The 57,033-nt window shown below is 37.1% G+C and carries 64 protein-coding genes and 1 riboswitch (1 of these 65 running past the window's edge); of the genes, 55 read left to right on the forward strand and 9 right to left on the reverse strand.

Going from position 1 to position 57,033, the window contains the following annotated elements; genetic code table 11:
- Positions 1-137: 137 nt before the first annotated feature.
- The 5 genes from HNQ94_RS04250 to HNQ94_RS04270 all read left to right on the forward strand — a co-directional run bounded on the left by HNQ94_RS04250 (position 138) and on the right by HNQ94_RS04270 (position 4,295).
- On the forward strand, positions 138-1,139 hold the full coding sequence (locus HNQ94_RS04250; RefSeq protein ID WP_174494919.1) for a YkyA family protein: 1,002 nt from the start codon (positions 138-140) through the stop codon (positions 1,137-1,139).
- A 239-nt stretch (positions 1,140-1,378) separates the two neighbouring features.
- Positions 1,379-2,260 (forward strand): SDR family oxidoreductase, encoded by an 882-nt coding sequence (locus HNQ94_RS04255; protein WP_174495159.1) that lies wholly within the window; start codon positions 1,379-1,381, stop codon positions 2,258-2,260.
- Positions 2,261-2,336: 76 nt separating this feature from the next.
- Positions 2,337-2,894 carry a GNAT family N-acetyltransferase gene (locus HNQ94_RS04260; protein WP_174494918.1) on the forward strand — a complete coding sequence of 186 codons (558 nt, stop codon included), beginning with the start codon at positions 2,337-2,339 and terminating at the stop codon, positions 2,892-2,894.
- A 63-nt stretch (positions 2,895-2,957) separates the two neighbouring features.
- Positions 2,958-3,593: an alpha/beta hydrolase gene (locus tag HNQ94_RS04265; protein WP_174494917.1), complete on the forward strand. Its 636-nt coding sequence runs from the start codon at positions 2,958-2,960 to the stop codon at positions 3,591-3,593.
- Between the two features lie 24 nt (positions 3,594-3,617).
- Complete coding sequence (locus HNQ94_RS04270) at positions 3,618-4,295, forward strand: MOSC domain-containing protein (RefSeq protein ID WP_246199922.1); 678 nt, start codon at positions 3,618-3,620, stop codon at positions 4,293-4,295.
- 46 nt (positions 4,296-4,341) lie between these two features.
- Here the strand turns inward: HNQ94_RS04270 and HNQ94_RS04275 are convergent, their stop codons facing one another.
- The 3 genes from HNQ94_RS04275 to glmS all read right to left on the reverse strand — a co-directional run bounded on the left by HNQ94_RS04275 (position 4,342) and on the right by glmS (position 6,889).
- On the reverse strand, positions 4,342-4,587 hold the full coding sequence (locus HNQ94_RS04275) for a DNA alkylation repair protein (RefSeq protein WP_174494916.1): 246 nt from the start codon (positions 4,585-4,587) through the stop codon (positions 4,342-4,344).
- Positions 4,588-4,611: 24 nt separating this feature from the next.
- Positions 4,612-4,911 (reverse strand): hypothetical protein, encoded by a 300-nt coding sequence (locus HNQ94_RS04280; protein WP_174494915.1) that lies wholly within the window; start codon positions 4,909-4,911, stop codon positions 4,612-4,614.
- Between the two features lie 142 nt (positions 4,912-5,053).
- Positions 5,054-6,889: a glutamine--fructose-6-phosphate transaminase (isomerizing) gene (gene glmS, locus HNQ94_RS04285; protein WP_174494914.1), complete on the reverse strand. Its 1,836-nt coding sequence runs from the start codon at positions 6,887-6,889 to the stop codon at positions 5,054-5,056.
- Between the two features lie 251 nt (positions 6,890-7,140).
- Between glmS and HNQ94_RS04290 the strand changes: the two genes are divergently transcribed.
- The 6 genes from HNQ94_RS04290 (at position 7,141) to HNQ94_RS04315 (ending at position 12,412) form a co-directional block, all read left to right on the forward strand.
- On the forward strand, positions 7,141-8,148 hold the full coding sequence (locus tag HNQ94_RS04290) for a glycosyltransferase family 4 protein (RefSeq protein ID WP_174494913.1): 1,008 nt from the start codon (positions 7,141-7,143) through the stop codon (positions 8,146-8,148).
- Between the two features lie 12 nt (positions 8,149-8,160).
- The gene (gene selD, locus HNQ94_RS04295) at positions 8,161-9,213 is read left to right on the forward strand and encodes a selenide, water dikinase SelD (RefSeq protein ID WP_174494912.1); all 1,053 of its coding nucleotides are present in this window, start codon (positions 8,161-8,163) and stop codon (positions 9,211-9,213) included.
- 103 nt (positions 9,214-9,316) lie between these two features.
- Positions 9,317-10,222, forward strand: coding sequence for a phosphate/phosphite/phosphonate ABC transporter substrate-binding protein (gene phnD, locus HNQ94_RS04300; protein WP_174494911.1), 906 nt, complete (start codon positions 9,317-9,319; stop codon positions 10,220-10,222).
- Positions 10,223-10,233: 11 nt separating this feature from the next.
- Positions 10,234-10,989 carry a phosphonate ABC transporter, permease protein PhnE gene (gene phnE / locus HNQ94_RS04305; protein ID WP_174494910.1) on the forward strand — a complete coding sequence of 252 codons (756 nt, stop codon included), beginning with the start codon at positions 10,234-10,236 and terminating at the stop codon, positions 10,987-10,989.
- Positions 10,990-11,001: 12 nt separating this feature from the next.
- On the forward strand, positions 11,002-11,772 hold the full coding sequence (gene phnC / locus HNQ94_RS04310) for a phosphonate ABC transporter ATP-binding protein (RefSeq protein WP_174494909.1): 771 nt from the start codon (positions 11,002-11,004) through the stop codon (positions 11,770-11,772).
- Positions 11,773-11,824: 52 nt separating this feature from the next.
- Positions 11,825-12,412: a polysaccharide deacetylase family protein gene (locus tag HNQ94_RS04315; RefSeq protein ID WP_246199921.1), complete on the forward strand. Its 588-nt coding sequence runs from the start codon at positions 11,825-11,827 to the stop codon at positions 12,410-12,412.
- Between the two features lie 25 nt (positions 12,413-12,437).
- On the opposite strand, the gene HNQ94_RS04320 is transcribed toward HNQ94_RS04315, so the two are convergent.
- Positions 12,438-13,025, reverse strand: a complete 588-nt coding sequence (locus HNQ94_RS04320; RefSeq protein ID WP_174494908.1) for a CBO0543 family protein — start codon at positions 13,023-13,025, stop codon at positions 12,438-12,440.
- Between the two features lie 216 nt (positions 13,026-13,241).
- Positions 13,242-13,434, forward strand: a riboswitch (cobalamin riboswitch).
- Between the two features lie 136 nt (positions 13,435-13,570).
- Between HNQ94_RS04320 and HNQ94_RS04325 the strand changes: the two genes are divergently transcribed.
- The 21 genes from HNQ94_RS04325 (at position 13,571) to HNQ94_RS04425 (ending at position 35,081) form a co-directional block, all read left to right on the forward strand.
- Entirely contained in the window at positions 13,571-15,859 is a 2,289-nt protein-coding gene (locus HNQ94_RS04325) for a ribonucleoside-diphosphate reductase subunit alpha (protein ID WP_174494907.1), read from the forward strand.
- A gap of 16 nt (positions 15,860-15,875) precedes the next feature.
- Positions 15,876-16,919, forward strand: a complete 1,044-nt coding sequence (locus tag HNQ94_RS04330) for a ribonucleotide-diphosphate reductase subunit beta (protein WP_174494906.1) — start codon at positions 15,876-15,878, stop codon at positions 16,917-16,919.
- 10 nt (positions 16,920-16,929) lie between these two features.
- On the forward strand, positions 16,930-17,394 hold the full coding sequence (locus HNQ94_RS04335) for a flavodoxin domain-containing protein (RefSeq protein ID WP_174494905.1): 465 nt from the start codon (positions 16,930-16,932) through the stop codon (positions 17,392-17,394).
- Positions 17,395-17,727: 333 nt separating this feature from the next.
- Positions 17,728-18,876 carry an acyl-CoA dehydrogenase family protein gene (locus HNQ94_RS04340; protein WP_174494904.1) on the forward strand — a complete coding sequence of 383 codons (1,149 nt, stop codon included), beginning with the start codon at positions 17,728-17,730 and terminating at the stop codon, positions 18,874-18,876.
- A gap of 22 nt (positions 18,877-18,898) precedes the next feature.
- Complete coding sequence (locus HNQ94_RS04345; RefSeq protein WP_174494903.1) at positions 18,899-20,083, forward strand: thiolase family protein; 1,185 nt, start codon at positions 18,899-18,901, stop codon at positions 20,081-20,083.
- Between the two features lie 153 nt (positions 20,084-20,236).
- Positions 20,237-21,820 carry a long-chain-fatty-acid--CoA ligase gene (locus tag HNQ94_RS04350; protein WP_174494902.1) on the forward strand — a complete coding sequence of 528 codons (1,584 nt, stop codon included), beginning with the start codon at positions 20,237-20,239 and terminating at the stop codon, positions 21,818-21,820.
- A 541-nt stretch (positions 21,821-22,361) separates the two neighbouring features.
- A complete protein-coding gene (locus HNQ94_RS04355; protein WP_174494901.1) occupies positions 22,362-23,537 on the forward strand; it encodes an acyl-CoA dehydrogenase family protein in 1,176 nt (391 codons plus the stop codon).
- A 37-nt stretch (positions 23,538-23,574) separates the two neighbouring features.
- The gene (gene fabG, locus HNQ94_RS04360; RefSeq protein WP_174494900.1) at positions 23,575-24,339 is read left to right on the forward strand and encodes a 3-oxoacyl-ACP reductase FabG; all 765 of its coding nucleotides are present in this window, start codon (positions 23,575-23,577) and stop codon (positions 24,337-24,339) included.
- A gap of 21 nt (positions 24,340-24,360) precedes the next feature.
- Positions 24,361-24,810, forward strand: a complete 450-nt coding sequence (locus HNQ94_RS04365; RefSeq protein ID WP_174494899.1) for a MaoC family dehydratase N-terminal domain-containing protein — start codon at positions 24,361-24,363, stop codon at positions 24,808-24,810.
- A complete protein-coding gene (locus HNQ94_RS04370; RefSeq protein WP_174494898.1) occupies positions 24,807-25,220 on the forward strand; it encodes a MaoC/PaaZ C-terminal domain-containing protein in 414 nt (137 codons plus the stop codon). The genes HNQ94_RS04365 and HNQ94_RS04370 overlap by 4 nt, the downstream gene beginning before the upstream one ends.
- 14 nt (positions 25,221-25,234) lie before the next feature.
- Positions 25,235-26,440: an acyl-CoA dehydrogenase gene (locus HNQ94_RS04375; RefSeq protein ID WP_174494897.1), complete on the forward strand. Its 1,206-nt coding sequence runs from the start codon at positions 25,235-25,237 to the stop codon at positions 26,438-26,440.
- A gap of 13 nt (positions 26,441-26,453) precedes the next feature.
- On the forward strand, positions 26,454-27,227 hold the full coding sequence (locus tag HNQ94_RS04380; RefSeq protein WP_174494896.1) for an SDR family oxidoreductase: 774 nt from the start codon (positions 26,454-26,456) through the stop codon (positions 27,225-27,227).
- Positions 27,228-27,248: 21 nt separating this feature from the next.
- Positions 27,249-28,421, forward strand: a complete 1,173-nt coding sequence (locus tag HNQ94_RS04385) for a thiolase family protein (protein WP_174494895.1) — start codon at positions 27,249-27,251, stop codon at positions 28,419-28,421.
- 72 nt (positions 28,422-28,493) lie between these two features.
- Positions 28,494-29,054, forward strand: coding sequence for a TetR/AcrR family transcriptional regulator (locus HNQ94_RS04390; protein WP_311771616.1), 561 nt, complete (start codon positions 28,494-28,496; stop codon positions 29,052-29,054).
- A gap of 41 nt (positions 29,055-29,095) precedes the next feature.
- The gene (locus HNQ94_RS04395; RefSeq protein ID WP_174494894.1) at positions 29,096-29,503 is read left to right on the forward strand and encodes an acyl-CoA thioesterase; all 408 of its coding nucleotides are present in this window, start codon (positions 29,096-29,098) and stop codon (positions 29,501-29,503) included.
- Positions 29,504-29,554: 51 nt separating this feature from the next.
- Positions 29,555-30,343: an enoyl-CoA hydratase/isomerase family protein gene (locus HNQ94_RS04400; RefSeq protein WP_174494893.1), complete on the forward strand. Its 789-nt coding sequence runs from the start codon at positions 29,555-29,557 to the stop codon at positions 30,341-30,343.
- 69 nt (positions 30,344-30,412) lie between these two features.
- A complete protein-coding gene (locus HNQ94_RS04405; protein ID WP_174494892.1) occupies positions 30,413-31,276 on the forward strand; it encodes a branched-chain amino acid ABC transporter permease in 864 nt (287 codons plus the stop codon).
- Positions 31,277-32,275, forward strand: a complete 999-nt coding sequence (locus HNQ94_RS04410; protein ID WP_174494891.1) for a branched-chain amino acid ABC transporter permease — start codon at positions 31,277-31,279, stop codon at positions 32,273-32,275.
- On the forward strand, positions 32,275-33,039 hold the full coding sequence (locus tag HNQ94_RS04415) for an ABC transporter ATP-binding protein (protein ID WP_174494890.1): 765 nt from the start codon (positions 32,275-32,277) through the stop codon (positions 33,037-33,039). Before HNQ94_RS04410 ends, HNQ94_RS04415 begins: the two co-directional genes overlap by 1 nt.
- Positions 33,032-33,739 (forward strand): ABC transporter ATP-binding protein, encoded by a 708-nt coding sequence (locus tag HNQ94_RS04420; RefSeq protein ID WP_174494889.1) that lies wholly within the window; start codon positions 33,032-33,034, stop codon positions 33,737-33,739. Before HNQ94_RS04415 ends, HNQ94_RS04420 begins: the two co-directional genes overlap by 8 nt.
- Positions 33,740-33,824: 85 nt before the next feature.
- Entirely contained in the window at positions 33,825-35,081 is a 1,257-nt protein-coding gene (locus HNQ94_RS04425; protein WP_174494888.1) for an ABC transporter substrate-binding protein, read from the forward strand.
- 614 nt (positions 35,082-35,695) lie between these two features.
- Here the strand turns inward: HNQ94_RS04425 and HNQ94_RS04430 are convergent.
- Complete coding sequence (locus tag HNQ94_RS04430) at positions 35,696-37,225, reverse strand: MDR family MFS transporter (RefSeq protein ID WP_174494887.1); 1,530 nt, start codon at positions 37,223-37,225, stop codon at positions 35,696-35,698.
- A 536-nt stretch (positions 37,226-37,761) separates the two neighbouring features.
- Here HNQ94_RS04430 and HNQ94_RS04435 point away from each other — a divergent pair.
- The 8 genes from HNQ94_RS04435 (at position 37,762) to HNQ94_RS04465 (ending at position 42,472) form a co-directional block, all read left to right on the forward strand.
- Positions 37,762-39,087, forward strand: a complete 1,326-nt coding sequence (locus HNQ94_RS04435; RefSeq protein WP_174494886.1) for a hemolysin family protein — start codon at positions 37,762-37,764, stop codon at positions 39,085-39,087.
- A gap of 304 nt (positions 39,088-39,391) precedes the next feature.
- Positions 39,392-39,838: a DUF5392 family protein gene (locus HNQ94_RS04440; protein ID WP_174494885.1), complete on the forward strand. Its 447-nt coding sequence runs from the start codon at positions 39,392-39,394 to the stop codon at positions 39,836-39,838.
- Positions 39,839-40,069: 231 nt separating this feature from the next.
- Positions 40,070-40,435, forward strand: coding sequence for a CidA/LrgA family protein (locus HNQ94_RS04445; protein ID WP_174494884.1), 366 nt, complete (start codon positions 40,070-40,072; stop codon positions 40,433-40,435).
- Complete coding sequence (locus tag HNQ94_RS04450; RefSeq protein WP_174494883.1) at positions 40,432-41,127, forward strand: LrgB family protein; 696 nt, start codon at positions 40,432-40,434, stop codon at positions 41,125-41,127. Before HNQ94_RS04445 ends, HNQ94_RS04450 begins: the two co-directional genes overlap by 4 nt.
- Positions 41,128-41,138: 11 nt before the next feature.
- On the forward strand, positions 41,139-41,306 hold the full coding sequence (gene ykzB / locus HNQ94_RS19875) for a protein YkzB (protein WP_512700767.1): 168 nt from the start codon (positions 41,139-41,141) through the stop codon (positions 41,304-41,306).
- A complete protein-coding gene (locus HNQ94_RS04455; RefSeq protein ID WP_246199920.1) occupies positions 41,284-41,454 on the forward strand; it encodes a Fur-regulated basic protein FbpA in 171 nt (56 codons plus the stop codon). Before ykzB ends, HNQ94_RS04455 begins: the two co-directional genes overlap by 23 nt.
- A gap of 73 nt (positions 41,455-41,527) precedes the next feature.
- Positions 41,528-41,830: a MerR family transcriptional regulator gene (locus tag HNQ94_RS04460; protein ID WP_174494882.1), complete on the forward strand. Its 303-nt coding sequence runs from the start codon at positions 41,528-41,530 to the stop codon at positions 41,828-41,830.
- Positions 41,831-41,923: 93 nt separating this feature from the next.
- Positions 41,924-42,472 carry a DJ-1/PfpI family protein gene (locus tag HNQ94_RS04465; protein WP_174494881.1) on the forward strand — a complete coding sequence of 183 codons (549 nt, stop codon included), beginning with the start codon at positions 41,924-41,926 and terminating at the stop codon, positions 42,470-42,472.
- Between the two features lie 203 nt (positions 42,473-42,675).
- On the opposite strand, the gene HNQ94_RS04470 is transcribed toward HNQ94_RS04465, so the two are convergent.
- Positions 42,676-43,074: a CBO0543 family protein gene (locus HNQ94_RS04470; protein ID WP_174494880.1), complete on the reverse strand. Its 399-nt coding sequence runs from the start codon at positions 43,072-43,074 to the stop codon at positions 42,676-42,678.
- A gap of 341 nt (positions 43,075-43,415) precedes the next feature.
- On the opposite strand from HNQ94_RS04470, the gene HNQ94_RS04475 reads away from it, so the two are divergent.
- Both HNQ94_RS04475 and HNQ94_RS04480 read left to right on the forward strand, forming a co-directional pair.
- A complete protein-coding gene (locus HNQ94_RS04475) occupies positions 43,416-43,946 on the forward strand; it encodes a hypothetical protein (protein WP_174494879.1) in 531 nt (176 codons plus the stop codon).
- A gap of 16 nt (positions 43,947-43,962) precedes the next feature.
- A complete protein-coding gene (locus tag HNQ94_RS04480; protein WP_174494878.1) occupies positions 43,963-44,538 on the forward strand; it encodes a GNAT family N-acetyltransferase in 576 nt (191 codons plus the stop codon).
- Positions 44,539-44,634: 96 nt separating this feature from the next.
- Here HNQ94_RS04480 and HNQ94_RS04485 read toward each other — a convergent pair whose 3' ends face one another.
- Positions 44,635-45,513, reverse strand: coding sequence for a TetR/AcrR family transcriptional regulator (locus HNQ94_RS04485; protein ID WP_174494877.1), 879 nt, complete (start codon positions 45,511-45,513; stop codon positions 44,635-44,637).
- Between the two features lie 222 nt (positions 45,514-45,735).
- Here HNQ94_RS04485 and HNQ94_RS04490 point away from each other — a divergent pair, with 222 nt between their 5' ends.
- The 5 genes from HNQ94_RS04490 to HNQ94_RS04510 all read left to right on the forward strand — a co-directional run bounded on the left by HNQ94_RS04490 (position 45,736) and on the right by HNQ94_RS04510 (position 50,246).
- Positions 45,736-47,271: a DHA2 family efflux MFS transporter permease subunit gene (locus HNQ94_RS04490; protein WP_174494876.1), complete on the forward strand. Its 1,536-nt coding sequence runs from the start codon at positions 45,736-45,738 to the stop codon at positions 47,269-47,271.
- 229 nt (positions 47,272-47,500) lie between these two features.
- Positions 47,501-48,109: a YgaN family protein gene (locus tag HNQ94_RS04495; protein ID WP_174494875.1), complete on the forward strand. Its 609-nt coding sequence runs from the start codon at positions 47,501-47,503 to the stop codon at positions 48,107-48,109.
- Between the two features lie 197 nt (positions 48,110-48,306).
- Positions 48,307-49,083, forward strand: a complete 777-nt coding sequence (locus HNQ94_RS04500) for a class I SAM-dependent methyltransferase (protein WP_174494874.1) — start codon at positions 48,307-48,309, stop codon at positions 49,081-49,083.
- Between the two features lie 22 nt (positions 49,084-49,105).
- Positions 49,106-49,627: a GNAT family N-acetyltransferase gene (locus HNQ94_RS04505; RefSeq protein WP_174494873.1), complete on the forward strand. Its 522-nt coding sequence runs from the start codon at positions 49,106-49,108 to the stop codon at positions 49,625-49,627.
- A gap of 307 nt (positions 49,628-49,934) precedes the next feature.
- Entirely contained in the window at positions 49,935-50,246 is a 312-nt protein-coding gene (locus tag HNQ94_RS04510; protein WP_174494872.1) for a DUF3892 domain-containing protein, read from the forward strand.
- Positions 50,247-50,554: 308 nt separating this feature from the next.
- Here the strand turns inward: HNQ94_RS04510 and HNQ94_RS04515 are convergent, their stop codons facing one another.
- The gene (locus HNQ94_RS04515) at positions 50,555-51,013 is read right to left on the reverse strand and encodes a DIP1984 family protein (protein WP_174494871.1); all 459 of its coding nucleotides are present in this window, start codon (positions 51,011-51,013) and stop codon (positions 50,555-50,557) included.
- Positions 51,014-51,169: 156 nt separating this feature from the next.
- Here HNQ94_RS04515 and HNQ94_RS04520 point away from each other — a divergent pair, with 156 nt between their 5' ends.
- Entirely contained in the window at positions 51,170-52,372 is a 1,203-nt protein-coding gene (locus HNQ94_RS04520; protein WP_174494870.1) for an MFS transporter, read from the forward strand.
- 106 nt (positions 52,373-52,478) lie between these two features.
- Entirely contained in the window at positions 52,479-53,555 is a 1,077-nt protein-coding gene (locus tag HNQ94_RS04525; RefSeq protein WP_376697728.1) for a threonine aldolase family protein, read from the forward strand.
- Positions 53,556-53,586: 31 nt separating this feature from the next.
- Here the strand turns inward: HNQ94_RS04525 and HNQ94_RS04530 are convergent, their stop codons facing one another.
- Positions 53,587-54,213 (reverse strand): helix-turn-helix transcriptional regulator, encoded by a 627-nt coding sequence (locus tag HNQ94_RS04530; RefSeq protein WP_174494868.1) that lies wholly within the window; start codon positions 54,211-54,213, stop codon positions 53,587-53,589.
- A gap of 163 nt (positions 54,214-54,376) precedes the next feature.
- Between HNQ94_RS04530 and HNQ94_RS04535 the strand changes: the two genes are divergently transcribed.
- From HNQ94_RS04535 to HNQ94_RS04560, 6 genes are all read left to right on the forward strand, one after another.
- A complete protein-coding gene (locus HNQ94_RS04535; RefSeq protein WP_174494867.1) occupies positions 54,377-54,994 on the forward strand; it encodes a superoxide dismutase in 618 nt (205 codons plus the stop codon).
- Between the two features lie 75 nt (positions 54,995-55,069).
- Complete coding sequence (locus HNQ94_RS04540) at positions 55,070-55,315, forward strand: YuzB family protein (RefSeq protein WP_174494866.1); 246 nt, start codon at positions 55,070-55,072, stop codon at positions 55,313-55,315.
- Positions 55,316-55,338: 23 nt separating this feature from the next.
- On the forward strand, positions 55,339-55,806 hold the full coding sequence (locus HNQ94_RS04545; RefSeq protein WP_221452484.1) for a flavin reductase family protein: 468 nt from the start codon (positions 55,339-55,341) through the stop codon (positions 55,804-55,806).
- A gap of 20 nt (positions 55,807-55,826) precedes the next feature.
- The gene (fdxA, locus tag HNQ94_RS04550; RefSeq protein WP_174494865.1) at positions 55,827-56,066 is read left to right on the forward strand and encodes a 4Fe-4S ferredoxin; all 240 of its coding nucleotides are present in this window, start codon (positions 55,827-55,829) and stop codon (positions 56,064-56,066) included.
- A 32-nt stretch (positions 56,067-56,098) separates the two neighbouring features.
- Positions 56,099-56,569, forward strand: coding sequence for a DUF1189 family protein (locus HNQ94_RS04555; RefSeq protein ID WP_174494864.1), 471 nt, complete (start codon positions 56,099-56,101; stop codon positions 56,567-56,569).
- Between the two features lie 267 nt (positions 56,570-56,836).
- Positions 56,837-57,033, forward strand: the 5' portion of a protein-coding gene (locus tag HNQ94_RS04560) for a DsbA family oxidoreductase (protein WP_174494863.1). 526 nt of this gene lie beyond the right edge of the window; only the first 197 of its 723 coding nucleotides appear in the window; its start codon is at positions 56,837-56,839; the stop codon falls past the right edge of the window.

Raw genomic sequence — 57,033 nt, forward strand, 5'->3', positions numbered from 1 at the left:
AGATCGTCAATAAGACGATCTATTTTATTGGAATTAATAAGGGAAATGATGTTTTTGTGCTAAAATTAAATACAAATTTAAATGTCGTAAAACTAGATAACTTATTAATAACTAAACGAAGAACTTGGAGGAAACTAATGTTGAAAAAAATACTAACTTTCTTAGTTGTCGTCTCCGGATTATTATTCGGATGTAGTTCAGAAGAGAAAACATTAGAGAAAACACCTGGGAGAACGGTAGAAACATTCTACATGGCTGCCAATGCTGGAGAATATGAGAGAGCTGAAGGCTATTTGTCAGAAGAGGCAATGAACCAATTTGAGATGCTGGGCATGAGTACACAAGATGGTATGAGTGACATTACTAAAAATGGAACGATAAAAAGTATAGACATTACAGATGAATTGATTGGTGATCGACGCTCCACTGTTGATTTTACCATTACCTTTGAGGATAATACCGCCGTAGTTTCCTCAGTAAACCTTACAAAAGAAGAAGGAAAATGGAAAATAGGGAAAGATATAGTTCCTGATGATACTTCAGAGAATCAAGAAGGTGAAAATGATATAGCCGGAATGATGTATGGACACTTGGAAGAGGCTCTTTCTTTAGAGGAGCCATTCGCAGAACAACAACAACATCTTCTAGAATTAGAACAGCAAGAGAGTGAGTTATATAATGAAATTATTAATTTAGGTATGGATAAATTTGAACAAATACAAGAAAAGGCTAATGACGCAATAACGTTAGTTAATCAGCGAACGACATCTATTCAACAAGAAATGGAAAGTATTGATGCTGCAAAAGAAGAGTTCGAAAAAATTGCTCCAATGATTCAACATCTTGAAAATAGCGAAGCAAAAGAAAAAGCACAGGAAATGTATGATGTTATGCAAGAAAGATACGTTGCATACATCCAGTTATATGAAGCGTATATGAAATCACTTGAGCAAGACGAGAATTTATATGAAATGTTAAAACAAGAAAATACGACAGAACAAGAACTAGAAGATCAGATTGATCAAGTAAATATAAGTTATAATAAAATAAACGAATGTAATATATTGTTCAATCAAAAAACGGACCAATACAATGATTTAAAAAGAGAATTTTATGAATTAACCAAGCCCTCTCTCTAGTGATATGAATGAACATAAGAAATGTTTGAGAAAACTTGTTCAATCCCAACAAATAAGATATATGTTGTATATCATGCATCATCCCGGGCTCTTCAGCTAAACGAAGAAACTGGGATGTTGTTTTTATTCTACGTAATAATGAGTTTAGATTAAGAATGCAAGAAACATAACCTTTGCTGTAACAATGCTTCCTACTTAATCATATTTTACCTCTATAAAAATAGGGGAGTTGACTAATGATGACCAACAAAAATAAGCAAAAGGTAGCAAATCCAAAGCATTTTCCGCCACAGCATCAACCTATTCATCCGGGTTTGGAAGCATTGATGGTACCAAAGCCGAAAGCAGAGGATCCATGCTATAAGGGAACAGATAAATTAAAAGGAAAAGTGGCAATTATTTCTAGTGGAGACAGCGGAATCGGAAAGGCCGTTGCCATTGCGTTTGCCAAGGAAGGTGCTGACATTGTTATTGCTTATTTAAATGAGCACATTGATGCAAGAAATACGAAAGGTCGTATTGAAGAAATTGGTCAACAGTGCTTACTAGTTCCATGTGATTTAGGGTCTGAACATAATTGTCATGATGTCGTCGATCAAACGTTAAAAACCTTCGGGAAATTAGACATTCTCGTGAATAATTGTGCAGAAGCACATCCGAAAAAAAGTATAACAGAAATAAACGCCCATCAGCTTTATCGTGTGTTTCAAACGAATATTTTCTCTTACTTCTTTCTTACTAAGGCAGCCTTACCATATTTGAAATCTGGAAATACAATAATAAATACAACGTCTGAAGTAGCTTATAATGGCCAAGAGGATAATATAGACTATGCGGCAACAAAGGGGGCAATAGTAACGTTTACTAGATCACTAGCCCTACAATTAGTTGGGCAAAATATACGTGTGAATGGCATTGCACCTGGCCCCATTTGGACTCCGATTATTCCATCTAGCTTTCCGGCTGAACAAATGACTAATTTTGGCACTGGAACACCTATTGGAAGAGCAGGACAACCATATGAGCTGGCTTTAGCCTATGTGTATTTAGCTTCCTCTGATTCTAGTTATGTCACAGGGCAAGTAATTCACGTAAATGGGGGAACGATGACAAGTAGCTAATTTGAAAAATATTCCCTTTATATAAGCAAATTATAGTAAAATGTTGGTACCAAACAAGAGAAAGACGGAGGTAAACATGCTATTAAAAGGGGAAAAAGTAGTTTTGCGTAAAGCTGTACAAACTGATGCAGAAAAAATGTACTATTGGAAGTTTGAAGAAGAAAAACAGGAAGCAAAAAAATGGAACGGACCTTATATTCCAGAGCCTTTTCAATCAAAAGAGAAATTTTTAGCTGATTGGAATCCAAAAGAGGAAATTCTTCCGGGAACACCTTCCTTTTTGGTTATTGAGGTAGAAGGGAATTTTATCGGAACCGTTAGCTGTTATTGGGTTGACAGAAATACGAACTGGCTAGAAACAGGGATTGTCATTTATGACTCAAGCTATTGGAGCGGAGGGTATGGCTCTGAAAGCTATCGTATGTGGATAGATTTTTTGTTTCAATCCACCAATCTTCATCGTTTAGGCTTTTCTACGTGGTCAGGGAACATAAGAATGATGAAAGCTGCTGCTAAGCTTGGTATGCAAGAAGAAGCGAGAATTCGGAAAGCAAGAATGGTGAATGGAGAGTATTATGATGCTATTAAAATGGGGATTTTACGTGAAGAGTGGGAGAGACAAGTAAAAAAATAACTTCTACCTTATAAATAAGTAAATATGTAAATAATATGACAGTAAAAAGAAACGGGTGAGCAAATGAAAGCTGTTCAAAAAACTATATATACACCTGATAAAGAAATAGCCTATACCCACATTCAAAAAGGGTCTAGTAAAATTTGTTTTATGTTCTCAGGTATAGGTTACACATATGAAAAACCGTTACTTTATTTTGCAACAATGACGATGTTAGAACAAGGTCTAGATGTTGTTCATATTCATTATGAATACGGACAAGAGTTTTTGAAAAATCCTATAGCTGATATATCAGCGAAAATGGTAAGTGACATTGACTTGGTAATGAAAGATGTTTCCCATAATAATTTGTACGATGAAACAATATTGTTAGGTAAATCTCTTGGCACCATACCAATTGTTTTAGAATATGCAAGGCGAGAAGCATTTAAGGATACCAAAATGGTCCTTTTAACCCCATTGTTAGGATATGATGTACTATATGACTCCATATTAAAAAGTAACATGCTTGGTTTGCTCATTATTGGAGATGAAGACCAACACTATAAGCAGGAACTAATGGAACAATTGCAGAAGACAAAACTAGAAATAGAAATAATAAAAGGCGCCAATCATTCCTTAGATGATTATCAATTAGATACGAATCAATCCTTACATAACTTATCTCGGGTAATGAAAAAGATAAAAGAGAATATATGATGCAAAAATAAAGGAAGTGACCTAGTGCATACAATAACGAAAAAGTATACAGTAAAATCGTTAAACCTTGGCAAAATCGAAACACATACATATGGAAAACAAACGTTTGACACAGCTATTCGAAAAAAGTCCCTTCAAGAACCTATTTTCCTTAGTAAGATAGGATTAGTTGGTGATGAACACGCTTATAAACAGCATGGTGGAGAGGATAAGGCATTATGTTTATATCCGTATGATTACTACACTTATTGGGAAGATATATTGAGTAATGTAGACAACACGGCTATATTTGGTGAAAACGTTACGGTTATTGGTTTAACAGAGGATGTTGCATGTATTGGGGATGTTTTCTCTTATGGAGAAGCCGTGATCCAAGTAACGGAACCACGTGTCCCTTGCTATAAACTTGCTGCTAGATATGAAGTGCCAGACATGGTGAATCGTATGGTTGATAAAGGGTATACAGGATTTATGTTTCGAGTGCTACAAGAAGGAATTGTTACCCCTACTGATGAATTAATTTTAAAAGAAAATCATCCTCAACAAGTGACAGTATCGATGGTAAATGAAGTTCGATATAAGGATCGTGAAAATGTAACAAAGATTGAACACATACTAGCAGTAGAAGAATTGGCAGGAAGTATGAGGGAAACCTTAGAAAAGCAATTAAAATCAATAAGAAACAAGAATGCTACCAATTAAATAATGCCATAACAAAGGAGCTTGGGTTACCAAGCTCCTTTTCTTTTCATCGACTATTCTCCGCGTGTTTAATAAAGGTTCTTTCGTCCTCAACTAAACCACAGACACCACACTGTACTTTATATTCTGGTCCATTGTATGGCCTATGGAAAATATCTAACGTGTCATTCGTGAATTCGTTTACAACTTCACCTGATTGTGCATCCATTTTTACCGGTGTTGCAACTTGTTGAATAATATTAAAGCGTGAACGATTCGTTTTACAGTTAGGACATAAATAAGCGTTTGCCAATGTCCTCACCTCCAGTTTCAAAAATTAATGGGTCTGTTCTTCATGCCTTGTATTATGAATAATTGTTTTTGTCTTATAATCTCCATGAAGAGCACAGCGAAAAACAACTGTTTTAATCGTATGGTATACGTGATAGTCATGATAGTGTACCCCTGCGAATGTATCAATTTTCTTTTCATACTTATCAATTAATTTATCTTCTGTAGATACATGCACTTGTTCCCAGTCATGTATCGTCTTTCCGTGTACTTGTTCAGCACTTACGATAATCGCAGATGCGATGACCACCCCAAACATGACGAAAATGGTTACTATTTTTTTCATTCGACCACCTTCCTTTTAAGCAAGGGAAAAATTTCATATTTATTTTTTATTATTACCAGGAATACTGAAGTTTTATACGGAAGAGGAAACGCAAAAAGGGATATTCCATGTTCATTCCAATGGAATATCCTTTAACGTCATATTATTCTACTGTTAAACTTTTCGCTAAATTGCGTGGTCGGTCCACGTTATAACCACGAACAGTACCAGCATAATAGGCTAACAATTGTAATGGAATAGCTGCAAGTATGGGCATGAAAAAAGCGTGAGCTTCTGGTATATATAATACTTCATCAACGACTTCAGCTACCGATTCATCACCTATGGTTGTGATTCCTACAACATATGCATCCCTTGCTTTAATTTCCCGAATATTACTGATCGTTTTTTCTCTTAAATGGGCTTGGGTCGCTAATGCAATAACTGGGATACCTGGTGTAAATAGAGCCATGGTTCCATGTTTGATTTCTCCAGCAGCATAAGCATCTGCATGTAAATAGGCAACTTCTTGCAGCTTCAGGGCACCTTCTAAAGCGAGAACATAATCAAGTCCACGTCCAATTAAAAATAGATGGTCTTGATCATCGGTAACTTGTGCAAATTTATCAATTGCATCCTGTGTCATAATCAAACACTTTTCCACTTCATTAGGTAATTCTTTCAATGCTTCCAACATATCTGGAGTCATCTTATTACCAGGTCCGCTCACTTTTTCTGATAGAGCGATAGCTAAAAGGATGAGGGCAGTCATTTGACAGGTGTAAGCTTTGGTAGCAGGCACTGCTAATTCAGGGCCTGCATTTGTACAAATCATACAGTCTGCTTTTCTCGCAATATTGCTTCTTTTTTTATTTGTTATTGCAATCGTTTTCGCACCATGGGCTTTAGCTTCCTTAAGTGCAGATAACGTATCTGCTGTTTCGCCTGACTGACTAAGGACAATGACGAGCGTCTGATCATCTAGTAAGCCGTGTTCGAAGCTAAATTCAGATGAAATAGAAACTTCAACTGGGATTGAAAGCATTTGTTCAATAATTTTTTTTCCTATCATTCCAGAGTGATAGGAGGTACCACTAGCAACAATGTCAACTTTCCGAAAACTTTCCATCTGAAATTGTTCAAAAAAAGTATCAAGCTCAGGGATGGATACAGAAGAAGCAGTTAATCGTCCCGCTAATGTTTGTTTGATTGCTTTTGGTTGTTCGGTAATTTCTTTCAACATGAAGAAATCGTGCTCTTGTAATGTAATTTCTTCCTCGTCCCACTCAATCAAAGACTTTACCGGAGTTACACTTTCTCCACCTATTGTTTGGATTGTAATTGTAGTAGGTGTTAACACGGCAATTTCATTGTTTTTTATCGGATAAATTTCCTTCGTATACGATAAAAGGGCAGAAATATCAGAAGATAAAAAGGCTTCTCCATCACCATAACCTAGGATCAATGGATTCTCCTGTGAAATCCCAATAATCGTATCTGGTTGGGTTTTGCTCATAATAGCCAATGCAAAAGAGCCTTGAAGCATTGGTAACACTCTACGTACAGTTTCCTTCAAGTCTCCTGTATCATATTTAGCTAAAAGGTGAGGGATGACCTCTGTATCAGTATCGGTTAAAAAAGTATATCCTTCTGTTATTAATACTTTTCTTAACTGTCGATAATTTTCAATAATGCCATTATGTACTACATAATAGTTTTCTTTATTATCTGTTAAAGGATGAGAGTTTAAAGCGGATGGGGTCCCGTGTGAGGCCCAGCGTGTATGACCGATGCCTAGTGTTCCTTTTAAAATGGGATCAAGTTGAATGGAAGCCTCCAAATCTTGAATTCGCCCTTTTTCTTTTCGCATTTCTATTTCATTGCCATTCGATATAGCCAAACCAGCAGAATCGTATCCACGGTATTCTAAGTGCATTAAACAGTCTATTAAAATCTGCTGAGATGAACGTTTACCTACATATCCAACTATTCCACTCATTGTAACCTTCACCTCTCTATGTTATTTCACGTTAAATACGTCAGTTTAAAAACCTACTAAATTCCGTTTCCTTATCATCAACGAAAGTAAAAAACGAGTTTGTTTTATTATATTCAATTTATTTCATATTTGGAATTTTTTCGTCACCATATCTTACAAGGTTTTTTACTTGAATAAAGAAACAAGGGAAAAGTAATATAAAGGTCAGAAAGAATAATAAAGAATAATAAAGTCTAAAAGGATGACGATCATTGAAGGTACTTTTAATTACACCTAATTTCCATCAACCACGGGGAAATACTGTAACCGTCCAACGAATTGCTAACGGGTTACAGAAGCTTGGGGTTAGGACGGAAATCATATCAAACATGGATGACAATGTGATAACAGAACTCCCTCAAGCTGATATTGTACATGGTTTTCATGCGTATCGATTTTATCAGTTTAAGGAAAAACTAAAACAACCACTGCATCACTATGTTGTGACGATGACAGGGACAGATTTAAATCACGATCTATTTAATAAAGATAGGCGTAAGGATGTTTTAGACTGTTTACGAAATGCTAAAGCTATTCACGTTTTTGATCATGAGGCGAAGGGCATATTGGCAAAGGAAGCGTCAGAATTATATTCGAAAATTCACATCATTCATCAAGGAACACCCCCGTTTATGGAGAATCAACCAGCTATTCAAAAGGATAAAAATACATTTTTATTTGTATTGCCAGCTGGAATTAGAAAGGTGAAAAATGTTCCTTCCGCTATTCATATGTTAAAATCTCTCCACGACAATTATCCATACATTCGTCTTTGGTTAGTTGGTCCAGTGATTGAGCAGGAAGAGGGAAAAGTTGTTCAAGAACTAGTAGGTAAAAATAGTGATTGGGTTACTTATATTGGTCAAGTAGATCATGACAAAATGGGTGGAATTTATCATGAGGCAGATGCCGTTCTTAATACATCTATTTCAGAAGGTCAATCTGCAGCGATTTTGGAAGCAATGAGCTATGGAATACCAGTTATCGCATCGGATAACCATGGTAACAAAAACATTGTGACACAAGGGAAAACAGGATTTGTTTACGAAAATAAAATCCAATTTCTTGATTATGCGGAGCAAATCATGAATAATATCGAACTAAGGCAACAAATTGGAGAGACAGCCAAAAACTATATTGCCGAAAATCATTCTAGTAGCTATGAAGCAAATAAGTTACAAACTATTTATGAAAATGCGCTCCAAGAAAACATAGAGTAAGGAAGTGAGAAAATGTCCAAAAAAGATGAAATAATTAAATTAACTTCATTGTCGACGAAAGGAGGCTGAGGCTGCAAAATTGGTCCTGAAGACCTGGCTCAGGTGCTGAGTCATTTACCAAAATCCGAACCAAACCCGAATCTTCTTGTTGGATTAGATACTTCTGATGATGCTGGTGTCTATAAAATAAATGATGAAGTAGCACTCGTACAAACGTTAGACTACTTTACACCTATCGTAGATGACCCGTATATGTTTGGACAAATTGCAGCAGCGAATGCATTAAGTGACGTATATGCTATGGGTGGGAAACCAATTACAGTTATGAACATCGTCGGTTTCCCGATCAGTACATTAGATAAAGGAATTTTAGCGCAAATTTTAGCTGGATCCTCTGACAAAGTTAGGGAATCAGGAGCAGTGTTAGTTGGTGGACATTCCATAGATGATCAAGAACCGAAATTTGGTTTATCTGTAACAGGAACTATTCACCCAGAAAAGATAAGAGCTAATGCAGGTGCAAAGCCTGGAGATCGCTTAATCATTACGAAACCTATTGGTGTTGGTATTTTAACGACTGCGATTAAACGTGATCTGTTAGATGAACAAGATTTAGAAAACGTTATGCAAGTGATGGCAACATTAAATAAAGATGCAGCAGAGGCGATGGAAAGCTATAACGTAAATGCATGTACAGATATTACTGGCTTTGGCTTATTAGGTCATACGTGTGAAATAGCAGAAGGAAGTAATGCTGGTATTACGATTTATAGTAAAAAGGTACCAGTTTTACCGAAAACGAAGGAATTCGCTGAGCAAGGGGTTGTTCCTGGTGGATCGAAAAAAAATCACAAGTGGCTGGAAGGAAAAATTGATTATGCGAGCCATGTTAGTGAAATCGATCAATTAATCCTATGTGATGCTGTTACATCAGGAGGACTTCTTATTTCAGTACCAGAAGCAGAAGCAGAAGCTCTACTAGAAGATTTAAAGGCGAGAAATGTGGAGTCTGCAATAATTGGAGAAGTAACAAATGAAAATGCTGGACGCATTAACGTGATTTAGCAAGGGGCTCTTCTTAGGGCCCTTTTTACTGACCTGTTAGTTACTTTTCGTACTTAGATTTGAGCATTTTATACGAATACAAAATGAAAAAGAGGTGAACGTAATGAGAAAATGGGGATTCCTGCTTTTTTCTCTTACTATACTGTTTATTTTATCTGCGTGTGGAACGGAAAATGAGAATAATAATGGAACAGATGAAGGATCGAACACAGAAGAAGCATTTTCTATCGGAGTTATTCCTGCCCAAACAGAAGGAGCAATGGACGGTGCGATGGATAAACTTCAAGCAATTCTAACAGAAGACTTAGGACGTGAAGTAACAATTGATGTTTATCCAGACTACAATGGGGTTGTGGAAGCATTGAACTACGATAAAATTGATATGGCCTTCTTGGGTCCATTAACATACGTTATTGCCCATCAAAATAGTGGTGCAAAGGCAATCGTTACCCAGTTAGTGGATGGCGAGCCTTTTTATCATTCGTATATCATTACCCATGTGGATAATCCCTGGGAATCAATAGAGGATTTACTAGAAAATCCAGGAGAAGTTGATTTTGCTTTTGGTGATCCAAACTCCACTTCTGGTTCCTTGATCCCAAGTATTGAATTACAGGATAGGGGCGTTTATGAATCTGAGGATGAGTATGAATTTAATTCTGTACGATATACTGGTTCCCATGACGCAACTGCTCTATCTGTACAAAATAAGCAAGTAGATGCTGGTGCGATTGATAGTGCTATTTATAATCAACTTGTTGAATCTGGAAAGATTGACGGAGAGCAGTTGAAAATAATTTGGCAATCCGAAAAGCTTTTCCAATATCCATGGACAGTACATGGTGATACAGACGAAAAAACGATTGAAACGTTACGACAAGCCTTTTTAGCAATAGAGGATGAGGAAATTTTAGATGCATTTGGAGCTAGTGGATTTACAGAAGCAACAGATGAAGATTATGAAAGTATTAAGCAAGCTGCGATTAAACAAGGAATCATTAAGGAATAGAGCTGATAACATTGTGGTTTAAACGCCGTAGTATTTTTACCTTGCTTCTGTTAGCCGCATTTACGTATGTTAGTATGCGGCTAACAGAGTTTGATATATCAAAGTTTAAAGACTTTCGAAATATGATTGACTTTTTAACCCAGTGGTTCCCAATGGATACGTCTAATCTTCCAAGGATGATTGAAGACAGTATTTTAACAGTAGCAATGGGCTTTTTGGGAAGTTTTCTTGGGTTGATTGTCGCCTTGCCTATTAGCTTTATGGCCGCTTGGAATACATCGCCAAGTAAATTTTTATTTCATTTGACGAGAGTGATCTTGAGCTTTGTTCGATCCATTCCCGAAATTGTATTTGGACTAATTTTATTAACGGCGTTAGGACTTGGCCCATTTCCGGCAGTTTTAGCAATGATGTTTCACAATATCGGTGTACTTGGAAAATTAATCTCGGAATTAATCGAAGCTTCTGATCCGGGTCCACAAGAAGCGATGAAGGCTGTTGGAGCGAAGAAAGGGTTTGGTAATATCTTTAGTATTTTACCGCAAATATGGCCAAATGTGTTATCCAATTATTTTTATCGTTTCGAAGTGGCTATAAGGACATCACTCATATTAGGGTTTATCGGTGCAGGCGGAATTGGTCAACGATTATTTAATGATTTTAAAACATTTCAATATCCATCTGTGGCCCTTGATGTGTTATTAATTATGATCATTGTCATTATCGTCGATCTTCTAGGTAGCTACGTTCGAAAAAGGATCATATAAGGGGCAAACGACATGTTAGAAATAAAGGATTTAACCGTACAATATAAGGGAAACGAAGACAATGCTCTTGCTGACATTAATCTTTCTTTTCAAAAAGGAGAGTTTGTCTGCATCTTAGGGAAGAGTGGAGCAGGAAAATCAACCCTTATTCGCTGCCTAAATGGACTACAAAAGCCGACTGAGGGTGAGATACAGTGGGAAGGGAAGCTACTTTCTGATTTAAAAGAGGAACAGCTTCGGAAGGTGCGAAGAGAAATGGGAATGATTTTTCAACATTTTAACCTAGTCCCCCGTTTATCTGTTATACAAAATGTCTTGACTGGTTTGTTCGGTTATCGTAGTACGTTTAAAAATTTGGTTGGATGGTATACGAAGGATGAGCTAAATCGTGCAAAAGAGGTCATTGATAATGTAGGATTGACAGACTTCACCCATCGACGTATAGAGCGATTGAGTGGTGGTCAAAAGCAGCGTGTTGGAATCGCTCGGGCATTACTACAACAGCCGAAAGCTTTACTTGGAGATGAGCCTGTATCAAGTTTAGATCCCGGGACGTCCAATCACATATTTACTTTACTAAAGGAAATACACCGGGAGCATGATTTGTTGACGATCATTAATGTCCATGACGTAGAGCTTGCCATTAGGTATGCTACACGAGTGATTGCCTTAAAGGACGGGGTCATAACGTTTGATGGTAAACCAGAAGATTTTGATAATGATGCCTACTACGATACGTATGAATCAGTTCGATCTAATGGAGAAAAAGTGCCTTTCACATAGGAGAGTGGTCTTGATGATAAAAAGTCCATGAGTAGTTGACAAGTCCAGGGTCGTGTTCGACTCTCAAGATGAACAGATAATCACAAAAGTAAACAAGGAAAAAGCGATAGTATTAACTTTTGACGATGGTCCTAGTAAGTTGCTGCCATCCATTTTGGATATTTTAAAAGAAGAAGCAGTACCAGCAGTGTTTTTTTGGCAATCTCGCCTATTATATCCAACGAGGCCTTGGCAAAGAGCGTTAGATGAAGGACATCAAATCGGAACCCATTCGACAAAGCATGTGAATTTAGCAAAACTCCCAAAAGAAAAACAGTACGTAGACATTAAAAGTAGTGTGGAAAAAATAGAACGTATTATCGGACAAAAAGTAACTTATTTTCGTCCACCTTTTGGACAGTACAATGAGGCCACACTGGAAGTCTTAGCTGAATTAAAGTTAAGGCCCATATTTTGGCGTGTAGCAGCGATGGATTGGGAACTAAAGTGTGATCCACAGGAAATTGTGACAAATGTGATGGATCACTTAGAAGATGGGGCCATTTTGCTTTTACACGAATTAAAACAAACAGTGGAAGTTTTGCCAAGTTTAATTCAAGCTATTAAAGCGAGAGAGTATAGTTTTTCATTGTTAGAATAAAAATGAGGTACCTTTAAGGTACCTCTTAATTTTGTTTATTTTTTCTAATTTCACTTTGTTCAAAGCCACTAAAAATGTTCGTAATCCATTTAGAAACAAATGCAATAAGTAAGTAGAACACAAATAAGTGGTAATAGGTTACTCCTTCACCTATCTGGAAAAGATTCATAGCTACTAATATTGGTTTAAACACAAAAGAAAGAAATGCAGCCATTACTGTTGCTGCTATATAATAATTTTTCTTATACTTTAAAACCCATTGATAAGTAAACATAAAAGCCATTGGAACAAGTGAAACATCTAAAGCAAAACTGGTCGACAAAAAAGGAAAAACTTTATATGGATAGAACCATGCATTAAACGAGCCACCAATCGTATCCGCATACGTAAACCAAACATGAACATTAAAGCCATAAAACCCTAAAAAGAACGCTTTTTCCCGATTTAAAAATAGGATTATCAGAACAAGGGGTATAAGAAGAAACCCAACTATCACCCAAAATTGCCAAGTGTTGAAATCGGAATAAGCGTTCCAATACTCCATCCAGGCATTCATTAAATCACTTTGTAAATCCTTAATTATTTGAATGTCTTCTTGCTGGTTTATTGTCATAGGCATTCAACCTGTATCCTCGTTTTTCTTAACTTTCACCAATCTACACATAATATTCTTTTTCGTTGTCGATTTATAGGTAAAAAGGAGTAATATTGCCAAATTTATGATAAAAGGTGAAAATTTTGTTGAAATATGGGTAAATATCATTTATTCTAGTAAAAAGCAGGAATTACACAATATATAGAATAATTTATATAAGTATAAACTACATATAGTTTGGCCGTAAGTGAAGGTGCCATTAGGCGTAAAAGGGAATCTGGTGAAAATCCAGAGCTGCCCCCGCAACTGTATATGCGAACGAAATGAGAAAACCACTGTATAAGAATGTTTAAATTTTTTTATATGGGAAGGACTCAAAGTAGGAAGATGCATTAGTCAGGAGACCTATCTTTACTTGCTGTTTCATCATCTTCGGGGATTGAGAAGATGAAACGATGGCAACAAGAGAGGTACTTTGAAGTACTTTTATACCCCTTTTGTGTTATCGTTTCATCCGCTCAGTAAAATAGGGCGGTTTTTTTATTTTTAGGGGAGGAATTCACATGTCGACGGTTTTACGAGGAGAACTACATAACGTTTCACAAATGATTGAAAAAGCTGCCATAAGGTATAACTTGGATGCTAGTAAATTAAAAGAAAAAATGAGGCAAATAGCGGATCAAAAGGACAACATGTATCAAGAAGCAATGCTCTATTCTTTAAATCAAATAGCGATGGACCAACCAAACTGGACATATTTAGCTGCTGAGCTTTATTTACAACAGCTTTACGATAAAGCCTCTCAAAATCGAGGATATGACAAGCAATTTAAATATGGAGATTTATATTTATTAATTGAAAAACTAACCGAGGTAGGTATTTATTCATCATCCATCTTAACGCAATATTCCAAAGAGGAAATAAAAGAGTTAGAGAAACAAATAGAACCAGACAAGGATTTACTATTTAATTACATAGGTTTATTTTTACTGGCAGACCGGTATTTGGCTAAGGATCATGATGGCAAAATATACGAGCTTCCACAAGAACGTTTTATGATCATTGCGATGACAATCATGCAAAATGAAAAGAAAGAAAAAAGACTAGCACTTGTCAAAGAAGCTTATTGGGCTTTAAGCAATCTCTATATGACCGTTGCAACTCCGACCCTATCTAATGCGGGTAAAAGCTTTGGTCAATTATCGTCTTGTTTTATTGACACAGTCGAGGATTCCCTTGACGGTATTTATTTAAATAACTGGGATATAGCTCGTCTAAGTAAAGATGGTGGTGGGATTGGGATCTACTACGGTAAAGTAAGAGCTTTAGGTTCAGATATTAAAAAGTTCAAAGGTAATTCGTCCGGAGTTGTTCCGTGGATTCGATTAATCAATGATACAGCAGTAAGTGTGGATCAATTAGGACAACGTCAAGGGGCTGTAGCAATTTACTTAGATGTTTTTCACAAAGATATTATGAATGGATTCCTCGATTTGAAAACAAATAACGGGGATGAGCGAAGAAAAGCTCACGATATTTTTACCGGCGTAAGCATCCCAGACTTGTTCATGAAAAAGCTTGAAGAGGTGGACGAAGATGGGAGAAGCATTGGAGAATGGCACACGTTTTGTCCGCATCAAGTAAAGCAAATTATGGGCTGGAAGGATGAAAACGGTAAACCATTAGGCTTAGAAGATTTTTATGATGAATTAAATGATAAGTATTTTACCGAAAAATATGAAGAAGCAGTGAAACATCCTCTTTTACCACGTAAAACGTATCGAGCAATGGATATTATGGCTCGGATAATGGTAGCACAATTAGAAACTGGTACACCGTATATGTTTTATCGAGATGAAGTAAACCGTCAAAATCCGAATAAGCACGGAAGAGGAGCGGGAAGAACGTCCATCTATTGTAGTAATTTATGTACAGAAATTGCACAAAACATGTCGACTACAACGATTGTAAATGAATACACGGATCAAGACGGAAATCTTGTTATCGTACGAAAGCCAGGAGACTTTGTTGTATGTAATTTATCATCTATTAATCTGCCAAAAGCGGTATGTGCTGAAGTGTTGGAACGACTCATTCGAGCCCAGGTAAGAATGCTAGATAATGTCATTGACTTGAATACGATTCCTGTTGGACAAGCAGAAACGACTAATAAAAAATATCGTGCCGTTGGACTAGGAACATTTGGATGGCACCATTTGCTAGCTCTGAAAAAGCTTTATTGGGAAACGAATGAAGCCGTTGATTATGCAAATGAGCTATATGAAAATATCGCTTTCTACACGATTCAAGCTTCCATGGAATTAGCTATGGAAAAAGGTAGTTATAGTCAGTTTGAAGGGTCTGAATGGCAAACAGGTGCTTATTTTGAACGAAAAGGTTATGGAACGTCTAGATGGAAAACGTTACAAAAAGATATTGGTGTAAATGGGATTCGAAATGGCTGGTTAATGGCAATAGCACCTAACTCATCCACTGCAAAAATCGGCGGCTCTACTGATGGAATTGATCCGTTATATGCGGTCGAATATGCGGAGGAAAAGAAAAACTTTAAATTTAAAGTAACTGCACCAGATTTAAATCACCATACGTATCCTTATTATCGTAGAGCCCGTCATGAACTGGATCAAGTGTGGAGTATTAAGCAAAATGCAGCTAGACAAAATCATATAGATCAAGGCATAAGCTTTAACTTATACGTTCGTCATGATATAAAAGCGAAAGAATTACTAGGGTTACATTTAGCAGCTTGGAAGCACGGTTTAAAAACAACTTACTATGTACGCAGCACGTCCCAGGCAGAAATTGATGAATGTGAGGCATGCCATAGCTAAAATAGGAGGATGAACCATGACAAAGGAAACGTTAACGAAAATAAAACTACTAAATCCAGAACATCCCAATAAATCGACTGGTATTATAAATGGTCAATCTTCTGGCATATTAAATTGGAACGACATTGCTTATCCACAAATGTATGATTTGTATCAAACACTTTTATCAAATTTTTGGAAGGCACAAGAAATAAATATGCAAGATGATATTAAACAATGGGACCAGTTAACGTTGGTAGAAAAAGACGTATTTTTAAGGATTAATACCCAACTCGCGTCACTTGATAGTTTGCAAACACCAACAATGAGTCAAGTAATGGATTATGTAACAGACTCAAGCTTTAAAGCTATATTTGCGGTTATATCACAGCAGGAAGCCGTTCACAATGAATCCTATTCCTATGTACTAAGTTCTTTAGTTCCACTGCGGGAGCAAAATGAGCGTTTTAACGAGGCAAAAAATGATCCCATTGTACAAAAGCGAAATCAGCTTATATTAGATGCTTACGAAAAGTTTCGTCAGGAGCCTTCTCCTCAGCACCTGTTTGAGTTAGGTGTAAATTCGATTAATTTAGAGGGGATATACTTTTACGCAGGATTTGCCTTTTTCTACAATCTTGCTCGTCAGCAAAAAATGCTTAAGACAAGTACAATGATAAGCTACATCCAACGAGACGAAATGCAACATGCTTATTTTATCGGACAATTTATTCGAATCTTATTATCAGAAAACCCATCGTTAAATACGGAAGAAAACATACAATACATGTACGATACTATTGGAAAGGCTGTTGAATTAGAGAAGGAATGGGCCCAATACATTTTAAAAGATATTCCTAGTATTGATTTAAATGAATTTTCGGCTTATGTGGAATATTTGGCAAACAAACGATTTCGTCAACTCGGTCTTCCTAATCTTTATGATGAACGTGATAATCCAATGCAATGGATACACGTGTTCAGTGATGAAATGATTAACGAAACGAAATCAGATTTTTTTGAACAAAAATCTCGAACGTATACGAAAGTATCCCAATCAAACGGATTTGATGAGTTGTAAGGGTGAAAATATGAGAGTAGCCATCATTTATTCCTCCGTGACTGGAAATACGGAAGAAGTTAAGCATTTAATAGAAAAGGGTTTTTCAAGAGAAGGAATTACTTTAGATACTTTTCATATGAAGAAAGACTGGGTACCTACACTTAGCATGTATGATGCAATTATCATCGGCACTTATACATGGGGTAACGGAAATATCCCAAAAGAGATGGAGCTGCTTTATGAGGCATTTGAACAACAAAGTGTCCATCGCGTTGTGACAGGTGTTTTCGGAACAGGTGATAGTTTTTATCCTAATTTTTGTGGAGCAGTTGATCGGTTCCGGGACATGCTATTTGTTCATACGAAATTGGCTGTAACGTTAAAGGTTGAATTGTTTCCACAGTCAAAAGATAATCTTCGTGTGGATGCATTTGTAAAAAGGGTATTAGCTGCACTACGATTACCTGTTGTAAGTGAATTGCAATATAGATAAGAGAAGAAGACACTAGGTTTCATCGCCAAGTGTCTCTTTTTTGTAGATTCGGCTTATTTTTAAGCTGCCCTTACGACCAAACTTGTATAGACTACATCTTAAAAACAAATCAAAATGAAAAATAATTAAAGGATTTTATCATTTCATTACGAACTTTAAAGATAATTGTTTTATGTAAGTTTGTTTATTTCCGTCAACAGCAAGAATCGACAAAAGTTTAGATTGCCCCCGACAAAGAGGCTGTCTAAACTTTTCTTTTTCCTAATGGAATGTCGTTCCGTTTTCTGCATATGAAAAAATAAACAACTTTTTAAAATGGTAAGGAGGGAAAATATGAATTTTTCATTTAATGAGGATATTTTATTTTTAAAACGAAATGTTAAAGATTTCATACAAACAGAAGTGGAAGCTGTTGCGATGGATATTGAGAAAGAAGACAAAATTCCGGACAGAATTATAACTATGTCTAAGGAATTGGGCTTATTCGGTTTAAGTATTCCTGAAATATATGGTGGATTAGGGATTGGCATGGTTGGAAAATGTGCTTTGTATGAGGAAATAGGTGCTACTCATAATGGCTACACGACACTAATAGGTGCTCATACTGGTATAGGAACTGTTGGAATTGTAGAACTCGGGAACAAAAAACAAAAAGAAAAATACTTACCTCCTATGGCAAGGGGAGAAAGGATAGGTGCATTTGCCCTAACGGAGCCAAGTGCTGGATCCAATGCGAGTAATATAAAAACAACAGCAGTTAAAAAAGGCGACAAATACATTTTAAACGGAACTAAGCACTATATTACAAATGCAACAATTGCGGATGTTTTTACGGTAATGGCTGTAACTGATTCGAGTAAAGGAGCAAAAGGAATTACCTCTTTCATTGTTGAAAAAGATTTTCCTGGATTTAAAGTTGGTGCCGTAGAATCAAAAATGGGTTTGAAAGGATCGCAATCCGCAGAAATAATTTTAGAAGATTGTGAAGTACCGGAAGAAAATGTTTTAGGAGAAGTTGGAAAAGGTTATGTAAACGCTTTAAAAATTTTAACAAATGGTAGAGCGGGACTAGCTGCTAGAAATTTAGGCTCCTGTCAAAAACTATTAGATTTATCCATTACATATACCGAGGAACGTGAACAGTTTGGTGTACCTATTATAGAACATCAAGCTGTCGCCCATATGATTGCAGAAATGGCAGTTGAGATAGAAGCATTACGTTCCTTTACGTATCGCGTTGCTTGGATGGTAGATGAAGGGGAAAAAGTAATTAAAGAAGCTGCCATGCTTAAACTTTATGGTTCAGAAGTTTATAACCGAGTAGCAGATAAAGCAGTCCAAGTACATGGTGGTATTGGATACATATCGGATTATCCGATAGAACGATTTTTCCGAGATGCTAGAATTACGAGAATATATGAAGGAACATCAGAAATACAAAAAAATATTATTGCAGGTCAATTGAGAAAGGAATATGAATAATTATTTAAAGGGAGGGTTTTCCATGCATGAGGAAATTGTAATTGTGAGTGCGGTAAGAACACCAATTGGCGCTTATGGTGGTTCACTAAAGGATGTTAGTTCTGGTCATTTAGCTTCTATCGCGATAAAGGCAGCCATTAATAGGGCGAATATTTCGGCTAGCTTAGTAGATGAAGTCATTATGGGTGAAGTTAGACAGACAACAGAATCATCAAATGTAGCTAGGGTTGGAGCATTACGGGCGGGAGTTTCAGAGTCATCTACAGCCCAAACAGTTAACAGGTTATGTGCTTCTGGCATGCAGGCTGTTGTATCAGGTATGCAGCAAATAGTTTTTGGTCAAGCGAATGTTGTAGTGGCAGGTGGAACAGAAAGTATGAGTCGCTCTCCTCTCTATTTACGAAATAGTAGATTCGGGGGAGATCGAACGATATTAGTAGATTCAAACACCGAAGCAGGACAGCAACCGACGGAACTATACGGGAAGAATTTAGGAATGGGAATAACAGCAGAAAACGTTGCCGAAAAATTTGGCATTTCTCGTGAAGATCAAGATGAATTTGCAATCGAAAGTCAAAGAAGAGCAAGCAAGGCGATGAAGGATGGCAAATTTCAGGATGAAATTGTACCGGTAGAAATAAAAGACCGTAAAATGACATTCTTATTCGAGATTGATGAACATCCACGTCCACAAACGACGTTACAAAAACTCGCTTCTCTAAGACCAGTATTTAAGGAAAATGGGACTGTTACAGCTGGTAACGCATGTGGAAGAAATGATGGAGCGACTGCCATGATCATGATGAAGCGTACGAAGGCAAATCAGCTAGGTTTACAACCATTAGCTCGTATTGTCGATTGGGCAACAGCAGGGGTTTCACCTGAATTAATGGGAATTGGACCAGTTCCAGCTGTCAAAAAGCTATTAAATCGCACAAATAAAACAATAGCTGACATTGATCTCATAGAATTAAACGAAGCATTTGCAGCCCAAGCTTTAGCGGTAATCCGTCAGCTCAAGTTACCAATAGAAAAAGTTAATGTAAACGGAGGAGCTATCGCGTTAGGACATCCAGTCGGGGCAAGTGGGGCACGAATAATGACGACTTTATTACATGAAATGATTAAAAGAAATCAACAATTTGGTCTAGCCACATTATGTGCTGGTGGTGGGCAAGGAATGGCTGTTTTAGTGGAACAGCTTTAACAAGTTAGAAAAAGTTGGTAAAAAAATGTATTGAATTTTATGTGATGTTTGTTATAATAGTTTTAAAATTCTGAACATACCATATGGTCAGTATGTGATGTGTTTATACTTCTTTAGGATCAGACATGATGTGAAAATAAAGGAGGAATAAAAATGGAAAGACCTTGGATAAAGCACGTAGTTAAAGGTAATCCAGCAGAAGTGAACATTCCAGACATTTCACTACCAGCATTATTTCATGAATCTGTCCAAAAATACCAGAATCATACGGCTATGACGTTTTATACGAAAAGCTTTACGTACCAACAGTTAGATACCCTAATAAAAAACTTGGCTGCCTCCTTACATAATATGGGCGTTAGTAAAGGTGACCGTGTAGCGTTAATGCTACCCAATTGTCCTCAGTATCCAATCAGTTATTTTGCTTCCCTTATGTGTGGAGCAACCATCGTACAAATAAATCCAATGTATCAACCAACAGAATTACTCCACGTGCTCAATGATACAGAAACAGAAGTCATCATTGTCCTCGACCAACTCGTCCCGTTAATTGAAAAGGTGAAACCGAAAACTTCTTTACAAGCTATCATTCCTGTTTCTTTTGAAAACGCTTCCAAATTTAATGAACTTCTACAAGACAAGGGTCTACCATTGCCCGATGTTACGATAAATCCTAAGGAGGATGTTGCCGTCCTTCAATATACAGGAGGAACTACCGGCCGTTCAAAAGGTGCCATGTTAACACATTACAACATTGTTGCGAATACACTGCAAAGCCATGCCACCTCTGTTGTAAAAACAGAATTAGGGAAAGAACGAGTGCTTACGATTGCTCCGCTTTTTCATGTATACGGAATGACAAGCTGTATGAATCTTACTTTCCACATCGGCGGAAATTTAATATTGGTTCCACGATTTGAAGTAGATGAAGTTGTGAAAGTAATAGAAGCAACGAAGCCAACTGTTTTTCCGGGAGTTCCAACAATGTTCATTACCTTACTTAATCATTACAAAGAAAATCATTTTGATTTAAGCTTCTTAAAAACATGCATTAGTGGTTCAGCTCCGTTACCTGTAGAAGCGATTAAGCAATTTAACGCTTTAAGTGGAACTAGTGTAGCGGAAGGTTATGGATTATCAGAAGCGTCTCCTGTTACCCATCGGAATCCAATAGAAGGGGTACAAAAACCAGGTAGTATAGGTATTCCGTTACCGAATACAGATGCGAGAATAGTAGATTTTGCCACTGGTGAACAAACATTACCAGTAGGAGAGGTTGGGGAGCTCCTCATCAAGGGGCCACAGGTAATGAAAGGGTATTGGCGTATGCCTGATGAAACAGCCCAAGTCATACGGGATGGTTGGTTACACACCGGTGATTTAGCAAAAATGGACGAAGATGGCTTTTTCTATATCGTCGGTCGGAAAAAAGAAATGATTATTACGAATGGATATAACGTGTACCCAATAGAAGTGGAGGACATCATTTATACCCATCCGAAAGTAATGGAAGCTGCAGTAATTGGAGTACCTGATAAAGTTCGGGGAGAAGCAGTAAAAGCCTTTGTTGTTCCAAAAGAAGGGCAACAGTTAAAAGATGAAGAAATCACTGAACTGTGTCGGTCACATTTGGCAGCATATAAAGTACCACGCTCAGTGGAGTTTTTACAAGAGTTACCAAAGACAGCTGTTGGAAAAATTCTAAAAAGAGTATTAAAAGATCAAATTAAAACCTAAGGCTGTTTTAAAAATATTGATGTTTTTAACACAAAATGCTTAAACACGTTTTACGAATTATAGCGGCTACGGAAATACACTACGCGCACCTTAGGGTTCGCGCTGAGCCTCCTCGCTTGCAAAAAACGCTCGCTGCAGGGTCTCAACGTCTTCGCTGTCCCGCAGGTGTCTGCTTGTATTTCCTTCGCTAAAAATGTACTTTGGATTTGCTACTTATTTTAATTCAAGTACTAATTGATTGGGGCGGAAGATATCACTAGTTTTGAATCAGCGAGACTCTATCGGCGTAGGTAGAATACATAGACTCCTGCGGGACAGCACGTGTCTGAAAACCCCGTAGCAGCGGAATTCAGTGAGGAGGCTGAGGTAGTTCCCTAAGGTGTAGAAGCATTCTGCCGGACTTATAGCACCCATCCCTTCAAAGAGCAAGTCCACCATAAGTACGTCGCATTTTCTATCAAATGCGCTTAAGTTAAAGATTAAAATCAATAAACTAACTAGTTAGTATGTAGTGAAAATAAAAGGTAAAGGTGTGGGAGATATGTATTTACGATTAACTGATGAACAAAAAATGGTCCAGGAAACCATCCGGAAATTTGTAGAAAAAGAATTAATACCTTTAGAAAACGAAGTCCTCCGCAATGAAATCGAAGGAAAGCCTAGTATATCTGCTGAAAAACAGAAAGAGCTTCAATTAAAAGCAAAAAAAGCTGGTTTCTGGGGCATCAATACACCCGAGGAATATGGTGGGGCAGATCTTGGACAATTAATGCAGGCAATTGTCGCAATGGAGGTTTCGAAAACATTCGTTCCATTCCGCTTTGGTGGATCGGCCGATAATATTTTGTACTATGGGAATGACAAACAAAAAGAAAAATATTTAATTCCTACGATTAATGGAGATAAAATATCGTGTTTTGCGATGACAGAGCCTGGTGCTGGTTCTGATACACGAAATATTAAAATGACAGCGGTAAAAGACGGGGACGAATGGGTGCTTAATGGAGAAAAAACCTTTATTACAGGAGGTAACGAAGCAGACTTCGTTATGGTCATTGCCATAACCGATAAAGAAGCCCACGAACGGACAGGAAGAGACGGGGTTACGTGTTTTATTGTTGACCGAGACATGGGTTGGAAGTCAGAGTATATTCACACGATGGGAGAATGGGGTCCTGCGGCATTAGTATTCGATGATGTAAGGGTACCAGAAGAAAATATTTTAGGTGAACTACATGGCGGTTACAATCTTGGTCTAGAGTGGATTGGCTTTGCTAGATGGATTGTGGGAGCAAGAGCTGTCGGTATGGCAGAAAGACTTTTACAAATGGCCATAGATTATGCAAAGGAAAGAAAAACTTTCGGTAAACCGATTGCGGATAGACAGGCAATCCAGTGGCAAATTGCTGATTCTGCTGTTGAGATTGAAGCCGCACGCTGGCTAGTTTTAAATGCAGCGTTCACCTTAGATCAAGGGGAGGATAACCGACATCTAGCTTCCATTGCCAAATTGTATGGTGCAAATATGGGTAACAATGTGGTGGATCGAGTGCTCCAAATACACGGAGGCATGGGATATACGAGAGAATTGCCAATAGAACGTTGGTACCGAGAAGCGCGACTGTGGAGAATATACGATGGTACCGACGAAATTCAACGTCTAATCATTTCTCGTAATCTAATAAAAGGTCATGTTAAAATCGGTCAATTCGTGTAAGAAATCAAAAATCATAGTTAAGTAGGGGGAAATCATAATGACAGGAAGATTTGATGGAAGAGTAGCTTTTGTAACGGGTGGGAGTCGTGGAATTGGAAAAGGAATCGCACATAAATTTGTTGAAGAAGGGGCAAAAGTTGCGATAGTTGATATAAATGAAGAGGCATTAGCCGAAACAGCACAGGAATTTAAGGAAAAAGGTTATGACGTCCTGACGAAAACAGCAAATGTTGTTAACCGAGAAGAAATCGAAGAGGCGATGGAAGAAGTTTTTAAAGTATTCGGTTCAGTCGATATAGTTGTCAACAATGCAGGTATTATACGTGACAATCTATTATTTAAAATGAGCGATAGCGACTGGGATCAAGTGATGGATGTTCATTTAAAAGGTTCCTTTAACACAGCTCGTGCTGCGCAAAAGTATATGGTTGATCAAAAATACGGACGAATTATCAACATCTCCTCTACTTCGGCACTAGGGAATAGAGGGCAAGCGAACTATGCTACAGCTAAAGCGGGTTTGCAAGGATTCACGAAAACATTGGCAATTGAACTTGGTAAATTTGGTATAACAGCGAATGCTGTAGCACCAGGTTTTATTGAGACGGAGATGACGAAAGAAACAGCAAGAAGAGTAGGAGTACCCTTTGATGATTTTGTGAAATACAATGTCCAAACAATTCCAGTAGCAAGAAGCGGAAAGCCTGCTGATATTGCGAACGCAGTTGCCTTTTTTGCAGATGAGGCTTCTTCATTTGTAAGTGGTCAGGTCATTTATGTTGCTGGAGGACCAAGAGATTAATAGAAAGGAGAGAAAAAATTTATGTATAAAGCATTTATTGGTAAACAGTCTACTAAAGTAAAAAACACGGTAGAACGGTTAATGGTAAAACGTTTTGCAGAATCGATTGGTGATCCTCATCCTATTTTTGTCGATGAAGCATATGGAAAAAAATCTAGGTACGGAAACAACATCGCTCCACCTACCTTTCCCCGAGTGTTCGAATTTGGGGATATAGAAGGGTTACAGCTACCCTCGAAAGGTTTAATTCATGGGGAAGAAACGTACCATTATGAACGGCCATTACTAGTCGGTGAAACGTTGACCTGTTACTCAGAAATAACCGACTACTACGAGAAAGAAGGAAAAAACGGTTTAATGGGATTCTTCATTTTAAAAAGGTTCGGTGATGACGACAACGGTAATACCATTTTTACGGAAGAACAGGTTGTCATTATTACGGAAGCGGTAAGAAAGGCGATGAGTGTATGAGTACATTAGTAGCGTTTCAAAAGGGTGAGTCATTACAGTCTATTACGTTAGATCCCGTATCCAGATTAGATTTAATTAAATATGCAGGTGCATCTGGCGATTTCAATCCGATTCACACGATCGATGAGGAGGCAACTAAAGCAGGGTTACCAGGAATTATTGCTCACGGGATGTGGACGATGGGGAATCTAGCAAAATTGTTTACTCCTTATTATGAAGAAGGATTTATACAAGATTATAAGATTCGTTTTTCTGGAATGGTTTTTCTAGGAGACATATTAACGTTACAGGCTACTGTTGACGAAGTAACAGATACGTACACCGTTTTTCATGTAAAGACAGTTAACCAACACGGAAAAGAAGTGATTAAAGGAAACGTCCATTTCGCGAAACATCAAAAAAGTACTTAATGGGAGTGTAGCCAGTGGATTTTCAATACTCGGACAAAGTAAAGGCGTACGAAAAACGATTACATGCTTTTATGGAAGAATTCATTTATCCAAATGAGCAGACTTATTATGATCAGCTTGACAAATCAGACCCCTTTTCTTCCGTTCCACCAATTATGGAGGAGTTAAAGGATAAGGCAAAGGAAAAAGGACTTTGGAATTTATTTTTACCAGAAAGCGAATATGGTGCTGGGCTTACGAATGTTGAGTATGCACCTTTGTGTGAAATCATGGGCCGTTCGAGCATTGCTCCAGAAGTATTTAATTGTGCTGCACCTGATACGGGCAACATGGAAGTACTCGTTCGTTACGGAACGAAGGATCAAAAGGAGGAATGGCTACAACCGCTATTAGATGGAAATATTCGCTCATGCTTTTCAATGACAGAACCTGATGTAGCTTCTTCGGACGCAACTAACATACAGGCAAGTATTGTCCGGGACGGTGATGAGTACGTCATAAACGGCACGAAATGGTGGTCGTCAGGTGCAGGTGATCCACGTTGTAAAATAGCTATCGTGATGGGGAAGAACGATCCAGAAGCTCCAAAGTATAAGCAACAATCGATGATTCTAGTGCCGCTAGATACATCTGGAGTTACGATAAAACGGATGCTCCCGGTTTTTGGATATGACCATGCACCACATGGGCACGGAGAAATTGAATACAACAACGTTCGAGTCCCTGCTTCGAACATGCTGTTAGGAGAAGGAAGGGGCTTTGAAATTGCCCAAGGTCGACTTGGACCAGGGCGAATACATCACTGTATGCGAACTATTGGTGCAGCAGAAAGAGCGTTAGAACTTTTATGTAAACGAGTTCAAGAACGGGAAGCTTTTGGGAAAAAGCTTGCCCAACAGGGAGTCATTCAAGAATGGATTGCCGACTCAAGAATCGAAATAGAGCAGGCGAGGCTCCTTACATTAAAAGCGGCATATATGATGGATACCGTTGGAAACAAAGAAGCAAAAGCAGAAATAGCAATGATCAAAGTTGTTGCGCCAAATATGGCTTTGAAGGTAATTGACCGGGCTATTCAAGCCTTTGGTGCAGCTGGGGTAAGTGAAGATGTCCCATTAGCTTCAAGTTGGGCAAACATTCGCACATTACGTTTAGCTGACGGACCAGATGAGGTTCATCGTAGATCAGTTGCTAGGGAAGAACTGAAAAAACATATGTAAAGGAGGAATTGGCATGCATGTAAAGGCGTTATTTGATCTTGAAGGGAAGACAGCCATTGTTACGGGTGGCGGTAGAGGTCTTGGACAACAAATTGCAGAAGGCTTTGCGGAAGCGGGAGCAAATGTGGTTGTCTGTTCAAGAAAGGAAGAAAACTGCCAAGAGGTGAGTGAGCAGTTAAGCAAGCTTGGGATAAAAACACTAGCACTAAAATGTGACGTAACGAAGCCCGATGATGTACAAGAAGTCGTAGATAAAACATTGGAAGCTTTTGGTAGAATTGACATTCTTGTCAACAATAGTGGTGCATCCTGGGGAGCACCAGTGGAGGAAATGCCACTAGAGGCATTTCAAAAAGTACTTAACGTAAATGTTGTGGGGACATTTTTAATGTCTCAAGCAGTTGGAAAAGTGATGCTTAAGCAGCAGTATGGGAAAATCATTAATATATCATCGGTTGCTGGTCTAAGGGGTTCGAATCCAGAATATATGGATGCAATAGGCTATAACTCTAGTAAAGGTGCTGTTATTACATTTACGAAAGATTTGGCAGTTAAATGGGGACCACGAGGTATTTATGTGAACTCTATTGCACCAGGCTTTTTCCCTACGAAAATGTCTAAAATACTGTTAGAACGCGGCGGGGATGAAATGAGAAAGCGTGCACCATTACAAAAGTTTGGTTCGGATACAGATCTAAAAGGTGTGGCATTATTTTTAGCATCAGCCGCCTCTGACTTTGTGACCGGCGAAACAATAGTTGTAGATGGTGGGTCATCTGCTATGTAAAGCAAAGAAAGGAGTGTTGAGATGTCCAAAAGAGACGCTGTTATTGTGTCGGCTGTACGAACTGCAATTGGAAGACAAGGAGGTGCGTTAGCTTCTGTCCCGGGTCATATTTTTGGAGCTGAAACGATAAAAGAAGCTGTGAGAAGAATCGATATTAGTCCCGAAGCCATTGATGACGTGATTTTTGGAAATGTACTAAGTGGGGGAGGAAACATTGCTAGATTAACCGCTTTACAATCTGGTTTATCGTTAAATATACCTGGATTAACCATTGACCGCCAATGTGGATCTGGCATTAATGCCGTCAATTTGGCTGCCCAGGCAATTCAAGCGGGAGAAGGAGATATTTACATTGCGGGTGGAGTAGAAAGTATGAGTAGAGCACCATACTTAATGGAACGTCCTGAAAAAGCGTATAGTGCAATGCCTCCACATTTTAGAAAATCACAGCTGTCACCTAGCGAAATAGGGGATCCACCGATGGGGATTACTGCGGAAAATTTAGTGGAGAAATACGAGATTAGTAGAGAAGAACAAGATGAATATGCTTTGCGAAGTCAGCAAAGAATGGCTAAAGCATTGGAAGAAGGACGTTTTGATGAACAGATTGTCCCAATTGAAGTTCCGGTTCGAAAAGGAGAACCTTTTGTTTTTAACACGGATGAACATCCACGTCCTCAAACAACCCTTGAAGCACTAGAAAAATTACCCCCGGCCTTTAAAAAGGGCGGTACAGTAACGGCTGGAAGTAGCTCAGGGTTAAATGACGCTGCATCTGCTCTTGTAATTATGTCAAGGGAGAAGGCAGTACAACTAGGTTTAAAGCCATTGGTGACCATTCGTGCGGCTGCTGTTGCGGGAGTTGATCCTAATATTATGGGGATAGGACCAGTCCCTGCCACGAAAAAAGTGATGGAAAAATCAGGGTTACAGTTAAGTGATATGGACCTAATTGAACTCAACGAAGCCTTTGCTGCTCAGGTTATTGCGGTTGATCGGGAACTCCAATTTGATCACAAAAAGTTAAATGTAAACGGAGGAGCGATTGCCCATGGGCACCCACTAGGTGCAACAGGTGCGATCCTCATGACAAAAGCCGTTTATGAGCTAGAACGTATGAATGGTAAATACGCACTGATAACTGCGTGTATTGGTGGTGGTCAAGGAATTGCAACGATTATCGAAAGGGATTAAATTATAGCGAATAATCAGTAGATTGTGAGAATTATGCTATAATACTCATTAAAAACGAGAGGACCATAGCATATGATGAAGGAAAAAATGAGAGCGGCTAGTATATATTTATTTGATGAAAAAGGATATAGCGAAACATCTATACAGGAAATTGTCGATGAAATTGGCGTGACAAAAGGTACGTTCTATTATTATTTTAATAGTAAGCAAGAATTACTAAAGGATATTAATTTGACGTATATTCAATTCTTGCTTGGAAAACAGGAAGAAATTTTAAAAGAAAACATAAATTACACGGAAAAACTATACCGACTAATCTACATGGTTATTAGCACGATTAAGACGCAACGTCAAAGCGCACGAGTCTTTTTCAGAGAAATGCGTCATTTAAGCGATGAACATTTAAACATTATTAAACGTAAGCGTAACGAGTTCCGGTCCCATTTTCAGAAAATGTTAGAAGAAGGCATTGAAGCGGGAGAATTTAACAGTAATCTTCGACCAGACATTTTAACCTTTGGTATTTTAGGAATGACGAATTGGAGCTATTACTGGTTTAATCATGAAGGTGAAATTTCTGAAGAAGAGCTAGCGAAATTTTACACGGATATGCTAGTGAATGGGATTAAATAGTGCTTGTAAATACTAACTAGTTAGTTGGGAGGAGGTCAAACATGACTACTACCCATGAAATTGAGGTTTACGTTAGATTTTGTGAAACAGATGCAGTGGGGCATGTGAACAATACGAGTCACTTTCTATACTTAGAAGAGGCGAGAACAAAGTTATTTAAAATTCTCTATCCAAACAGATCGTCCTCATTGAGTTTTCTAATCGTTTCGATTCAATGTGATTACGTCGCGCAAGCATATGCCGACGAAACGTTAAAAGTGGCTTCACATGTTTCAAAAATAGGAACAAAAAGCTTTACGATAAGTCAAATCCTATCCAATGCAAATACTGGGAAAATTATTGCAACTGCTTCTGCTGTAATGGTTTGTTATAGCCATGTAGAAGAAAAAACAGTCATCATTCCACCAGACTTACGAATGAATTTAGAGGAACATCTTTTTGCAAAATAAAAAGTCTGAATATTCACAACTGTTAGAAATCAAAATGAAGGAGTGGAAAAAATGAATGAGACAAAAACAGAGCATTTACTTATACAAAAAAACAATGGGGTAATGAGTCTTACGTTAAATCGTCCGGAAAGTTTGAATGCCTTTAGCCCAGAGATGATTAATGGGCTAAAAGCTGCCATCCAAGATGCAAAATCTGATGACACTATTCGTGTACTCGTCTTGTCAGGTGCAGGTCGTTCTTTTAGTGCAGGCGGTGACGTAAAAACAATGGGAGAAAGTACCCCGATGACAACCTATGATCATATCGGCAAACTAAACGAATTAGTCGTTTTGATGGTCGATTTGGAAAAACCGATAATTGCTGCTGTTCATGGATTTGCTGCAGGCGCTGGTTTTAACCTCGCTTTAGCGTGTGACATGGTTTTAGCAGCCGAAGATAGCAAATTTGTTTTAAGTTTTTCTAAAGTTGGGCTAATTTCTGATGGTGGCGGCCTATACTTTTTACCGAGAATTATTGGGCCTTACCGTGCGAAGGAATTGTTGTTTAACGCTGAGCCAATTACAGCTGAGGAAGCCTATTCACTTGGCATCGTTAATCACATTTATCCACTAGTTGATTTTCAATCAAAGGTTGAACAGTTTACGGCAAAACTAGCAAATGGACCTTCTAAAGCTTTTGGTTTTATTAAAAAAATAGCCAATGAATCTTTACATTCTAGTTTAGATGAAGTGTTGGAGTTAGAGCGAATCACACAGGCAACCGTTGTGACAACAGAGGATCACAAAGAAGGGGTTAAAGCGTTTAAGGAAAAGCGCCATCCTAATTTTAAAGGGAAATAAATTTTTTACATTCAATTGTAAGCGCTTACTATATTGTGAAATGATGTTTCATGAGAGGGTGAGAAAATATTGGAACTATTAATACAACAGCTTTTTAATGGGTTAACGATTGGAAGTGTATATAGCTTAGTTGCACTTGGATTAACCTTAGTGTACGGGATTCTACATATACCAAACTTCGCTCATGGTGCACTATACATGGTTGGGGCCTACGTAACATTAACGATGATGGTTCAAGGAGGGTTTCATTATTTATTGGCAATCGTTATTTCCATATTAGTCGTAGGTTTGATCAGTGTCCTAATGGAAAGAGTGGTGTTTCACCCCTTAAGAGATTCCACGCCAATCCAACATAAAGTAGCAGCAATTGGTGTGTTGTTATTTTTAGAAGCATTGGCACATTACATTTGGGGTGCAGACTATCAACAAATGCCAACACCATATGGGCAAGTGGTAAAGGTATTTGATCTAACGTTCACCATGCAGCGAATTTTAATAGTTGTAACCGCAATAGTTGTAATGATTTTACTATACCTATTCCTGAAAAAAACCTATACTGGTGCAACTATTATCGCGATGTCTCAAAATCGTGAAGGAGCTTATTTAGTCGGGATTAATGCAAACAAAGTAGCGATGCTAACCTTCTTTATCGCAGGCGCACTAGCAGCAATTGGTGCATCGTTAACGTCACCTATTAATCTCGTATTTCCAAGTATGGGGCACCTCGTTATTTTAAAAGCATTCGTTATTATTATTATCGGTGGTATGGGAAGTGTACCTGGAGCCATTCTCGGGGGTTATATATTAGGATTTAGTGAAAGCTTAGGTGCAACTTATTTGTTTAGTGATTATAAAGACCTCATCGCCTTCGTCCTACTTGTCATCATTTTAACTGTTAAACCACAGGGCATATTTGCGAAAGGGGGAGTTTAAATGCCAACTCTACTCTCGAAAAAATATGCACTTATCGCCATCATACTCGTAGCTATTCTTATTCCACTCCTATCAACTAATGAATATTACCTTCACATTTTAACATTATCTTTCATTTGGATCATTGCTGTTTATGGCCTAAATTTACTTGCTGGTTTTACTGGTTACTTGTCACTAGCACACGCAGGATTCTTTGGAATTGGTGCCTATGCCTTAGGCCTACTTACCGTAAAAGGAGGTATGAGCTTCTGGCCAGCCTTCTTCCTTGCACCAGTTATTACAACCGTTATTGGTTTTTTCATCGGCTTAGTTGCCTTACGAACTAAAGAACACTTCTTTGCGATCTATACACTATGCGTTGGCTACATTATTTACCTCGTTATAGATAAATGGGAAGGTTTAACTGGAGGTGTTCGCGGTCTAATTGGTATTCCGGGACCAACAAATATTGGACCTATTGAATTAACGAGTGCAAATGCTCGATATTATTTCGTGTTAACAGTATTACTACTCGTTGTCTTTCTCATCTATCGGATTGTTAACTCTCTCGTAGGTAGGTCGTTTATCGCCATTCGGAATGATGAGCAGCTTGCCCAATCAATTGGCATATCAACGTTGAAAAACAAATTGATGTCTTTTGTGCTATCCACCTTTTTTGCCGGTCTAGCAGGTGCTCTTTACGCAAGCTTTATCCGATTCATTGGACCAGATATCAGCAACATCAACATCACCTTTGATTTACTCATTTTTATGATTGTCGGTGGTATTGGAACACTTTCTGGACCAGTAATCGGTACGTTGTTAATCGTTGTCTTGTCTCAACAACTACAATTTTTACAAGATCATAGAATGTTAATTTTCGGTCCTTTGCTTACTTCGATTATCATTTTCTCACCTCGAGGATTAGCTGGCATGTACCTTACTTGGTATTACAAACGGAAGGCAAAAAAGAAAGCACAAATACAGACTGATAATGCAAGTATAGGGGGGGATTCCTGATGTTTTTGGAAGCAAAAAATCTATCAAAGCATTTTGGTGGTTTGCATGCGGTGAAAGAAGTTGATTTTTCGGTAGAAAAAGGAAAAATCAATGCCATCATCGGGCCAAATGGTGCAGGTAAATCTACCTTTTTCAATGTAATAACAGGTTTGCACCGACCAAGCTCTGGCCAAGTCATTTTTAAAGGAGATGATATTTCCAAGCTTCCGCCTAATAAAATAGCACTACTTGGGATAGCAAGAACCTTCCAGACAACAAATCTTTTTGAACAAGCAACGGTTTTTGAAAATGTCGTCGTCGGTCATCGTTTGCGTACGAAGTCAAATTTATTTGATGCGATTTTTCGGACGAAAAGGACAAAACAAGAAGAAGAAAAATGTAAAGAAAAAGCTTTAGAAGTACTCCATTTCGTTGGCCTTGCTCATGCGGCGGAACGAATGGTAGGTAGTATTTCTCAAGAGGAGAAGAAACGAATCGCCTTTGCTCTTGCGTTAGCAACTGATCCTGAAATTGTTTTTTTAGATGAACCTACTGCAGGTGTAAACCCGGATGAAACAGAAGAATTGGCCCAACTGATGCAAAAAATGGTGCAAAAAGGTATTACAGTCTGTCTCATTGAGCACAAAATGCAAATGATTATGAAACTGGCAGATAAAATTATGGTGCTGAACTACGGGGAAAAAATAGCAGAAGGAACACCAGATGAAATTAACAACAACGAAGAAGTAATAAAAGCGTATTTAGGAGGGAGTGCCAGTGCTTGAGTTAAAGAATGTATACGTTAAATATGGTCAGTTTACTGCCATTCAAAACGTAAATATCCAAGTAGATGCAGGTGAAATCGTCGTTCTTTTAGGAGCAAACGGAGCAGGAAAAAGCACAACCTTCCGAGCGATTAGTGGTTTAAGTAAACCAGTTTCGGGTGAAATCCAATTAGAAGATCAAGCTATTGGAGGAAAATCACCAGATCAAATTGTAAAAACTGGCATTGTTCAGTGTGCAGAAGATCGAAAATTGTTCACACAGATGACTGTACAGGAGAATCTAATGATGGGGGCATATGTACATCGAAAAAAGAAAAATGAAATGAAGAAAAGATTTCAAGAAGTTTATGATATGTTCCCGATTTTATATGAAAAGCGCAAGGATACAGCAGGTTCTTTAAGCGGCGGTCAGCAGCAGATGCTTGCCATTGGTCGAGCCCTTATGTCCAAACCGAAAATAATGCTCCTCGATGAACCGTCCATCGGTTTAGCCCCAATGATTGTGGAGCAAATGTTTGAAACGATTAAACAAATCAACAGAGAAGGAACAACTATTTTATTAGCGGAACAAAATGCAAATGCTGCCTTAAGTATCGCAAGTAAAGGGTATGTTTTCGAAAACGGTAAAATCGTTGTCGAGGGAACATCAGAAGAATTGTTCTCCAACGAAGAAGTACGAAGAGCATATATTGGTGCGTAGCTAACAGGAGAAAGTCTTACTTAATTTGGAAATAAAATTTTGTTAAACAAAATTTTATATATTTTAAAAATGGGGAGGAAAAGTAATGAAGAAAAGGATGTATTTATTTTTAATCAGTTTGTTGGTAGCCGTTTTTACGTTAGCTGCATGTGCTCAGACTGATGACACAGGGGGAGAAACACCAAGTGAACAACCTGATGGAGATTCTTCAAGTGAACAACCAGACAGCACGGATAGTGGTAGCGGAGGTGACAGCAGTGACAAGCCAGCACAAACCGTTAACATCGGCTATAGTGGACCATTAAGCGGTCCGGCTGCTTATTACGGAGAAAATACGTTAACTGGTTTGGAATTAGCTGTTGAGGAAATTAATGAAGAAGGATTTGAAGTAGATGGGCAGTTATACAACATTAACCTTGTGGCCCTAGATGATAAATACTTACCAAACGAAACAGCCGCTAACGCAAAACGTTTAGTGCAAGAACATAAAACACCTATTATTTTCACACCACATAGCGGCGGAATTTTTGCTTTACAAGTATTTAACGAACAAGATAACTTCATTATTGGTGCATACTCCAGTGAGCCAGCTATTACAGAAGCAGGTAATTCATTAACCGTTCGTATACCACCAAGTTATGCTGGTTACATCGAGCCTTTCACAACGTATGCAATGGAGCGATTCGGCAATAAAATCGCTGCTTTACCAACTAACTCTCAATATGGAAAAGACTGGACGGAAGCGCTACTACCATACTGGGAAGATCAAGGTGGAGAGGTCGTCTATAATTCATCCATTGACTTTGCGAAAGATACAGATTTCTTTACGATTTTAACGAATGCTCTAGAGGACGATCCTGATGTACTCTTTATCGGTGGACCATCACAACCAACGGCAATGGTAGCGAAGCAAGCGAGGGAATTAGGATTTGAAGGTGGATTTATCGTCATGGACCAAGCGAAACTTGATGAAATGACAGCTGTTACTGGTTCTTATGAAGCTTTAGAAGGGTCTATTGGTGTAATGCCACTTATCGAAGCTGACTATCCAGGTACGCCTGCTTTTGTTGAAAAATACAAAGCTGCTCACGATAAAAACCCAGGATCAGAAGCAGGACTTCACTACATTTCAATGTATGTATTCATAGAAGCGATGAAAGCAGCAGGATCGGTTGATGACCCAGCTGCAATTTACGCACAAATGCAAACAGGATTAGATAACCTGCCGGAAGATAAGCGTGTTTACGAAATCCCAATGATTGATGAAAAAGGTGGTTTCGTGGCAGATTTAAGTGTTGCAGCTGTGGAAGATGGAAAAGTCGTTCCGATCCCAGTAGAATAAAAAATATAAAATCGGCAAACATAATTTGTTTGCCGATTTTATATTTTTATAGTTGCTTTTTTGTGTGAAGTCCATACTGAACAAGATGAGTGTTAGTCCGTCGCAGTGGAAAAATACTCGCTTTCCATTGGCAAGGCCAGAGCCTCCTCGCGAGCAAAGGACGCTCGTCTCGGGGGTCTTCAGACTCATGCTCTCCCATAGGACAAGGAGCGCTTCGGCAGCATTACATCGCACGAAAAAAATTGCCTTTCATTTTCGAGGAGTCTCGTATGTTTCCGCTGCTTGGGATAGTGGTCTGTATTAGCAATCAGTATCCCTAAAACCAAAACGATAATATCATGTGTCATTCCTGTTCATAAATCAAATAATCTTTATTAGCGTAGGCAGATTACGTAGACTCCTACGGGACCTGTTTACCTAAGTGAGACTCCGGAGACGAAGTCGAGGAGGCTCACTGGGAACCACTGGAAAGCGAAGTATTCTGCCGAAGCTGCGAGTTAGCTCCTACTTCAAGAACGTCGCATTTTCTATCAACTGTGATGCAAATGACAACAATATTTATTTAATTATTAGTTACAATCCGTTCATGTTTTAACTCAGTTGAATATACTCAATTAACTATTCTGACCGTCTCTTTTCTCATACGTTACAATACCATTGGGCAGGAACCAGATTAGTGCAAAACTTATGGCACCTAATACGAGTAATCCCCAAAATACGTAATGAAGTGAAATGCTTAGCCCTTCTTGCAATACGGCTAATGTTTCCGGAGAAAACATTTTACGATCCTCTGGGTCAAGCAATGCATTTGTCACATCTAAATCAACATCTCCAATTTGTCCCTGATGATTTTGGAAATAGTGAGCTAATCTCGTATTCAAAATACCCCCCATAAGGGAAATTCCAACTGTATTACCTAAAATGCGCATAAACATATTGGATGCAGTGGCCACTCCGCGTACTTTCCATTCTACACTGCTTTGTACAGACACCACAAAAGTCGTTGTCGTAAAGCCCATTCCCACTCCGACAAAAAAACTACCTGCAGCAACCCATACGGGACCTAATGCCGGTTGTGAAGTTATCAAAATAAGCGGGCCAATTAACAGGCTGACCCCACCAATCATGGCGGTTTTTAAATAGCCTAATCGAATTAAAACCTTCCCGGCAATTGTGGCAGAAATCGGCCAACCAATTGACATCATTGCCAGGGAAAAGCCACCGACGATTGCCGAATAACCCATCACACCTTGTACATATGTTGGAATATAACTAATAACCCCAATCATAATCATCCCGGTAGTAAGGGAGGCCAAATTAGAAACCATAATAATTTTATTTTTCCAGAGGCCTAACGGCATCATTGGTTCCTCAGCTCTTGTTTCTTGCAAAATAAAGAGAGTCATACCAATCGCAAACATACTTAATAGAAATAAACTTGGCATGGATGTCCAACCCCATGCGACACCACCTTGTATTAGAGCAAGCATGAGTGCACTAATCGAAACAAACAACAAACTCGATCCAATATAATCAATAGAATGTTTTTTCTTCTCCACACCTTCATGAAGAAACAAAACAATTCCAATTAACGACAGAATACCAAAAGGAATATTGATCCAATAAACCCAAGACCAGTTGATATACTCAACAAAAAGAGCCCCGAGTGCTGGGCCAACAATGGATGAAATCCCCCAAACACTTGCCAAATATCCTTGGATTTTAGAACGCTCTTCAATTGTATAAATATCCCCAACAATAGTAGAAGCAATCGGTTGTACAGCCCCTGCGCCAATACCTTGAATAAACCGAAAAGCGATTAGCGCCGGCATGGTTGTCGCAAAGCCGCAAAGAATGGATCCCACTAAAAAGATAATAATTCCTACTACATAAACAGGCTTCCGTCCAAATAAATCAGCTAGTTTCCCATAAATTGGAATGGTTACAGCCTGCATTAATAAGTATATAGAAAAAACCCAACTGAAAAGCTTAAACCCACCTAGGTCAGATACAATGCTAGGCATGGCAGTTGCGACAATTGTTGCTTCAATCGCAGCCATGAACATTCCAATGATAATAGCGATAAGAACAAAAGTCCGCTTTGTCGTTTTGGGGGTTCCAGCTTGTAAAAGTACACGAGCCATTATGTAAACCTTCCTTCATTACATGTGTTATCTTTATAGTATATCACTGCGTTTTAAAATCTTTATAAAAAAATCATTTCAGGTTTTGACAAATAATACAAGGCAGGTTGCACTAAAAAATGTAAGAAAATGAAACCCAATAGAACCCATTTCGTATAAAAAGAAACAATAAAGAACAAGGGGACGATAAACTATTAGCAGGAAAACAAGGAATTATAAAATAATAAAGACCTCGTGAAAGATTTCACATGACATTTTGTGAAGCAAAGAGGTATAATAGGATGTAAATTCCTTCTTAGGGGAGTAGCTTTTACAATAAAGTCGTCAATACGGAGCAACAAACTCCCGGCTTTATTGGCAACTAATTGTTGTTAGCCAGACCTTTGCCAATTGGTAAAGGTCTTTTTTTATGAACCGCAATTAACAAAAAAGAATGACATACTGCCCAACGGTAACACTAAAAAAGTATCAGTTTGGGGGAATAGTCGTTCTGAACACTTTTTTATCAAAATGTAATTAACTTGGAGGTCGATTTTTTGGGCACCGAAATAATGGTACTCATTATTCTTATTATTTTAAACGCTTTTTTTGCAGCATCGGAAATGGCACTTGTATCATTAAACGATAATAAAATTAAACTCATGGCTGATGGTGGAAATAAAAAGGCCAAGCTTGTGGAGAATCTTCTATCCGAGCCAAGTCGTTTTTTGGCAACAATCCAAATTGGGATTACGCTTGCAGGATTCTTAGCTAGTGCATTTGCAGCAAGTAGCTTTGCTGGAAGGATGGCTAGTGCGTTATATGAAATGGGTGTTCCGCTACAACCTAGAATGCTGGAGACCATTTCTACAATCATCATCACATTAATTTTATCTTACTTTACACTTGTATTAGGAGAGCTAGTTCCCAAAAGGTTAGCTCTGCAAAAAGCAGAAGGGGTAGCTTTTTTTGCTGCAGGTCCTTTAACATTACTTTCAAAAATCACCTATCCGTTTGTAAAATTCTTAACGATATCCACTAATATGGTTGTTCGGTTATTTGGTATTGACCCAAACAAAGAGCATGAAGAAGTTACCGAAGAGGAAATTCGTATGATGGTCGATGTTGGGAAGGAAAAAGGAACCATTCAACAGTCTGAAAAAGAAATGATCAACAACATATTTGAGTTTGACAATAAGACAGTTTCTGATATCATGACACACCGAACAAATATCGTAGCGATACCCATTGGAATTAGCTTGAAAGAAACAGTAGAACTAGTAAAACAAGAAAAATACACCAGACTTCCTGTATACGAAGATCATATTGATAACATCATCGGTATTTTACATGTGAAAGACTTAATACAGTTTGTTGACGGGGAAGATAAAGAATCATTTAATCTAAGAGAGATGATTCGGGAACCTTTTTATGTTTTGGAATCCATTCGGATTGACTACTTGTTTAATGATATGCAGAAGAATAATGTTCATATTGCAATCGCAATTGACGAGTATGGTGGAACTGATGGAGTCGTAACGATAGAGGATGTCATTGAAGAAATTGTTGGGAATATATTTGATGAGTACGATGAACCAGAATTGGATATAGCTGAAATTGAAGAAATAGACAAAACACATTATGTAATAGCTGGAACGACAAATTTATATGAAGTAGAGGATATATTAAAAGTTCAATTTCCTACGCAAGAGTATGATACATTAAGTGGGTTTTTAATTGGTCAACTTGGATATTTACCAAGTGCAGATGATAATCCTGTAGTAGAATATGAAAATATCCTTTTTTCTATAGAGGAAATGAACGATCGACGAGTCATTAAGGTGAATGTAACAGTAAAAGATGATGTCATAGAGGAAAATTAAATTCACAATATTGCCACTAGATTTTTCATGACAAGAAAACGTAAGTTATGTATAATTATAGTAACTATATAATCCTTAAGGGGAGTAGCTTTTACAGTAAAGTCGTCAATACAGAGTGTTTTACTCTCGGTTTTACTGGCAACTATGTTGTTAGCAAGACCTTACCATTATATTTGGTAGGTCTTTTTTTGTAGACGAGGCTAACCTCAGGGAGTTTAACTAACGCTTGATGAAAATTCATCTTTTCATTATATTTTCGAAAAATTGCAATAAATATATAACAAACGATAAGGGAGTGGATGGAATGAGCAAATTTTTGTTTAAGAACATGCCAGCTTCTGTACGTCGGGAAATTGAAATCGTTTCTGATTTATTTAGGCCGTATATAAAGAAAAATTCAAAATATATCTTTTTTGCGATGCCTTTGTTGACTGTTTCTATGGCTTATCTTGTTATTTCTTTAGTGACTGGTTCTTGGTATTTAGACAATCTACCTAGCCTAGCAATTTATGCTTTATTAGCATCACTAGGTTTTGCTTTTTATAAAGAATCGAAACACGTTCGATCTGAAATGGAAGAGGTCGGAATGAATCATATGATTGAACGAATTACCAAAAGCCAATACATGGATGATAACAAAAAGAAAGAATATATCCGCAGTATAAAAGAGCAGCCCAAAATTAGTTTTGAAGCGTTCTTAAACTTTTTAAATGAAGAAGACCAATATAAGCGGAGTATGTTTGGGAACTAAATAAGAATGCACGTGTCATTTCACTTTTATGACATGTGCATTTTTTTATTCAACTTTTTCCTCACTCACCACGTTAATTATCCTTTATAAAATTAAAACTTTGTTAGATTTTCTTCGTTCCTACATCAAAATTCAAAATACAATGTTAGATTATCTTACATGTTTAATGACAGACCTGCCAAATTCCCTTAAACTAAGTTTAATTGAAAGACGAAAAGGAGGGATAAATAAGTGAAATGGAGTTGGGTAGCCCAACTTTTCATTATAATAGGGTTCCTCATTTTTGGTTACATCACCGTAAAATTCTTTCATATACCGTTACCCGGTAGTGTTGTAGGTATGATACTACTCTTCATGTTTTTGATGATTGGGCTAATAAAAATAGAATGGATAGAAAAATTATCAACCTTCCAGCTTAAACACCTCACCTTTTTGTTTATCCCCCCAATTGTAAGTTTGTTTATATCGACTGCTTTTCTACGTATGATGCATTGGAATGTTTTGATCATAATTGTGGTGAGTAGTATTTGTTGCTTACTAGCTTCTGCTTATGCAGTAGAAAGGTATGAAAAAATAAAAAGGAGGAATATAGAATGACAGCAATAATAGGAAATGTATTATTTTGCCTCTCCGCAACTATCATTTTTTACTTTTTCGGTTTAAAGCTTTTTCAAAAATATAGGAAAGCATGGCTGAATCCATTGTACATTTCTTCTGGTTTACTCATTCTATTAATCTTAAGTTCAAACATAAATCCGAACACGTATTTACAAGGAAGTTTTATATTTGATGTTTTGTTACAGCTTGCTGTGGTTTCATTAGCTGTTCCTTTATATAAGCAATGGTCCTTCTTAAGAAAAAATTACAAAAAAGTCCTATTGGGGGTTATATGTGGAACTGCAATGGGTGTAATTTCTGTCTCTGCTATGGCCCACTTATTCCATTTGCAAGATCAGTTGGTAGCTTCTTTAATACCGAAATCAGTTACACTACCTGTAGCATTAACCATTTCTAATAATCTTGGTGGGCTAACCTCTACCACAGTCTTTATTGTAATTATTTCTGCACTTATATCGGTGACAATCGGGCCTAAGCTATTAAAAAGATTTGGTATTAAAAGCAAAGCTGCAAAAGGACTTGCAATGGGGACATCCGCACAAATGCTCGGTGCCAATCGATCACTCATATGGGGAGAGGAGGAAGGAGCAATGGGGAGTGTTGCCATGACAACATCTGCTGTATTTTTATCGATATCAGTACCAGTCCTTTCCCTTGTGATGAATGTATGATAAAAAGAGAAATGGTTGAATTAGCAGAAGAAATAATAAAATTAGATAGGAAAAGGGACGAATTATACGAAAAGTTACTGCTTCAGTATGGCTCACAGGCCCATGCTTTTTTAAGATATATCCAAAACCATACTGAAATGAGTGGAGGGGTGCAAAATGATGAAAAATCAGCTTCGTGAAGCGGTCGATAAAGTTAGAAGCTTTTATATTCAACAACTTATTGATGCTGGTGTTTATACCGATAAGGACGAAGAAATCCACACCTTAACATTAACAGAACTCAAACTCATATTTAATAAACTCAATCGACAAAAAGAACATGGCTAAGAAACTAGTCGACATGAAAATAATAGAAAATAGAGGTATGATAGAAGAAATATGACAGAGGAGGGAAGGGTTCTTGTCTTCTTATAAAGATAAAAAAGTGATTAGTATCGGAACAGTTCATGAGCTTACCGGTTTATCAGAACGAAAGATCCGTTATTACGAAGAACGTGGACTCCTTTTTCCAGAGCGAACAAAGCGTGGTACGAGAAAATATTCCTTTTCGGATGTCGAGTTATTGATGAAGATTGCTGATAAACGGGAAGAAGGCGTTCAAACGAAAGAAATTAAAGAAGAAGTAAGAAATGAAAATAAAAAGCAAATGCGCAATGATATGCTCCGTGGACAAATTAATGCACATTTTAATATGAGGAAATAATAGGAAGCCTAGGCACACCGCTTAGGCTTTTTGTGTTTAAAATTAATAGTATAATATATTATAAAGTAATGGAAAAATTATGAGAGGTGAAGTATGAAAAAGATTGCTTTTATTACATATGACGGATTTGCTCTTTGGCAAGTTGCATTGCTTCAAAAGTTCTTAAAGCAAGAAGGGTGGGCAATAGATACTTTTTCTTTGCATGGTGGGATTGTTCAATCAGATGGTGGGCTTGAAATAGTTTCAACAACATTAGAAAAGGCAGATCCACTTACCTATGATTTACTCATGATGGCTGGAGGAGACATTACGGATGATTTATTAACAAACGAAACGTTAAAATTGTTTATACAGCAGTTCAACGGAATCATTGCTGCAAGTTGCGCATCCTCTATTATAGTAGCGTCTGCAGGTTTGTTAGATTGCCAGTATACGACCATGCCTCACCTGAATGAGCAATTTCATGATTACTATGTTGATGGTACGTATGTAGATAGTGATATTTGTGTAACAGAAAGAATCATAACAAGTAGGGGTTATGCGCATTACGACTTGATGATTGCCGTGTTAGAAAAATTAAATATCACGACTAATAAGCCAAAATTGAAGCAATTAGCTTTAAAACTAGCTAAAAATCAATAAGTTTGTTAAATATCATTTCATATCAAAAAAAAGATAGATAACAAAATGCAACACGTGCATCATACATAAATAGCTAAAAAATGATAAGTTCAGTCCCTTTTTTGCAACGACTGTCGTTTTATGCGCTTGCCCGGGAAATATTAGTGTGGAAATCATATATATGTAAAAAGGAGCTCTTCTTAATTATGAGGGCCCCTTTTATCTTACTTCCAATAAACTTGATAATTATTTCTAAGACTTGCCCAATAACCAATTAGAAAAATTAAATAATAGATAGGGAAGGAATAAAAACTACTCCAATTAATTTCTTTATAGAAGTCAAAGTGTTTAAATAAAGGACCGCCGACAAAGGCTGCAAGGATTGCGAATAACGTCCCTTTTAAGTGAGGAGATAGCTTTGGTTTATATTCAATTAAGCTGATAATGACGACAGGAATTAACGTCCAATCCCACGGGACAAATGCAGGCATCCATGGAAAAACCTCATAATGATAGAGCCAAAAACCAAACTGAACACCTAGAAAATCTAAAAAGGAGGTTGTGATTATAACTAAAAAGGCAGAATAAAGAAATCTATTTCTACTTTCCTGTTTGCTAAACATTACCTATAAGACCCAAGGTGTAAAGGTTAGAAAGAGACCGACCCACCAATGTGGAGTGAGAAAAACATGTTCTATCCAAAGGGAGTATTTAGTTTCCTGTGATTGTACAATTTTTTCGTGCAATTCGATATTTTGATGTATATATACCAAAAAATCGCCTCCGCTTTTTGTTAAATAGTATTAACCGGGATTCACTGATTTAGACAGCTAAAATAATACGTTTTGTATTACTACAGAAATTCGAAAAAATGATGCAGATATCTGTCCCATTTTCATAAACTAATAGTAAGTTTTTCGAGAGCATATTTATTAGTATAATGCTTTGTTTGTGGAGGGGACTTATGAGGATAAAATCTATTATGAAACCGTTGATGGTGGTATTAGGAGTTTGTTTGGCTGTTTATTTTTTTATTTATTTCCAAAACTCTACCATTGAAAAAGTGGCAGAGGATAGACATGGGGATGTAGAAATTCTAGAACAAATCGAAATCGACAATAGTACCTTCGTGATGTTTGATACAGGTAAGTACATTATGGGAGAAGTGTATGAGAAGCGATTGTTTGGTTGGAAGGCTATTCAACATAGTCAAGCAATAAATGGGCGTAATCAGGATTCCCCGTTTAGAACAGATTTCTTTGCGTATGTGGATATGGGGGATATTGGTATTTATTATGGTTATGTAAATCCATCTGAAATAGAATCTATTCGTTTTCAATTAGATAGCTTTGATATGATACATGAAACAAGCACGTATTACTGGTATATTCCTGTTGTAACAGAAGACAAAAATGGTAGCTTCCAATCCAATCAATTTAGCGTTATCTTAAATAGTGGAAAGATTGTTTACTACCCATTTGAGGAATTTCAATAAGGAAGGATAGAAATAAGTGCCTAATAAAAAAGCATTAATATTATTATGTCCCCAGTCGTTCATTCAATCACCTCCAGAACCAACAATTCCATCAGGATACTGCGTAAGAACTTTCAGACAAGAAGATAAAAAGAACTATGTAGAATTATTGGAAAAGGAAGGTTGGTTACTAGACGAAACAGAATTAGAAGATTTTTTTGACAGGGTGATACCAAATGGTCTTTTTTTCCTAATTGATAAAAGATCAAAAGAAATAGTAGCATCAGCGGTTGCTTTACATAATCCGAAATCTAGCCATTATACGTTTCCGTTCGGTGGTGATATTGGCTTTGTCTTTACTCGTCCAGCACATAGAAAGAAAGGTTTGGGACTAGCTGTTACGAATCTAGCAACAAATCGATTAATAAAAGCAGGTTACAGCAGTATACGTATTGTGACAAATGATCATCGCTTACCTGCTCTTAAAACATACTTAAATTTAGGGTTCATCCCATTTTTATATGCTTCGGATATGGAACAGCGATGGAAGGATGTTTATACTATTTTAGGTTTACCTTTTAACAAAGAGAGGTGTTTAAAAATAAATAAGTAAATTACTCAAAAAAAGAAATGACCTGGTAAGAAGAACAATCCCAGAGTTTACACAATTTCTATGCTTATGGGAACAGTTCAAAACCAAGTCATTTTTTTATTTTATGATATAAGTATTCAATATGTTTTCTAATTCTTCTACTAATTCCTTTTCCGAAAGTACATTCTTTAATGATGCAAGGGAGCTTTCAATTAGCATCTTCCGTGGGTGATGAGAATGAGAAATTTCATCCTGGATAAAATCGATCAACTCTATATACCTAACCTGATCTTTATCCTCTTTTAACCTTTTTCGTAGAGAGGTGATAGTTTCCGTTAGCCTTAAACGAAAAGTTTGATCAGCTCTTTTATCCTTTGATAACCAACTGTCCAAATGACTAGGTTCATGCAATTGTTCGCCCGATTCAGCAACTTCCTCTACAACCTTGACTATCCGGTTTACGCTGTAGTGTACGACTTTATGCACTTCCTCATCAGCATTTTTTCGTTTGTCTGCATATTTGATGTTTTGGTGTAAAATGCCGATAAACATAATGGCGCAATCCAATAAATAAGTCTTTTTTTCCTCTCCAAATAATTGGATGAAACGCAAATAGACCCATTGTACTAAACGCAATTGACCTTCCTTAATAAACTGCTTCAATTCCTCATCATGAGAAACAAGTACTTCCTCGAAAAGGGCAACCATCTTATTTTTACGATTCATATACATTTGAAATTCAATTTGTTTAATGAAAAGTTGAATATTTGAATGATCCTGTCCAATCAATATTTTATTTCTTTCCTTTTCCATTTTTGTGTAAGCTTCGGTAAATATAGCAATAAGTAGCTCGTTCTTAGAGGAAAAGTAATTGTAAAAGGTTCCCTTGGCAATACCACAATAATCTATAATATCTTGAATGGATGTGGCCTGAAATCCCTTTTCTATAAATAACTGGTGTGCCATTTTAATAACTTGTTGCTTACGATCACTCATAAAAAAATCATCCTTACTATCAGTTATAATAAAATCATTTATTGTAAACGTTTTATATAGACTAGCGGTATAAAAAATATACTACACCATTTTTGTTACTTACACAAACGCTTATGTTTAGGGAAAAATTCTTATTGCAAATATTAGACTCCTAGTATATGATATTGTTTATGTGAAATCAGAGTATAAAAAATGAACGTCGAGTATAAGGGGGATAACACCATGAAAGATACGAAAAAAATCACACCCAGACCTAATTACGGAATTATCGGTATACTTATGGTTGGTGCTTTTATTGCTTTTTTAAACAATACATTATTGAATATCGCGTTACCTTCTATTATGAGCGACTTAAGAATAGGTCCATCAACTGTACAATGGATGACGACAGGCTATATGTTAGTTAACGGGATTTTGATTCCGACGACAGCATACTTAATACAAAAATATTCCGTTCGTCGTTTATTTTTAGTGGCAATGGGATTATTTACGATAGGAACAATAATTGCTGGTTCTGCAGAAATCTTTCCGTTATTACTAGCTGGACGAATGATTCAAGCTTCTGGATCGGCAATAATGATGCCTTTGCTGATGAATGTTATGCTAATCAGTTTCCCGGTAGAAAAAAGAGGGGCAGCAATGGGTGTGTTTGGTTTAATTTTAATGGCCGCTCCCGCTATTGGACCAACTCTATCAGGTTGGATTGTGGAGCATTATAATTGGAGAGCACTTTTCCATTTTGTTACACCAATTGCAGCCAGTGTCTTTATACTAGGGTTTTTCTTCCTTAAAGATAAAAAGGAAAAAGTAAACCTTAAACTCGATACTTTTTCTTTACTGTTATCAAGTGTCGGTTTTGGTGGTATTTTATATGGATTCAGTTCTGCTGGGTCAAAAGGATGGAGTAATCCATTCGTATACGGAACAATTATTATTGGTGTTATTTCATTAGTTTCTTTTATAATTAGACAGTCGAAACAAAAGAGCCCGATGCTTAACTTTAGTATTTTTAAATTTCCAATGTTTGCACTATCCTCTACTATTACGATGGTCATTACAATGGCGATGTTTTCTGGAATGCTACTATTACCGATCTATGTACAGGAGATACGTGGTATTACTCCTTTAGATGCAGGGTTAATGATGTTACCAGGTGCTTTAGTCATGGCGTTCATGTCTCCAATTACAGGAAGACTTTTTGATAAATTCGGTGGGAAAGTTTTAGCAATTTCTGGGCTGATTATTACTGTAGTAACAACGTATTATTTTAGTCAACTTACAATGGAAACGACGTATAATTATTTAGTTGTATTACATGCTATTCGTATGTTTGGGATGTCCATGATCATGATGCCAGTCTCAACTAATGGTCTTAACCAATTGCCAGCCCGTTTTTATCCACATGGAACAGCTATGAACAATACGCTTAACCAAGTGTCTGGCGCTATTGGGACAGGATTATTAGTATCCATTATGTCAACACGTAGCGAAACACATGCGGCTACAATGTTTCAGGATGCGATGAAGAGTCTGACAATCCAACCAACCGACGCAGCAATAGAAGAAATGGAGCAAGTGATTGGAATGCAAGCAATGCTTCAAGGAATTAATGACGTTTTCTTCATTTCAACATTTATAGCTGGTGTAGCATTAGTGCTTGCTTTCTTTATTAAACGTGCAAGTCCTGCAGAGGAACCTGAGCCAATTGAGGATCAATCTAAAGGTGATATTATTGTTCCGAAGTTGGCGGAAAGATAAAGAGAAATATGTCCGGACTAACAATTGATTACTTAATTGTTAGTCCTTTTTTTCGCCTTTTGATCTTGATGCCGATTTAGAAATAATAGATTATTTCCTCTAGGGTAGAGGGATCGAGAGTAATATGAGAGAATGTTCATGTATGATATAAGGTGAAGAGTGTGAGTTGAAAAGGACTCTGTTTATTGGATACAAATGACTGAGAGTGGATATAAGAAAGGAGAGGGAAATGAAAAAAATATTAATATTGTTTTTTATCATTTTTATCTTACTGTTTTTGCCTGCTTGTAATAATGATAGTGTGAAGGAAAACACCTTTTCAAAAGCAGAGTTAACAGAGAGGGAGAAAGCAATACTTTCTACTACAGCTGATCAATCTTTTGTGTTTGATTTCCATATTGATAGTGAATATAAGGAAGTATCTGTTTGGGTTGAAAAATATGAATTAGGTGAATTGGTAGACAATAAAATTGCTCACCTCACAGCTAAAGTTAAGGAAAATGGTACGATTATTTTTACTAAGTCAAATACGATTGATAACGACAATCAGGTAATGTTTAACGTTGGTATTAACAGTGATGGAGCAACTGGTTCTTTAAATAGTTTTGATACAATGTCTGGTGAAGGTTTTCGTAATATGTCTATCATAATGGATAGCAATCCAGGAGAAAGTATTCCGACAACAGGAAAAATGGTTTTAGCTAGTATCTGCTACTCAAATGACGATGGATCTATGAGTTCACTTCCCCATTCTTTTTTCCAAGATGTAGAGGGAAATATTAGCGATTTAGAGAAATATGACGTTGCTTATCTGATTAAAAGCGAATTCATAAAATAAAGTTATCTAAAAATTGAATAAAAAAAATTTAGATCGTCAGAAATGGCGATCTTTTTGTACTTTAAGAAAGTTTAACTTTGTTAAAGGATTAAAGTATAAGAAAAACGAAGGCTTTCGTCATAAGGACTTGGCGACAAGCCAAGTTTTTCTGATGTATAATAATATTCATATGAATAAAAGAATAGGGACGAAAAATAATGATCATTACAACAGCTGGACGATCCCCAAGTAAATTAGTTATGAAAGCGAAAAAGCTGTCGACTTCTTATGGACTATCATACAAAGAAAGAGGCGGCGTTTCGATTGAATCTTTAAAAGAACAGTATCAGGATGATATTGTGGTTGTAGGGAAAGAACGTTTGTATATAGCTCCACTATATGATGAATCGAATCTATTTTTCCACCCCAATTTAGCAATGATTAGGGCAAAACGAATGTTTAAAGGGGATGAAGACCCCCTTATTTCAACTGCTAAGTTAACAGAAGGGATGTCTTTTCTAGACTGTACGTTGGGTTTGGCATCAGATAGCATAATAACAAGCATTGCAGTTGGCTCTAGTGGATCAGTTATGGGAGTGGAGGGGAATCCGTTATTATACCTCTTGGCTAAAGAAGGGTTATCATCATTTTCGAGCGGGAACCATCTTTTTGATCAAGCGATGAGAAGAATTGAAGTCTTCCACAGTGATCATCTTTCCCTTTTACAGCAAACAAAATCTGATTCATTCGATGTAGTATACTTTGATCCTATGTTTCATTCCACAATTGATTCTTCAAGTGGAATGAATTCAATTAGAGGACAAGCCGTGAAGTCTGAACTTACGAAAGAGGTAATAAAGGAAGCAATGCGTGTAGCCCGTGAACGTGTAGTGTTAAAAGATCATTGGAAAAGTGATAGGTTTGCTCAATTCGGATTTACACAGCACAAAAGAAAAACATCGTTATTTCATTACGGCACGATTGAATTAAACTAATTAGATAGAGGGGAAACCATATATGTTTACGATAGAAACGATACGTTTGGGATTTATACCGATGACGATCGAATCCATTGAAGCGGCTATGAGCGGGGAACAAACATTACAACAATATCTACAAATCAACGTGGAAACGAATTTTATACAAACCATCCATCAAGAGCGTGTTTTCCCTCTCCGCTTAGAAAAATTAAAAAAGAACCCAGAAATATCAAAATGGTATGGATTTATTGCGGAAAAGAAGAGTAATACGGTTATAGGGATGATGGGATTTAAAACCCCACCTAATAACAGTGGATTAATCGAAATAGGTTACGGCATAAACGAAAAATTTCAAGGGAATGGATATGCTAGTGAAATGGCAAGTGGATTAAAAGACTGGGCTTTTCAACAGGAAGGGGTTAAAGGCATTACTGCAACGAATATTAGGAAAGATAATATAGCTTCTATAAAAATTGTGAAAAAATTAGGAATGAATCTTATACAAAAAAACGATGATACAATAGATTTTATGATCTTAAAGGAAAGCGTAAGTGAGTAGGCCAAACCTATTTTTATTGTTTAGCATATCTAGCTAAATAACACGTTCCACTTCCCATAACTAAGAGCCACTTGCAATTCAAATAAAAGAGCCTAAAATCGCCCAATGGGTTGAGATAAATAAACCTACTAAAAATAATATCATTCCACTTATAAATAAAGGCATATCAGTGTTCATCTTTTTCCTCTAGAATGTAAATGTGATATATCTACAGTAACAATAATGATTAAAAAAGGGAAAAGAACAACTACTACATAAATCATAAACATTAGCACACACTAAACATACGTTCTGGAGGTGTTGCCGAATGAGTAAAGATTTTGAACAGATTTTTGAGAATTACAGAAAACAAACAGATAATGAAGCGGCAATGGAAACAGATCTACAAGTAAAACCTGGCCAAGAACAAATTGTAGCAGTCCGAAGAAATGATGACGGTGATATTATTGCCTTCAAGACAGAAAGTGGTAGGGAACTGGATTACGTAACAGCACTTGATGAAGCGAAAGCTGGTAAACTTGCTCATGTAGATGTTTTTCATAAATACGGTCGGGATATTATTCGAAGTGAACCGGATGGTTTGAAAGAAAATAACTTGGATAATCTGGATAGCTTCTAAACTATTTCAATACGAAAAAACGCTTGGTTTGGTACCAAACCCCAAAAGTTAGAGTAATAAATCTAACTTTTTGGGGCTAACTACCTCTTCCAAGCGTTTTTCCATTCCCCTTATCCACCCTCGCGAAAGAAAATCAGTACATGGTTATAAGTTGTATGAGTAAATCGTTCTCATGTAACAGTAATGGGTCTAATTTGTCAAAAGAGGACTTGAACCTCTAGGGTTACCCCGAAACCCCTGCCACATTCCAACTTGACCCGTTGGTGGGTTTTGTACTCGCTTTTATGCTTTCGCTACCAACTTGCTTATTAATCTATTAAATCGGTTTTCCAATTAAGTTCTTGAATCTTCGTATCGACTAATCTATATTTTTGTGACAGTTCATCCACATATTTTTGCGTTTCTTTTATATTAAATGGTGTTATAAATTTAATTTCAGACCTAGAATATCTGTCATGACGCATAGATGCTTGTGCTAGAATCTCACTGTATATATTTCTTTCTTGACCTAGTAAATCTCGCTCTGTTAACGCATCAGCAAGTGATTGTGTATCAACAAAAGCTGTTTGCAAATTGGTGCGATTGATATTTTGAATAACCTCTTTTAATTGATGTAATACCTGAGATAGTTCTTTCTTAAGTTCCTTAGGGTCTTCGTTAGGAGTTTCCCCTTCTTGTATTTTAGCATTCTGTAACAGCCTATGTTTCAGCTGTTCCATACGTTTTTGATAATCGGAACGAAGAATTAGAGCTTCTGCTAATTTCACTCTGAATAACCTCTTTTCTTTTGATATGCTTTTCTTATATTAACATAAAAAAGTGAATCAAACCGTCCTTAACATAGGGTGAGGTATAGCCAAAAATCTGTTACTCTATTAAAAAAGTGTTAAAATAATGAACATACAATATATTTAGGAGAAACCATGAAAAATCAGAGCCTATCTACACATAATATTCGTGTCATGTTTTGGATCCGTTTTTTTGGAACAATTAATTTTATTGCCCCAGTGTTAACGCTTTTTTATTATGAACGTGGTCTGGAGCCTATCCACATTTTAATGCTACAACTATTTTGGAGTGGAGCAGTTCTCTTGGGGGAGGTTCCTGGTGGAGTTGTTGCAGATCGTTTCGGTCCAAAAGTTTCTTTTCTAATTGGAGTTATCATAAAAATAGGAAGTATTTCTCTTTTAATTTACGCCTATGAACCATGGATGTTCTTTCTATTTAGTGCACTGAATGGACTTTCTGTCACGTTTTTTTCTGGTGCTGACGAAGCTCTCATATATGAGTCACTTAAGGAAGATGGAAAACATAATCAAATGGATTGGGCGATGGGTAAAATACAATCAGCTGGTTTTGTTTCGATGATTCTAGCTGTACTTTTCGGTGCTTATCTAGCACAAGATTTACAAAATGAACAATTTATTCTATTAATTCTACTCGGGCTACTATTTCATCTCGTAGAGTTAGTGCTCATTTTCTTTGTGAGAAATCCTAAAAATACTGGAACATTCAAAGCTAATCCTTTTAAACAAGTAACTGCAGGGGTGAAAGCAATTAGGAAAGAACCGACATTGCTACTCCTCTTTATTAACTTTACACTTGTTTTTATTCCGGCAGATTCTGTCTATGAAGCATTTAATCAACCGATTTTTACGAATGCAGGATTGCCGGTTGTAATGATCGGTGTCATGTACGCACTTGCAGCTACTTTAGGGTATATGACCTCACAATCAGTAGGTTGGTTCTCAAGTAAATTTTCACGGAAAAGTCTAATGTTTGTAACTGGAATATTAGCAGCAATTGGCCTATTCGTATCAGCCGTTTTTGGTGAAACGTTGTGGATCGTATTAGGCGCATTTTTCTTATTACGAATCGGACAAGCAATGAGAGGACCGATTTATTCTCAATTAAAAAATGATTTGATTCCATCAGAAATACGAGCTACAACCTTATCATTAATATCTGTATTAGATTCGGCATTTGACCTCATCGTCTTTGGAATGTTATCGCTTGTTGCCTTTGACGGTTTAACAGGTATTTTAATAGCCAGTAGCTTAATTGCATTAGCTGGGACATTAACGCCGATTCAGAGGAGAGTGAAAAGAGAGGGACAGTTAGTCTAAAAAAAGTGTAGGCTACTAATTCTATTGAATAGTAAGTGGATAAAAATAGAAACCAAGCTTAGTTTAAATGAAAAATACAATTACAAAGCGGAGAGGATATGGGAATTTGACTAAATTATTTCAAGCTTTTCAACAAACCAACCATCAATTAGTAGGACATGGCCCTAGAAATGTAGATGTATTGAAACAAGCATTTGAGGGTATTAACGGGGACGTACCGAGCGATTTATATGGAAATGGAAGAGTGATTGAGGAATTCCAAGAAAAAATTGCATCTTATTTAGGTAAGGAAGCCGCAGTGTTTTTTCCGAGTGGGACAATGGCCCAACAAATTGCCCTTCGGATATGGTGTGATAAAAAAGGAATGAAAACAGTAGGCTATCACCCACTTTCACACCTGGAAATTCATGAGGAAGACGGAATTAAAGAATTACATAACATCAAAACAATATTGTTAGTAGATAAAAACCGCGTAATTGAAATAGAAGATGTCGTAAATCTAAAAGAGGATATTTCCTGTTTACTACTTGAGCTACCACAACGTGAAATAGGAGGACAACTCCCGTCCTTTGAAACGCTGCAAGCTATTTCCGAATACTGCCATGATAAGGATATTAAACTTCATCTTGATGGGGCAAGATTGTGGGAAGTCCTACCTTATTACCAAAGAACTGCTCCAGAAGTCTGTAGTCTTTTTGACAGTGTATATGTTTCTTTTTATAAAGGAATAGGTGGTATTGCAGGGGCAATTTTAGCAGGTGGAAAGGAGTTTACAGAAGAATCAAAAGTGTGGAAAAAACGCCATGGTGGTGACTTAATCAGCCTTTATCCCTATATTTTATCTGCGGATTACTATTTCGAAAAAAGAAAAGATATGATGGGACAATATTATGAAGACGCCATTGAACTAGCAAGTTATTTCAACAAATGCGAAGGCGTAAAGACTATACCAGAAATACCAGTCTCCAATATGTTTCATGTTCATTTTGAAATGGACATAGACAAAGTGATTCCCATTTTAATAGACATTTATGAAGAAACTGGAATTGGCATCACGAGTAATTTACGGAAAACTGATAACAATGGCTGTTACACTGAAATTAGTATTGGGGATCAATATCGTGAAGTGCCACAAGATAAATTAGAAGCTGTGTTCCAAAAATTGAAGGAGAAGTTAGTTTAAGAAAAAAATGATCACTGCTGTTCTCATCCCATTAAAAAGCAATGATGAACTTACAGTGATCATTTCCTTCAGTCTTACAGGTTGTTCTTTTAATGTTATCGGTTTGTAAAACGTTTTTAAACATAGATGTTTCGCATTTACATGCAACTTTGTATTCTTTTGCAACCGCCATAATCGGGCAATTGTACTCCGTTAGTTCGTACGTGCTTTCATCAATTTGAGCCACGTCGGCCATATACCCTTTTTCATTTTGAATAGCAGCCATCTCAAGTATTCTTTCATTCGGTGATTTTTCGTGCATTCGATTCACATATTGACGCGTTAGCCGTTGTTCACGTTTTTCAAACAATTGTTGAATAGAAGCTTCACCATGTAGTTCTTCAATATCCTTTAAAAATTCCACGCTTAAGCCTTCATAGTTTTTAGGGAAAAGCAGTTCTCCTTTTTCAGATAAGCTGTAGACTTGAATAGGTCTCCCCATTGGTTGCTTTACTTCTTTCGACAAAATCAAACCGTCTTTTTCCATTTGTATAAGGTGCTTTCTGACAGCCATGTCAGTAATCGATAAATGTTTAGTTAGATCCGAAACGGTTAACTTCACTTCTTTTTTTAATAGTTGAAGAATTCTATCCTTCGTTGTTAGTTTTGTTTGTTCCATAAGGAAACACCTCGGCTTTGTATTGTATTCCATTATAGGCAAAAAAATAGAAACATTGAAGCAAAAAGATTGATTCTACTTTTAAAATAGGTTATTATCATTCTATACTTATTATACCTTTTAGTATAAAAAGTACAAACTAAAATTTTTGGGGGAATATAACATGTCAAAATTTACTTTACCAGCACTTACATATGCATTTGATGCATTGGAGCCTCATATTGATAAGCAAACAATGGAGATCCATCATGGGAAACACCATCAAACATATGTGGATAAACTAAATGCAGCACTAGAAGGTAAAACGGATTTACAAGATAAGTCTCTAGAAGAACTCCTTGGAAACCTAGATGCTCTACCAGAGGATATTCGTACTGCAGTTCGTAACAATGGTGGTGGACACTTTAATCACACACTTTTCTGGGAAGTTATTGCGCCTGGTAAAGAGGCAGCAGCACCTACAGGAAAACTTGCAGAAGCAATGAAAGAAGCATTTGGAAGCATTAGTGCATTTGAAGATCAATTTTCAACTGCAGCAACGACTCGTTTCGGATCTGGATGGGCATGGTTAGTAGTTAATGAAAACGGTAAACTAGAGGTAACTAGCACACCTAATCAAGATAACCCTATTATGGAAGGTCAAACAGCAATTCTAGGTTTAGATGTTTGGGAGCATGCGTATTACTTAAATTATCAAAACAGACGTCCTGAATACATCGAAGCTTTCTTTAATATTATCAACTGGGAAGTAGTAGCAGAAAAATACGAGCAAGCAATATAATTTGAATAATACATAAGGTACCTTTTTAGGTGCCTTATTCCATGCAAACATACAATAAAAAGGAGGAAAGAAACTATGGGAATCGTAGTGGTGGAAATTTGTGATGGTAGTCTTATCAATGAAATAGATGTAGAATCTATAATAGAAGCAGAATACCCAGAAGTAGCCGTTATGGAAAGTAGTTGTCTTTCCTTTTGTGGTATGTGTGCGAATAGACCTTATGCTTTGGTCAACGGCAAGCGAATCTTTGGGAAAACAGCAGCCGAATGTTTAGATAAAATAAAAACGCAAATTGAAGAAGAGCTTGCTATATATGCTTAAATAACGTATAAAGGGGTATTCACATGATAGATGATAGATTGTTTCGAACAGCAATGGGTAAATTTGCTACTGGAATCACCGTTGTGACAAGTCACATTGATGGAGAAGTTCGCGGAATGACAGTCAATGCTTTCATGTCTGTCTCTCTTAATCCAAAACTCATCACGGTCTCCATTGACGAAAAAGCTTCCATGTATGATGATCTTCAAAAAGTTGGACGTTTTGGTGTTAGTATTTTAGCGGATACCCAAAAAGATTTGTCCATGATCTTCGCAAAACAAAAAGAGCAAGACAAAGAGATAGAGTTTGAAGATGCTGATGGCGTACCAGTTTTAAAAGGATCATTAGCAACGTTAGCATGTACCGTACAACAAACAGTAAAAGCAGGGGACCATGTCTTGTTAATTGCTGAAGTAACAGATGTTCAAGTGAGCGAAGGAGATCCAATACTATATTTTAGTAGCTCATACCGCAATATAGAAAACACATAAAGAATATAGGAGGGAGACCCATGGCTTTTGTAATTACAAGTCCGTGTAAAGGGGAGTTAGCTGGAGAATGCTTAGCTGTCTGTCCTGTCGAATGTATCGACAAAGGAGAAGACCAATTTTTCATTGATCCAGATCTGTGCATCGATTGTGGTGCATGCGCATCGGTTTGCCCGGTTGATGCAATTGTGGAAGAGTACGATCTAACCCCTGAACAAGAACCATACTTGGAAAAGGCAGAGAAATTTTTCGAAAATCGCTAAATAATACGTACTAATCTAATGGAGGAACCAAAATGGGATTACTCATTGCATTAAAAAATAGTCTACTTCTGCCCAAAAAAGAAGCCCTTTTCCGTTTGAATAGAGTAGGAATGCTCCATACGATGACGTATTTATTTGTGTTAATGATTGTGCTGTTTATCCCAAATTTAGTAAATAACATAGAGAATCTTAGTAGAAATGAAGAAAAAAGCATGTACATGTTACAAGTCATCGTATTTTATCCATTCGTTATCTTTTTCACGATGATCTGTCTCGTTTCCATTTTGACTTTCCTTTCATTTATTATTAGCAAGCTAGTAAAAAGAAAGCTCACATATCAACTACTTTGGAAAATGACGACTTTCGCGATAACCATCCCGCTGTTAATCCACAGTATTGTTAGTGTGATTGGTTATAATAATCCAGGGATTATTGCACTTTTATTGCTTATTCTTTATACGCTCATGTATAAAATGATTATCATTTATCCAAAGAAACCGTAATTACAAAACCCAATCCTCCTTTTAAGTTAGGGGAATGGGTTTTTTGTTATATATCAACCAAATTAAAGATATATCAGCGAAATGGAAATTATATCAACCAAAATAAAAATATATCAACCAAATTAGAAGTATTTCAACGGAATAGAAAATACGGTCAATCAAAATAGAAAGTATACCAATCAAAAGTCTATTTCCGAGCAAGTTTTTATTATTTCTGTATAAATTATGTTATCATGATGCAAAACTTACAAAAACGAGGTATTAATTATGAAAATAGAAGTTTGGTCTGATTATGTATGTCCGTTCTGTTATATCGGAAAACGTCGCTTAGAGGAAGCTCTTGAACAGTTTCCGAACCGAAACGAAGTAGACGTAGAATTTAAAAGTTTTGAATTAGATCCAAATGCAAAGCTATACGCTGGCGACAGCATACATGAAGTGTTAGCGAAAAAGTATGGAATGAG

The sequence above is a fragment of the Salirhabdus euzebyi genome (assembly GCF_014207435.1).
GTDB classification, from domain to species: Bacteria; Bacillota; Bacilli; order Bacillales; family Alkalibacillaceae; genus Salirhabdus; species Salirhabdus euzebyi.

What these genes read in the sequence shown, in the direction of transcription:
- HNQ94_RS04520 (WP_174494870.1), top strand. Translation starts at nt 51,170, where the DNA reads ATGAAAAATCAGAGCCTATCTACACATAATATTCGTGTCATGTTTTGG.
- HNQ94_RS04330 (WP_174494906.1), top strand. Translation starts at nt 15,876, where the DNA reads ATGACAAAGGAAACGTTAACGAAAATAAAACTACTAAATCCAGAACAT.
- HNQ94_RS04485 (WP_174494877.1), bottom strand. Translation starts at nt 45,513, where the DNA reads ATGAGTGATCGTAAGCAACAAGTTATTAAAATGGCACACCAGTTATTT.
- HNQ94_RS04385 (WP_174494895.1), top strand. Translation starts at nt 27,249, where the DNA reads ATGTCCAAAAGAGACGCTGTTATTGTGTCGGCTGTACGAACTGCAATT.
- HNQ94_RS04425 (WP_174494888.1), top strand. Translation starts at nt 33,825, where the DNA reads ATGAAGAAAAGGATGTATTTATTTTTAATCAGTTTGTTGGTAGCCGTT.
- HNQ94_RS04455 (WP_246199920.1), top strand. Translation starts at nt 41,284, where the DNA reads ATGATGAAAAATCAGCTTCGTGAAGCGGTCGATAAAGTTAGAAGCTTT.
- HNQ94_RS04535 (WP_174494867.1), top strand. Translation starts at nt 54,377, where the DNA reads ATGTCAAAATTTACTTTACCAGCACTTACATATGCATTTGATGCATTG.
- HNQ94_RS04475 (WP_174494879.1), top strand. Translation starts at nt 43,416, where the DNA reads ATGAGGATAAAATCTATTATGAAACCGTTGATGGTGGTATTAGGAGTT.
- HNQ94_RS04430 (WP_174494887.1), bottom strand. Translation starts at nt 37,225, where the DNA reads ATGGCTCGTGTACTTTTACAAGCTGGAACCCCCAAAACGACAAAGCGG.
- HNQ94_RS04505 (WP_174494873.1), top strand. Translation starts at nt 49,106, where the DNA reads ATGTTTACGATAGAAACGATACGTTTGGGATTTATACCGATGACGATC.
- HNQ94_RS04410 (WP_174494891.1), top strand. Translation starts at nt 31,277, where the DNA reads ATGCCAACTCTACTCTCGAAAAAATATGCACTTATCGCCATCATACTC.
- HNQ94_RS04415 (WP_174494890.1), top strand. Translation starts at nt 32,275, where the DNA reads ATGTTTTTGGAAGCAAAAAATCTATCAAAGCATTTTGGTGGTTTGCAT.
- HNQ94_RS04255 (WP_174495159.1), top strand. Translation starts at nt 1,379, where the DNA reads ATGACCAACAAAAATAAGCAAAAGGTAGCAAATCCAAAGCATTTTCCG.
- HNQ94_RS04540 (WP_174494866.1), top strand. Translation starts at nt 55,070, where the DNA reads ATGGGAATCGTAGTGGTGGAAATTTGTGATGGTAGTCTTATCAATGAA.
- HNQ94_RS04395 (WP_174494894.1), top strand. Translation starts at nt 29,096, where the DNA reads ATGACTACTACCCATGAAATTGAGGTTTACGTTAGATTTTGTGAAACA.
- HNQ94_RS04320 (WP_174494908.1), bottom strand. Translation starts at nt 13,025, where the DNA reads ATGACAATAAACCAGCAAGAAGACATTCAAATAATTAAGGATTTACAA.
- HNQ94_RS04365 (WP_174494899.1), top strand. Translation starts at nt 24,361, where the DNA reads ATGTATAAAGCATTTATTGGTAAACAGTCTACTAAAGTAAAAAACACG.
- HNQ94_RS04355 (WP_174494901.1), top strand. Translation starts at nt 22,362, where the DNA reads ATGTATTTACGATTAACTGATGAACAAAAAATGGTCCAGGAAACCATC.
- HNQ94_RS04490 (WP_174494876.1), top strand. Translation starts at nt 45,736, where the DNA reads ATGAAAGATACGAAAAAAATCACACCCAGACCTAATTACGGAATTATC.
- phnC (WP_174494909.1), top strand. Translation starts at nt 11,002, where the DNA reads ATGTTAGAAATAAAGGATTTAACCGTACAATATAAGGGAAACGAAGAC.
- HNQ94_RS04370 (WP_174494898.1), top strand. Translation starts at nt 24,807, where the DNA reads ATGAGTACATTAGTAGCGTTTCAAAAGGGTGAGTCATTACAGTCTATT.
- HNQ94_RS04280 (WP_174494915.1), bottom strand. Translation starts at nt 4,911, where the DNA reads ATGAAAAAAATAGTAACCATTTTCGTCATGTTTGGGGTGGTCATCGCA.
- ykzB (WP_512700767.1), top strand. Translation starts at nt 41,139, where the DNA reads ATGGTTGAATTAGCAGAAGAAATAATAAAATTAGATAGGAAAAGGGAC.
- glmS (WP_174494914.1), bottom strand. Translation starts at nt 6,889, where the DNA reads ATGAGTGGAATAGTTGGATATGTAGGTAAACGTTCATCTCAGCAGATT.
- HNQ94_RS04495 (WP_174494875.1), top strand. Translation starts at nt 47,501, where the DNA reads ATGAAAAAAATATTAATATTGTTTTTTATCATTTTTATCTTACTGTTT.
- HNQ94_RS04530 (WP_174494868.1), bottom strand. Translation starts at nt 54,213, where the DNA reads ATGGAACAAACAAAACTAACAACGAAGGATAGAATTCTTCAACTATTA.
- HNQ94_RS04500 (WP_174494874.1), top strand. Translation starts at nt 48,307, where the DNA reads ATGATCATTACAACAGCTGGACGATCCCCAAGTAAATTAGTTATGAAA.
- HNQ94_RS04555 (WP_174494864.1), top strand. Translation starts at nt 56,099, where the DNA reads ATGGGATTACTCATTGCATTAAAAAATAGTCTACTTCTGCCCAAAAAA.
- HNQ94_RS04470 (WP_174494880.1), bottom strand. Translation starts at nt 43,074, where the DNA reads ATGTTTAGCAAACAGGAAAGTAGAAATAGATTTCTTTATTCTGCCTTT.
- HNQ94_RS04380 (WP_174494896.1), top strand. Translation starts at nt 26,454, where the DNA reads ATGCATGTAAAGGCGTTATTTGATCTTGAAGGGAAGACAGCCATTGTT.
- fdxA (WP_174494865.1), top strand. Translation starts at nt 55,827, where the DNA reads ATGGCTTTTGTAATTACAAGTCCGTGTAAAGGGGAGTTAGCTGGAGAA.
- HNQ94_RS04345 (WP_174494903.1), top strand. Translation starts at nt 18,899, where the DNA reads ATGCATGAGGAAATTGTAATTGTGAGTGCGGTAAGAACACCAATTGGC.
- phnD (WP_174494911.1), top strand. Translation starts at nt 9,317, where the DNA reads ATGAGAAAATGGGGATTCCTGCTTTTTTCTCTTACTATACTGTTTATT.
- fabG (WP_174494900.1), top strand. Translation starts at nt 23,575, where the DNA reads ATGACAGGAAGATTTGATGGAAGAGTAGCTTTTGTAACGGGTGGGAGT.
- HNQ94_RS04260 (WP_174494918.1), top strand. Translation starts at nt 2,337, where the DNA reads ATGCTATTAAAAGGGGAAAAAGTAGTTTTGCGTAAAGCTGTACAAACT.
- HNQ94_RS04265 (WP_174494917.1), top strand. Translation starts at nt 2,958, where the DNA reads ATGAAAGCTGTTCAAAAAACTATATATACACCTGATAAAGAAATAGCC.
- HNQ94_RS04350 (WP_174494902.1), top strand. Translation starts at nt 20,237, where the DNA reads ATGGAAAGACCTTGGATAAAGCACGTAGTTAAAGGTAATCCAGCAGAA.
- HNQ94_RS04465 (WP_174494881.1), top strand. Translation starts at nt 41,924, where the DNA reads ATGAAAAAGATTGCTTTTATTACATATGACGGATTTGCTCTTTGGCAA.
- HNQ94_RS04400 (WP_174494893.1), top strand. Translation starts at nt 29,555, where the DNA reads ATGAATGAGACAAAAACAGAGCATTTACTTATACAAAAAAACAATGGG.
- HNQ94_RS04325 (WP_174494907.1), top strand. Translation starts at nt 13,571, where the DNA reads ATGTCGACGGTTTTACGAGGAGAACTACATAACGTTTCACAAATGATT.
- HNQ94_RS04250 (WP_174494919.1), top strand. Translation starts at nt 138, where the DNA reads ATGTTGAAAAAAATACTAACTTTCTTAGTTGTCGTCTCCGGATTATTA.
- HNQ94_RS04340 (WP_174494904.1), top strand. Translation starts at nt 17,728, where the DNA reads ATGAATTTTTCATTTAATGAGGATATTTTATTTTTAAAACGAAATGTT.
- HNQ94_RS04450 (WP_174494883.1), top strand. Translation starts at nt 40,432, where the DNA reads ATGACAGCAATAATAGGAAATGTATTATTTTGCCTCTCCGCAACTATC.
- HNQ94_RS04390 (WP_311771616.1), top strand. Translation starts at nt 28,494, where the DNA reads ATGATGAAGGAAAAAATGAGAGCGGCTAGTATATATTTATTTGATGAA.
- HNQ94_RS04545 (WP_221452484.1), top strand. Translation starts at nt 55,339, where the DNA reads ATGATAGATGATAGATTGTTTCGAACAGCAATGGGTAAATTTGCTACT.
- HNQ94_RS04335 (WP_174494905.1), top strand. Translation starts at nt 16,930, where the DNA reads ATGAGAGTAGCCATCATTTATTCCTCCGTGACTGGAAATACGGAAGAA.
- HNQ94_RS04440 (WP_174494885.1), top strand. Translation starts at nt 39,392, where the DNA reads ATGAGCAAATTTTTGTTTAAGAACATGCCAGCTTCTGTACGTCGGGAA.
- HNQ94_RS04510 (WP_174494872.1), top strand. Translation starts at nt 49,935, where the DNA reads ATGAGTAAAGATTTTGAACAGATTTTTGAGAATTACAGAAAACAAACA.